At 73.2% G+C, this 45,404-nt stretch carries 42 protein-coding genes and 3 tRNA genes; 23 read left to right on the top strand and 22 right to left on the bottom strand.

Annotated features, from left to right (window positions below; all coding sequences use genetic code 11):
• The 3 genes from EAO73_RS16900 to EAO73_RS16890 all read right to left on the bottom strand — a co-directional run.
• Positions 1 to 511: cellulose binding domain-containing protein (locus EAO73_RS16900; protein WP_224756351.1), on the bottom strand; the 511-nt coding region annotated here is incomplete at its 3' end.
• Positions 512 to 640: 129 nt separating this feature from the next.
• Entirely contained in the window at positions 641 to 2,041 is a 1,401-nt protein-coding gene (locus EAO73_RS16895) for a sensor histidine kinase (RefSeq protein WP_147972392.1), read from the bottom strand.
• Positions 2,038 to 2,742: a response regulator transcription factor gene (locus EAO73_RS16890; protein ID WP_147972391.1), complete on the bottom strand. Its 705-nt coding sequence runs from the start codon at positions 2,740 to 2,742 to the stop codon at positions 2,038 to 2,040. Before EAO73_RS16890 ends, EAO73_RS16895 begins: the two co-directional genes overlap by 4 nt.
• 71 nt (positions 2,743 to 2,813) lie before the next feature.
• Between EAO73_RS16890 and EAO73_RS16885 the strand changes: the two genes are divergently transcribed.
• Positions 2,814 to 3,353 carry a hypothetical protein gene (locus EAO73_RS16885; protein ID WP_147972390.1) on the top strand — a complete coding sequence of 180 codons (540 nt, stop codon included), beginning with the start codon at positions 2,814 to 2,816 and terminating at the stop codon, positions 3,351 to 3,353.
• A gap of 6 nt (positions 3,354 to 3,359) precedes the next feature.
• On the opposite strand, the gene EAO73_RS16880 is transcribed toward EAO73_RS16885, so the two are convergent.
• Together EAO73_RS16880 and EAO73_RS16875 are read right to left on the bottom strand one after the other, a co-directional pair.
• Complete coding sequence (locus EAO73_RS16880) at positions 3,360 to 4,259, bottom strand: spermidine synthase (protein WP_224756350.1); 900 nt, start codon at positions 4,257 to 4,259, stop codon at positions 3,360 to 3,362.
• Positions 4,260 to 4,355: 96 nt separating this feature from the next.
• On the bottom strand, positions 4,356 to 4,733 hold the full coding sequence (locus tag EAO73_RS16875; RefSeq protein ID WP_147973484.1) for a hypothetical protein: 378 nt from the start codon (positions 4,731 to 4,733) through the stop codon (positions 4,356 to 4,358).
• A gap of 250 nt (positions 4,734 to 4,983) precedes the next feature.
• On the opposite strand from EAO73_RS16875, the gene EAO73_RS16865 reads away from it, so the two are divergent.
• On the top strand, positions 4,984 to 6,471 hold the full coding sequence (locus EAO73_RS16865) for a tetratricopeptide repeat protein (protein WP_191134111.1): 1,488 nt from the start codon (positions 4,984 to 4,986) through the stop codon (positions 6,469 to 6,471).
• Positions 6,472 to 6,700: 229 nt separating this feature from the next.
• On the opposite strand, the gene EAO73_RS16860 is transcribed toward EAO73_RS16865, so the two are convergent.
• A complete protein-coding gene (locus EAO73_RS16860; RefSeq protein WP_147972387.1) occupies positions 6,701 to 7,297 on the bottom strand; it encodes a histidine phosphatase family protein in 597 nt (198 codons plus the stop codon).
• A 237-nt stretch (positions 7,298 to 7,534) separates the two neighbouring features.
• Here EAO73_RS16860 and EAO73_RS16855 point away from each other — a divergent pair, with 237 nt between their 5' ends.
• From EAO73_RS16855 to EAO73_RS16825, 7 genes are all read left to right on the top strand, one after another.
• Positions 7,535 to 8,506 carry a phosphatase PAP2 family protein gene (locus EAO73_RS16855; protein ID WP_191134182.1) on the top strand — a complete coding sequence of 324 codons (972 nt, stop codon included), beginning with the start codon at positions 7,535 to 7,537 and terminating at the stop codon, positions 8,504 to 8,506.
• On the top strand, positions 8,460 to 9,578 hold the full coding sequence (locus EAO73_RS16850) for a hypothetical protein (protein ID WP_224756349.1): 1,119 nt from the start codon (positions 8,460 to 8,462) through the stop codon (positions 9,576 to 9,578). The genes EAO73_RS16855 and EAO73_RS16850 overlap by 47 nt, the downstream gene beginning before the upstream one ends.
• Entirely contained in the window at positions 9,569 to 11,182 is a 1,614-nt protein-coding gene (locus EAO73_RS16845; RefSeq protein WP_147972384.1) for a hypothetical protein, read from the top strand. Before EAO73_RS16850 ends, EAO73_RS16845 begins: the two co-directional genes overlap by 10 nt.
• Complete coding sequence (locus EAO73_RS16840) at positions 11,179 to 12,513, top strand: AAA domain-containing protein (protein WP_147972383.1); 1,335 nt, start codon at positions 11,179 to 11,181, stop codon at positions 12,511 to 12,513. Before EAO73_RS16845 ends, EAO73_RS16840 begins: the two co-directional genes overlap by 4 nt.
• Positions 12,514 to 12,628: 115 nt before the next feature.
• Positions 12,629 to 12,973 carry a hypothetical protein gene (locus tag EAO73_RS16835; protein ID WP_147972382.1) on the top strand — a complete coding sequence of 115 codons (345 nt, stop codon included), beginning with the start codon at positions 12,629 to 12,631 and terminating at the stop codon, positions 12,971 to 12,973.
• A 138-nt stretch (positions 12,974 to 13,111) separates the two neighbouring features.
• Positions 13,112 to 13,807 carry a bifunctional DNA primase/polymerase gene (locus tag EAO73_RS16830; RefSeq protein WP_147972381.1) on the top strand — a complete coding sequence of 232 codons (696 nt, stop codon included), beginning with the start codon at positions 13,112 to 13,114 and terminating at the stop codon, positions 13,805 to 13,807.
• Positions 13,798 to 13,871 (top strand) — tRNA-Lys (locus EAO73_RS16825). The genes EAO73_RS16830 and EAO73_RS16825 overlap by 10 nt, the downstream gene beginning before the upstream one ends.
• A gap of 61 nt (positions 13,872 to 13,932) precedes the next feature.
• Here EAO73_RS16825 and EAO73_RS16820 read toward each other — a convergent pair.
• Complete coding sequence (locus EAO73_RS16820) at positions 13,933 to 15,174, bottom strand: M6 family metalloprotease domain-containing protein (RefSeq protein WP_412074605.1); 1,242 nt, start codon at positions 15,172 to 15,174, stop codon at positions 13,933 to 13,935.
• 587 nt (positions 15,175 to 15,761) lie between these two features.
• Between EAO73_RS16820 and EAO73_RS16815 the strand changes: the two genes are divergently transcribed.
• Positions 15,762 to 17,462 (top strand): putative bifunctional diguanylate cyclase/phosphodiesterase, encoded by a 1,701-nt coding sequence (locus EAO73_RS16815; RefSeq protein ID WP_412075064.1) that lies wholly within the window; start codon positions 15,762 to 15,764, stop codon positions 17,460 to 17,462.
• A 3-nt stretch (positions 17,463 to 17,465) separates the two neighbouring features.
• Here EAO73_RS16815 and EAO73_RS16810 read toward each other — a convergent pair whose 3' ends face one another.
• The gene (locus EAO73_RS16810) at positions 17,466 to 18,593 is read right to left on the bottom strand and encodes an LLM class flavin-dependent oxidoreductase (protein ID WP_147972380.1); all 1,128 of its coding nucleotides are present in this window, start codon (positions 18,591 to 18,593) and stop codon (positions 17,466 to 17,468) included.
• A 91-nt stretch (positions 18,594 to 18,684) separates the two neighbouring features.
• The gene (locus EAO73_RS16805; RefSeq protein WP_147972379.1) at positions 18,685 to 19,464 is read right to left on the bottom strand and encodes an aspartate/glutamate racemase family protein; all 780 of its coding nucleotides are present in this window, start codon (positions 19,462 to 19,464) and stop codon (positions 18,685 to 18,687) included.
• Between the two features lie 531 nt (positions 19,465 to 19,995).
• Between EAO73_RS16805 and ehuB the strand changes: the two genes are divergently transcribed.
• The 7 genes from ehuB (at position 19,996) to EAO73_RS16765 (ending at position 25,902) form a co-directional block, all read left to right on the top strand.
• On the top strand, positions 19,996 to 20,898 hold the full coding sequence (gene ehuB, locus EAO73_RS16795) for an ectoine/hydroxyectoine ABC transporter substrate-binding protein EhuB (protein ID WP_147972378.1): 903 nt from the start codon (positions 19,996 to 19,998) through the stop codon (positions 20,896 to 20,898).
• Between the two features lie 19 nt (positions 20,899 to 20,917).
• Complete coding sequence (gene ehuC / locus EAO73_RS16790; RefSeq protein ID WP_147972377.1) at positions 20,918 to 21,655, top strand: ectoine/hydroxyectoine ABC transporter permease subunit EhuC; 738 nt, start codon at positions 20,918 to 20,920, stop codon at positions 21,653 to 21,655.
• Positions 21,652 to 22,296 (top strand): ectoine/hydroxyectoine ABC transporter permease subunit EhuD, encoded by a 645-nt coding sequence (gene ehuD / locus EAO73_RS16785; RefSeq protein WP_147972376.1) that lies wholly within the window; start codon positions 21,652 to 21,654, stop codon positions 22,294 to 22,296. The genes ehuC and ehuD overlap by 4 nt, the downstream gene beginning before the upstream one ends.
• Positions 22,286 to 23,137: an ectoine/hydroxyectoine ABC transporter ATP-binding protein EhuA gene (gene ehuA, locus EAO73_RS16780; protein WP_147972375.1), complete on the top strand. Its 852-nt coding sequence runs from the start codon at positions 22,286 to 22,288 to the stop codon at positions 23,135 to 23,137. Before ehuD ends, ehuA begins: the two co-directional genes overlap by 11 nt.
• Before the next feature lie 183 nt (positions 23,138 to 23,320).
• The gene (locus tag EAO73_RS16775) at positions 23,321 to 24,079 is read left to right on the top strand and encodes an IclR family transcriptional regulator (protein ID WP_147972374.1); all 759 of its coding nucleotides are present in this window, start codon (positions 23,321 to 23,323) and stop codon (positions 24,077 to 24,079) included.
• 64 nt (positions 24,080 to 24,143) lie between these two features.
• Positions 24,144 to 24,217: transfer RNA gene (locus EAO73_RS16770), tRNA-Lys, on the top strand.
• A gap of 131 nt (positions 24,218 to 24,348) precedes the next feature.
• Positions 24,349 to 25,902, top strand: a complete 1,554-nt coding sequence (locus tag EAO73_RS16765) for an MFS transporter (protein WP_147972373.1) — start codon at positions 24,349 to 24,351, stop codon at positions 25,900 to 25,902.
• A 116-nt stretch (positions 25,903 to 26,018) separates the two neighbouring features.
• Here the strand turns inward: EAO73_RS16765 and EAO73_RS16760 are convergent, their stop codons facing one another.
• From EAO73_RS16760 to EAO73_RS16750, 3 genes are all read right to left on the bottom strand, one after another.
• Entirely contained in the window at positions 26,019 to 26,609 is a 591-nt protein-coding gene (locus tag EAO73_RS16760; RefSeq protein WP_147972372.1) for a lytic polysaccharide monooxygenase, read from the bottom strand.
• A gap of 165 nt (positions 26,610 to 26,774) precedes the next feature.
• On the bottom strand, positions 26,775 to 28,715 hold the full coding sequence (locus tag EAO73_RS16755) for an SPFH domain-containing protein (protein ID WP_147972371.1): 1,941 nt from the start codon (positions 28,713 to 28,715) through the stop codon (positions 26,775 to 26,777).
• Positions 28,716 to 28,740: 25 nt separating this feature from the next.
• Complete coding sequence (locus EAO73_RS16750) at positions 28,741 to 30,045, bottom strand: peptidoglycan-binding protein (protein ID WP_147972370.1); 1,305 nt, start codon at positions 30,043 to 30,045, stop codon at positions 28,741 to 28,743.
• A gap of 184 nt (positions 30,046 to 30,229) precedes the next feature.
• On the opposite strand from EAO73_RS16750, the gene EAO73_RS16745 reads away from it, so the two are divergent.
• Positions 30,230 to 30,303 (top strand) — tRNA-Lys (locus tag EAO73_RS16745).
• A gap of 310 nt (positions 30,304 to 30,613) precedes the next feature.
• Here the strand turns inward: EAO73_RS16745 and EAO73_RS16740 are convergent.
• The 5 genes from EAO73_RS16740 to EAO73_RS16720 form a co-directional block, all read right to left on the bottom strand.
• Positions 30,614 to 31,294, bottom strand: coding sequence for a class F sortase (locus EAO73_RS16740; RefSeq protein WP_147972369.1), 681 nt, complete (start codon positions 31,292 to 31,294; stop codon positions 30,614 to 30,616).
• A gap of 1 nt (position 31,295) precedes the next feature.
• The gene (locus EAO73_RS16735) at positions 31,296 to 31,856 is read right to left on the bottom strand and encodes a hypothetical protein (protein WP_147972368.1); all 561 of its coding nucleotides are present in this window, start codon (positions 31,854 to 31,856) and stop codon (positions 31,296 to 31,298) included.
• A 126-nt stretch (positions 31,857 to 31,982) separates the two neighbouring features.
• Positions 31,983 to 32,771, bottom strand: a complete 789-nt coding sequence (locus EAO73_RS16730) for an HAD-IIA family hydrolase (RefSeq protein ID WP_147972367.1) — start codon at positions 32,769 to 32,771, stop codon at positions 31,983 to 31,985.
• 146 nt (positions 32,772 to 32,917) lie between these two features.
• Positions 32,918 to 34,000: a hypothetical protein gene (locus EAO73_RS16725; protein ID WP_147972366.1), complete on the bottom strand. Its 1,083-nt coding sequence runs from the start codon at positions 33,998 to 34,000 to the stop codon at positions 32,918 to 32,920.
• Positions 34,001 to 34,205: 205 nt separating this feature from the next.
• On the bottom strand, positions 34,206 to 35,327 hold the full coding sequence (locus tag EAO73_RS16720) for an ROK family transcriptional regulator (RefSeq protein ID WP_147972365.1): 1,122 nt from the start codon (positions 35,325 to 35,327) through the stop codon (positions 34,206 to 34,208).
• A 55-nt stretch (positions 35,328 to 35,382) separates the two neighbouring features.
• Here EAO73_RS16720 and EAO73_RS16715 point away from each other — a divergent pair, with 55 nt between their 5' ends.
• Positions 35,383 to 36,525 (top strand): Gfo/Idh/MocA family oxidoreductase, encoded by a 1,143-nt coding sequence (locus tag EAO73_RS16715; protein ID WP_147972364.1) that lies wholly within the window; start codon positions 35,383 to 35,385, stop codon positions 36,523 to 36,525.
• Positions 36,522 to 37,001 (top strand): heme-degrading domain-containing protein, encoded by a 480-nt coding sequence (locus EAO73_RS16710; RefSeq protein WP_018518004.1) that lies wholly within the window; start codon positions 36,522 to 36,524, stop codon positions 36,999 to 37,001. Before EAO73_RS16715 ends, EAO73_RS16710 begins: the two co-directional genes overlap by 4 nt.
• Positions 37,002 to 37,099: 98 nt before the next feature.
• On the opposite strand, the gene EAO73_RS16705 is transcribed toward EAO73_RS16710, so the two are convergent.
• The 5 genes from EAO73_RS16705 to EAO73_RS16685 all read right to left on the bottom strand — a co-directional run bounded on the left by EAO73_RS16705 (position 37,100) and on the right by EAO73_RS16685 (position 41,096).
• Positions 37,100 to 37,960 (bottom strand): fumarylacetoacetate hydrolase family protein, encoded by an 861-nt coding sequence (locus tag EAO73_RS16705; RefSeq protein ID WP_147972363.1) that lies wholly within the window; start codon positions 37,958 to 37,960, stop codon positions 37,100 to 37,102.
• A gap of 135 nt (positions 37,961 to 38,095) precedes the next feature.
• Positions 38,096 to 38,866, bottom strand: coding sequence for a YidC/Oxa1 family membrane protein insertase (locus EAO73_RS16700; protein WP_147972362.1), 771 nt, complete (start codon positions 38,864 to 38,866; stop codon positions 38,096 to 38,098).
• 101 nt (positions 38,867 to 38,967) lie between these two features.
• On the bottom strand, positions 38,968 to 39,303 hold the full coding sequence (locus EAO73_RS16695) for a DUF6412 domain-containing protein (RefSeq protein WP_147972361.1): 336 nt from the start codon (positions 39,301 to 39,303) through the stop codon (positions 38,968 to 38,970).
• A 108-nt stretch (positions 39,304 to 39,411) separates the two neighbouring features.
• Entirely contained in the window at positions 39,412 to 40,902 is a 1,491-nt protein-coding gene (locus EAO73_RS16690; RefSeq protein ID WP_147972360.1) for a sodium:solute symporter family protein, read from the bottom strand.
• Positions 40,899 to 41,096 (bottom strand): DUF3311 domain-containing protein, encoded by a 198-nt coding sequence (locus EAO73_RS16685; protein WP_191134109.1) that lies wholly within the window; start codon positions 41,094 to 41,096, stop codon positions 40,899 to 40,901. Before EAO73_RS16685 ends, EAO73_RS16690 begins: the two co-directional genes overlap by 4 nt.
• Positions 41,097 to 41,213: 117 nt before the next feature.
• On the opposite strand from EAO73_RS16685, the gene EAO73_RS16680 reads away from it, so the two are divergent.
• From EAO73_RS16680 to EAO73_RS16670, 3 genes are all read left to right on the top strand, one after another.
• The gene (locus EAO73_RS16680; protein WP_147972359.1) at positions 41,214 to 41,636 is read left to right on the top strand and encodes a hypothetical protein; all 423 of its coding nucleotides are present in this window, start codon (positions 41,214 to 41,216) and stop codon (positions 41,634 to 41,636) included.
• Complete coding sequence (locus EAO73_RS16675; protein ID WP_147972358.1) at positions 41,633 to 44,140, top strand: tetratricopeptide repeat protein; 2,508 nt, start codon at positions 41,633 to 41,635, stop codon at positions 44,138 to 44,140. The genes EAO73_RS16680 and EAO73_RS16675 overlap by 4 nt, the downstream gene beginning before the upstream one ends.
• Before the next feature lie 245 nt (positions 44,141 to 44,385).
• On the top strand, positions 44,386 to 45,404 hold a 1,019-nt coding region (locus EAO73_RS16670; protein WP_147972357.1), incomplete at its 3' end, for an SEC-C domain-containing protein.

The raw sequence follows: 45,404 nt of genomic DNA, 5'->3' as shown, positions 1-45,404 counted from the left end.
TCTTCCGGCACACCCCGGAGGGCACCGCCTTCGCGGTCGACGTGCACCACAGCGGTGACGCGGTCATCGTGCTGGTCTCGGACGCGGGGGGCGGTATCGCGGACCCGAAGGCGGCCCTGGCGCGCGGCGGGGCCCGGGACGCGGCGACGAAGCCGACCGTGACGGACTGCCCGGCGGCGAGCTGCTTGTTCCAGCTCGCGGGCCGGACGGTGACGTGGCTGCCGCTGACGGTGTGCTCGCCGTTCCACAGCGAGCTGAGCTTCGTGCCCGCGGGCAGGTCGAACTCGAGCGTCCAGTCGTTCTTCGCGGCGGCGGTGTCATTGGTGACGACGTACTGCCCGGTGTACCCGCCGGTCCAGCCGCTGGTCCGGGTGTACGCGGCGCCGACCGCCGACGCCTGGGCCGTGCCGGTGAGGGCGAACACCGTCCCGCCGATCACCGCGGCCGCGACGACCGAGCCGATCACCTTGGTCCTGGTGCCCATCGTGCGCCGGTGCGTTCTGGTGCCCATCGCGTTCCTGCCTCGTCGTACGGGAGTGGGGGATGCGGGAGCACGCTAGCGGCTGCGGAACGGGCAAATGGGGTGAGCCGGGCCCGGGTTGATGTTCTTAGGGTTGGCTTAAGGAGCGCATCGGCCGCGCTAAAGGTTCGCGCGTCCCGAGCCCCGGTGGCGCCGCTGCCGTCCCACCCGGTGGCCGCGTCCGCGTCGTTCCGGGCGCTGTCCGTCGAGCCCGATCCAGACCCGGACCTCCGTACCGCCCAGCACCGAGCGGCCGATGCGCACGTCCCCGCCGGTGGACTCCGCGACCCGGCGGACGATGTCGAGCCCGAGGCCGGTCGAGCCCACCGCGTCCCGGGCCCCGCCGCGCGCCAGGGCCGCCTTCGGGTCCGCGATACCGCCCCCCGCGTCCGAGACCAGCACGATGACCGCGTCACCGCTGTGGTGCACGTCGACCGCGAAGGCGGTGCCCTCCGGGGTGTGCCGGAAGACGTTGCCGAGCAACGCGTCGAGCGCGGCGGCCAGTTCGGGGCGAGCCACCGGAATCCGCAGCGTGCGCTCCACCCCGGCGAGGCGCACCTCGCGGCCCTCGTCCTCGGCCAGCGCGGACCAGAAGTCCATCCGCTCACGGATCACCTCGGAGGCGTCGCAGCCGGCGCCCGGACCGCCCGGCTGGGTCTGCGGGCGCTGCTCGCGGGCGGTCCGGATGATGGTGTCGACCTCGCGCTCCAGCTGTTCGACGGCCGCCCGGGTCTGCTCGGCCGCCGGGCCCTCGCCCAGGGACGCGGCGTTCAGCCGGAGGACGGTGAGCGGGGTGCGCAGCCGGTGCGAGAGGTCGGCGGCCAGCTCGCGTTCGTTGGCGAGCAGCTGGACCACCTGGTCGGCCATGGAGTTGAACGCGACGGCCGCGGAGCGCAGTTCGTCCGGTCCCTCCTCCGGCACCCGGGTGCCGAGCCGCCCCTCCCCCAGGTCGTGCGCGGCGCCCGCGAGGCGCCGGGCGGGCTCGACCATGCGCACGCCGAGCCGGTCGGCCACCGCGACCGAGCCGACGATCAGCGCGACGCCGACGCCCGCCAGGATCAGCCAGGCGGTGGTGACCCCGTGGGAGACCGCGTCCTCGGGGACGAACACCTCGACGACCGCGATGTCGTGGGGCCCGACGGCGGTCGGCTGGAGCAGCACGGAGCCGCCGGTGACCTCGGTGATGGCGGCGCGTCCCGAAATGCGTACGGTCTCCAGGTCCTTGGCGGTGGCGTGCCCGTGGCCGATGTCCACCGCGAGGCCGTCGGGTTCGCCGGAGGCCGGGATGTGGACGGCCATCCGCCCGGCGGCGCCCGGTTCGGTGGTGAGTACCGCCTTCTGGAGCTGGGCCCGGTCGGTGGTGATGGAGAGCGTGGGGCCGATCGTGGCGGCCTGCCGTTCGGCGTCCGAGAACGCGCGGTCGCGGGCCATCTCCTTGACGACGAGGCCCAGCGGCACGGCGAAGGCGAACACGACCATGGCGGTGACGGCCAGGCAGACCTTGACCAGCGCCCATCTCATGCCGGCCGCTCCGGCGCCGGGGCCTGGAGCTTGACGCCGACGCCGCGCAGCGTGTGCAGGTAGCGGGGCCGGGCCGCGGTCTCGCCGAGCTTGCGGCGCAGCCAGGAGAGGTGGACGTCGATGGTCTGGTCGTCGCCGTAGGACTGCTGCCAGACCTCGGCGAGGAGTTCCTTGCGGGGGACGACGACGCCGGGCCGCCCGGCCAGGAAGGTCAGCAGGTCGAACTCGCGGCGGGTGAGGTCGAGGGCGGTGCCGTCGAGTTCGGCCTGCCGGCGCAGCGGGTCTATGGAGAGCCCGCCGACCTGGATGACGCGCGGGGGCGGTGCCTCGCCGCCGGTGGCGCGGGCCCGGCGGAGCACGGCGGCCATCCGGGCCGAGAGATGCTCCACGGAGAACGGCTTGGTGAGGTAGTCGTCGGCGCCGTCGTTGAGCAGCCGGACGATCTCGCTCTCGTCGTCGCGGGCGGTCGCGATGATGACGGGGACGTCGGTGATGCCGCGCAGCATCTTCAGGGCCTCGGAGCCGTCGAGATCGGGCAGTCCGAGGTCCAGGATGACCACGTCGAAGCGGAAGTGGGCGACTTCGCGCAGCGCTTCCAGCGCGGTGCCGACGCTCCGTACGGTGTGGGAGGCCTCCGTCAGGTGCCGGATGAGGGCGGAACGTACGAACTGGTCGTCCTCGACCACGAGCACACTGGGCATGGGCGGCACCGTACGCCATCGGACCCCTACGGGCGTCATGTCCACCGGGTTCGTGGGGCAGGATATTGAAGATGCAACGAGGTCTCGTACACGCGCTGGCGTGGTCGCTCGCCACCGGCGCGGCGGTCACGGTGTCGTGGTGGGGTGTGCACGCCGTGCTGGCCGGCACGGTGTACGACCCGCCGCGCGCGGTGCCGATCTCGGCGCCGACGACGGAGAGCCTGGTGTCCTCGACGCACCGCCCCGCCCCGTCGGCCTCGCCGAGCCCGAAGCCCCGGGCCACCACGCCGAAGCCGTCCGCGCCGCCGTCCCGTACGCCGTCGCCCTCGCGCACCCCGTCGCCCAACACCCCGCGCCCGGCGTCCGGGACCGCCGGCACCCCGGCCGGGCAGGCGCGGAGTTACGCGACGGACGGCGGCCGGGTCGTGTTCGAGATCGGGGCGGACTCGGCGGAGCTGGTGTCCGCGACCCCGGAACCGGGCTGGTCGATGCGGGTGTGGTCCAACTCGACCTGGATCCGCGTGAACTTCGCCAGGGACGACGGCACGACGGTCTCCGTCTTCTGCACCTGGAACGACCACGCGCCCCAGGTGGACATCGTCAACTCGTAGAACCGCTCAGTGGAACGCGTTCGGGGGCGGCGGCGGTGACGGGTGGGCGTCCGCGTCGTGCACGGGGGCCGCGCCGCCGGTGAAGTCCGCGAGCGCCCGGCCGTGTTCGACGCGTCCGGGGTGCGGATCGGTCGCCACCCGGCGGGTGAGCTGCGCGATCTCGGGCACGGTGTCGGAGGCGAGCAGCACGGCGTTGCCGAAGCGGCGGCCCCGCCAGACCGTGGGGTCGGCGGCGAGGGCGAGTTCGGGGAAGACCGTGGCGGCGGTGGCGATCTGGCCGCGCAGATGGGCCAGCGGCGGCCCGTCCGCGAGGTTGGCGACGTATGTCCCGCCAGGCTTCAGGACCCGGCGCACCTCGGCGAGGAACTCGGTGGTGGTCAGGTGGGCCGGCGTACGGGCGCCGCTGAAGACGTCCGCGATGACGAGGTCGGCCCAGCCGTCCTGGATCTTCCCGAGTCCGGCGCGGGCGTCGGTGGACCTGACCCTGATCCTGGCCTGCGGGTCCAGCGGCAGTTCACGGCGCACCAGCTGGACGAGGGCCGCGTCCACCTCGATGATCTGCTGGGTCGACCGGGGGCGGGTGGCGGCGATGTACCGGGCGAGCGTGAAGGCCCCGCCGCCCAGGTGCACCACGTGCAGCGGCTGCCCGGCGGGGGCGACGAGGTCGGCGATGTGCCCGATCCGGCGCTGGTACTCGAAGGAGAGGTACGCGGGGTCGTCGAGGTCGACATGGGACTGCGGGGCCCCGTCGATCGTCAGCGTCCAGGCACGGCGGCGCTCCCGGTCGGGCACCAGCTCGGCGAGGCCGCCGTCCACGGGCTCGGAGACGTTGCCCGCGGGGGCTCCGCCGCGACCGGCCCCACGCTGCTTGCGGTCGCCGCCGCCGGCCGCTCCTCGACGTGCCACTGCTTCTCGCCCCTGCCCACTGCTCACCGTGTCCGGGACGGACCGATCCGCGCGGCCCGCCGTCCGGCCATTATCGGTGCGGCGGGGCGGTCCGGCTCAGCGGCAGTTGTCGGCGGCCTCGATCAGCCGGGCGGCCTGGTCGAGCGCGTCGCGCAGCACGGCCGGGTCGGTGACCGGGGTGTCCGCGGCGGGCGGCAGCAGCCAGCCGCTGCCGGAGACCGGCGGCTCGGCGGGGATACGGAGCCCGCGGCCGTCGGTCCGCGTACAGGCACTGCCCGGTACGTCCCAGCCCTGCGCGGTGCCCGGCGGCACCAGGAAGCCGAGGGTGTCGCAGGTGCCGTCGTGGATGACCGGCCCCACGGCCTCCCGCGCCGCGCGCCGGCGCAGGATGTCGACGGCCTCCAGCCCCTGCCGGGCGGGCACGGTCACCAGATCGCAGGGTTCGTCGGCGGACGCCGTACCGCCCGTCGCCATGTCGATGTGCAACAAGGGACCTCTCCTCTCATCGCCGGAGCCGCGTTCCGTCTCCACAGGGACCAACGCGCCGACCACGTCAAGGGCTACGGTGCGACACCGCCGCAAAGGGTGGCAGTTCATGGCGGATCGCGACCGAGATGCCCGCTTCATCCGGAAACGCTGCGTGTGCGACTCGTCACAGCAGGTACGTTCTTGCTCCGCCGGGACACCGGAAACAACGCCCGGCTCGCACCGAGAGGGCCACGCCATGGTGTCGACAGGGGCCGTTCCCAACCTCGCCTTCCGGCGGCTGCGCGGACCGCGCTCCGCCGGGGAGTTCGCTGCCGCGGTCCGCAGGTCCGCTCGCGAGATCGGCGAGCAGGTCGCCTGCGACGCCCGGTACATCGGGCGCGTGGAGTCCGGCGAGATCCGCTGTCCCAACTACGCGTACGAGCGGGTCTTCCTGCACATGTTCCCCGGGACGACCCTGGAGGACCTGGGCTTCTCGCCCCGCGCATCCGTACGCGGGCGGGCGGCCAGGCCCGCGTACGGATGCGCGGGGCGAGAAGCCCAGGTCCTCCAGGGCACTGCGCCTCCAGCATCTCCAGCTCCGCCTCGCGGAAGAAGCTCATCCATTCCGGGTCCGCCCCCGACTGCCCCGCCACCGGAGGCCGGCAGCGACACCGACGAGGAGAGCGACGTGCTGCGTCGCGTGTTCATGACGAGCGGCACCACCGCGGTGGCGGCCGTCCCCCTGGGTCTGGGCCTCGGCGGCCCTGCCGTCTCCCTGCCCCTGCAGCGCCGGGTCGGCGAGACGGAGGTGAGCGCCGTCGAGAGAGCCGTGCGGCAGATCCGGGTGCTGGACGACCGGCACGGCGGCGACCGGCTCTACCGGCGTGCCTCACAACCGCTGAAGGCGGCGTACGCGCTGCTCGACGCCGGGACCGTGAGCCGGGGCTCCACGGCGGACCGGCTGCACTCGGGCGCCGGTGAACTGGCCCTCTCGGTCGGGTGGCTGGCCCATGACTCGGGCCGCTTCGAGGACGCCCGCTCGCACTACGCGGAGGCGCTGGCCACCGCGCGGGTGGCCGGGGACGCGGCCCTGGAGGCGCACGCGTTCTGCAACACGTCGTTCCTGGCCCGCGACACGGGGCGGCCCCGGGAGGCGGTGCGGGCGGCGGAGGCGGGTCTGCGTGCCGCCGAACCGCTGGGCTCGCCACGGCTGCGGGCGCTGCTCACGCTGCGGGAGGCGGGCGGCCGGGCGGGACTCGGGGACCGTACGGGCTGCGAGCGGGCGCTCGGCCGGGCACACACCGCGTTCTCGCGGGGGCCGTCGGGGGCGGACCCGGAATGGATGAGCTTCTTCCGCGAGGCGGAGCTGGAGATGCTGGAGGCGCAGTGCTGGGCGGCGCTGGGCGAGTGGTCCCGGGCCGCGCGCCACGCGGGCCGGGCGGTACGGCTCCAGGACCCGCACTTCACCCGGAACCTCGCGCTGTACCGGGCCGAGCTGACCTGGGACCTGGCCCGTGCGGGCCGCCACGAGGAGGCGGCGTCGGCCGGTCACGCGGTCCTGGACCTCCTGGACGAGGTCCGGTCCTCCCGCATCCGCGCCATGCTCATGGACGCGGCAGCGGTGCTGGGCCCCCGGACCGGGGCGGCCCCACGGGTCCGCGACTTCCTGGACCGCCACGAGGGCGCGGCCGCGCCCGGCACGACGATGCCCGCCCCGGCCCACCCCAGCCCGTCCGGCGWTTGAGGACGGAACCGTTGCGTGCGGGGGCGGCGCGCGTTCCGGGGCCCTGGGCTGAGGTCCGAGCGGGGGCGCCCCGGACCGGGGCAGGGGGTTCCGTCCTCAATCGCCGGACGGGCTGGGTTGGCCGGGCGGGCCGGCCCCGCCAGACGCGCCGGACGGCTGGGTGTCACCGGCGCACCGGCCCCGTCACACGCGCCGGACCGGCTGGAGTTCGCACCGGTCACCGCGTGGTTCACCGCTCAAGGTGCCCCGTGTCGTTCCATTTCTGGATGGCCGGGGCGCCGTAAGCCCAGCCGAGGACGGACAGGGACGTCGGGGCCAGCCAGATGCGGGCGCCGAAGGCGATGTCCTCGCCCAGCCAGCGCGCGCCCAGCGCCCGCAGGATGTGGCCGTGGGCGAAGACCAGGACGTCGCGGTCGGCCGAGCGGGCCCACTCCACGATCTCGTCGGCACGGGCCGACACCTGGGCCGTGCTCTCCCCCTCCGGCACCCCGTCGCGCCAGATGAACCAGTCCGGCCGCCCGGCCTTGATCTCGGCCGGGGTCAGTCCCTCGTACGCCCCGTAGTCCCACTCCATCAGCGTGTCCCACGGCTGTGCGCGGTCGCCGAAGCCCGCGAGATCGCAGGTCTCGGAGGCGCGGACGAGCGGGCTCGTGCGGACCTCCAGGTCGCGCAGCTCGGCCCACGGCCCCTTGTGCAGCCGCTCGCCGAGGAGCTTCGCCCCCTCGCGTCCGGCGTCGAGCAGCGGGATGTCCGTCCTGCCGGTGTGCCTGCCGTTGAGGGACCATTCCGTCTGCCCGTGCCGGGCGAGCAGGATGCGCGGTGCCATAAAAGGGTTCTCCCTGAAAAGCTGGGACCTGGGATGCGGAATCTGAGATCTTGTTCCCATCATCCCGTACCTGCACATGAGGCAACCCGGGGGGCCGCGACGGCGTCCCACAGACCACAGATGAATCCGAGCAGCTGAGGGGTGCCGACCACACCCCCGGGGGACACGCGGCCGACGCGCACCGTACGGTTGAACGCCCGCAGTCGGCCGCATGAACACGTGATGGAGAAGTTCCGGATGCCGCACGCCACCACCGCGCCCGCTCCGCTCCACCGGCTCCGCTGGTGGACCGAGCTGCCGCTCCTGGCCCTGGTGTACGCGGCGTACTCCGGCGGCCGGCTCCTCGTACGCGGTGACGTGTCCACGGCCGTCGACCACGGTCTGCGCATCCTGGACCTGGAAAAGGCGCTGTTCCTGAACGCGGAGCACCCGCTCAACCGCCTGTTCACGGCGCACGCCTCCATAGGCATACCCTCCGACTTCGCGTACGCCTCCCTGCACTACGTGGTCACCCCGGCCGTCCTGATCTGGATGTTCCGCCGCCACTCGGCCGCGTACCGCAGGGCCCGCACCTGGCTGATGACCTCGACCATGCTCGGTCTGATCGGCTTCACGCTGATGCCGACGTGCCCGCCCAGGCTGCTGGACGCGAAGTACGGATTCGTCGACACGATGGCCCAGTACAGCTCGTACGGCTGGTGGGGCACGGAGGCGAGCGCGCCGCGCGGCATGGGCGGCATGACCAACCAGTACGCGGCGATGCCCAGCCTGCACGTCGGCTGGGCGCTGTGGTGCGGCATCCTGCTGTGGCGCCACGCCAAGCACCCGGCGCTGCGGGCCGCGGGCATCGCCTACCCGCTGCTCACCACGTTCGTCGTGATGGGCACCGCCAACCACTACTTCCTCGACGCGGTCGCCGGCTGCGCCGTGATGGGCGTCGGGGCCCTGCTGGCCCGGCCCGTGATACGGCTGGCCGACCGGGTCAGGGCCGCGGTCCTGCCCCGCTTCGCCCAGGTGTCCGCGACCACGAAGTCCCCGGATGTCAGTGCCGGGTGCAAGACTTCGGCGGGTGAGCGAATCCCCGGCCAGCGGACCTCCTCCGCAGAACCGTCCGACGCGGCAGCAGCGGCCGGTCCGCCTGCCCGGTCCGATGTCGCCGCCGATGCCGGACGGACCCCCGACGGAGACCCTGCGGCGGCGTCTCGCTGAGCTGAGAGGACCGGCGGTCGCCCCGCGCCCGCTGGACGCCCGCGCGCTCGCGGCCCTCGCCGCCAACCCGGGCTGCAAGCGCCGCGCCCTGCTCGACGGCGCCGGGGTCGACAAGGGTGCGCTCGCCTCCGCGCTGGGCTCACCGGCGCCCTTCGGCCAGTCCCAGTTCGCCTTCATGCGGGGCAACGCCTTCGAGGCCCGGGTCAAGGCCGACGGCGGTACGGAGCTGATGCGCCTGCTGCACGAGCGGCTCGGCGGCTCCGGTGAACCGCCGCGTGACGTGGCGGTGCCCGATCTGACGGCCGCCGGGCCCCAGGGCCGCGCGGCCCGGACCGCGCTCGCGCTGCGGGAGGCGACGGAGTCGGGCGGCTGGGCGCTGCTCGACCACCCGATGCTCGCCCTGGAGGTCGCGGGCTCGCCCGCCTATCTGGAGCCGGACGCGGTGGTGGTGCACCCCGACGGCACCTGGACGGTCGTCGAGATCAAGTCGTTCCCCATGATCGACGGTTCCGCCGACGCCGCGAAGGTGGGTGCGGCGGCCCGCCAGTCCGCGGTGTACGTGCTGGCGCTGGAGCGGGTCGCGGAGGTCACGGACGGGGCCCGGGTGGGCCACCGGGTGCTGCTGGTGTGCCCCAAGGACTTCTCGAACCTGCCGGCCGCCTCCGTCGTCGACGTACGCAAGCAGCGCGCCGTCACCCGCCGCCAGCTGACCCGGCTCACCCGCATCGAGGAGATCGCAGCGGCCCTCCCCGAGGGCGCCACCTTCGACCCGGAGCGCTCCCCCGAGGACCTGGAGACGGCCGTCGAGTCGGTCACCGCGGCCTATGCGCCGGAGTGCCTGTCCTCCTGCGAGCTGGCGTTCCACTGCCGGTCCCGGGCCCGCTCCGAGGGGGCCGTCGAGGCGCTGGGGCGCGGGGTGCGGGGCGAGCTGGGCGGCCTGACGACGGTCGCCGGGGTGCTGGCGGCGGCCGCCGGCAAGGAGGGCGATCCGGCCGACCCCGCGGTCGCCGCCCTGCGCCGCGCTGCGGCCCTGCGCGCCGAGGCACTGGAGGGGTGCGCCGCATGTCACTGATCACCACGCTGGCCCGGCTGGAGGCCGTGGAGAGCGGGCGCGCCAGGCCGACGGCCACCGTGCGCCACCGCCGGCTGACCGGCCGGCCGCTCGTCCTGGTGCCGCTGACCACGGCGGGCGAGGCGGGCGCCCCGCTCGGCGCGCTCGTCGGTACGGACCGGGAGGCGCCCCGGCTGCTGGCCGTGGCCCAGCCCCGCGACCGGGACCTGCGCTTCGCGTTCCTCGCCGAGCTGGCCGAGGCGGTCCTGCCGCACATCGAGTCGTACGCGGACGTCGTCGAGCCGGCCGAGCGGGGCGAGACCGATCCGGCGACCGGGAAGCGCGTCAAGGTCGAGACCGAGCTGTGCGTGGACGCGGCGCAGCTCGTGGTGCCGAGCCGGGCGGGCGTCGAGTTCGTCCGGCTGCTGGGCCGCTCGATGCGCTTCCGCCGCACCGCCGAGGACGACCCGGACACGCCGTATCCGGCGCCCGCCCGGGTCCCGCTGCTCGGGCGCTGGCTGACGCACTACGGCGAGCGGGCCCGGGTCCCCGGCTCCTCGCTGCTGCTCGCCTGCACGGATCTGCTCAACCGGCACTGGGCGACCGGCCAGTCGAATCTGGAGGACCAGCACCTGGGGGCCCTGCTCGCCTGGATCGACCCGCCGGCCGGCGAGTCCGGCGCGGAGGCGGCGCTCCGCGCGGAGCTGGCCCGGGACGCGGCGGGGCAGCTGCTGTGCCCGCCGGCCGGCCCGGCCACCGACCCGGACTTCGACAACCGGCTGCTGGCCCCCGCGATCGAGAAGTACGACCGGGCGCGCGCTTCGCTGGCGGCGGCCGAGGACGGGCTCGCCGCAGATGCCCGGCTCGCGGAGCTGACCGGGGCCGAGCGCGAGATCAGGGCGCTGCTCGCCGGGGTGCTGCGGCCGACCTGGGACGCGGTGTGGCGGGGCCTGGACCTGCTGCGGGAGCTGCCCGAAGGGGCCAGGACCGAGGACCGCTGGACCAGGGACCGCTGGTCGTTCACCGCCCATCGCGACCGGGTGCGCTCCGGTGAGCCGCCGCAGCCGCGCCGGGACGACGCGGTGACGGCCGCCCGCAAGCTGGCCGCGCGCGAGACGGCCCAGGCACAGCTGGAGGCGCAGGAGGCGCTGGACGATCCGCTGGTGCTGGCGGGCCGGCGGCTGGCCGGGGAGGCGTTCCTCGGGGAGGTGACCGCGGTGGAGATGGCGTACAGCGAGTCGAAGCGGCCCTCGCCGCGCCCGCTGGTCACGGTCCGCACGGACGAGCGGCCGCAGCTGGGCGAGGGCGTCAAGGTCTACCGCTCGCTGGACGGCAAGCCGCAGACCGCCCAGTTCGTGGCGTTCGGCCCGGCGGACGAGGAGGAGGGCGGCGCGCGCTCGCTGGTGCTGCGGATCACCGACCGGATGGGGCGCGGCAAGGAGCCCGCCCCGGGGTCGGTCCCGGAGCCGGGCGACCGGATCGCCTGGACCCTGTTCGAGCACGACCAGCGCGGCGGGCCGCAGCTGCCGGACGCCGAGGAGACGCCGTGGACCCACGGCGGTCCGCCGGGCGGCCTCGAAGCGGCCGAGCTGCCCGACCCCGTGACCCCGGAGGACCTGCTGTGACGGCCGTATTCGACCCGGGCGCGGCGGCGGGCCTGGCCACCGCGAGGATCCTGGACGACACGCTGAACGGCACGGCCCGGGGTGTCGTGGTGGACTCCCCGCCGGGCGCGGGCAAGTCGACGCTGGTGGTGCGCGCCGCGCTGGAGCTGGCCGCGGCGGGCCGCCCGCTGATGGTGGTCGCGCAGACGAACGCGCAGGTGGACGACCTGGTGGTGCGGCTCGCGGAGAAGGAGCCCGAGCTGCCGGTGGGCCGGCTGCACAGCAGCGACTCCGATCCGTACGACAAGGTGCTGGACGGCCTGGAGAACGTACGCAAGTCGGCGAAGGCGGCGGATCTGGCGGGGCTGGACGTCGTCATCTCGACGGCGGCGAAGTGGGCCCATGTGAAGAACGTGGAGCCGTGGGGGCAGGCGATCGTCGACGAGGCGTACCAGATGCGCTCGGACGCGCTGCTGGCCGTGGCCGGGCTGTTCGAACGGGCGCTGTTCGTGGGCGATCCGGGTCAGCTGGACCCGTTCTCGATCGTCGGCGCGGACCAGTGGGCGGGGCTGAGCTACGACCCCTCGGCGAGCGCGGTGAGCACGCTGCTCGCGCACAACCCGGAGCTGCCGCAGCACCGGCTGCCGGTCTCCTGGCGGCTGCCGGCGTCGGCGGCTCCGCTGGTGTCGGACGCGTTCTACCCGTACACCCCGTTCCGCAGCGGCACGGACCACGGCGACCGGCGGCTGTCCTTCGGGGTCGCGTCGGACGGGTCGGCGGCGGACCGGGTGCTGGACGAAGCGGCGGAGTCGGGCTGGGGGCTCCTCGAACTGCCGGCCCGGCACACCCCGCGCACCGATCCGGAGGCGGTGCGGGCGGTCGCCCTGGTGGTGCGCCGGCTGCTGGACCGGGGCGGCGCGGCCACCAGTGAGCGGTCGCCCGATCCGGCGCCGGTGACGGCGGACCGGGTCGCGGTCGGCACGGCCCACCGCGACCAGGCGGCGGCGGTGCGCGCCGCGCTGGCGGAGCTGGGGGTGACGGGGGTCGCGGTGGACACGGCGAACCGGCTGCAGGGCCGCGAGTTCGACGTGACGGTGGTGCTGCACCCGCTGTCGGGCCGCCCGGACGCCACCGCGTTCCATCTGGAGACGGGCCGGCTGTGCGTGCTGGCCTCCCGCCACCGGCACGCGTGCATCGTGGTCTGCCGCGAGGGCGTGGCGGACCTGCTGGACGAGCACCCGTCGACGGAGCCGGTCCAGCTGGGCGTCACCGTGGAGTTCCCGGACGGCTGGGAGGCGAACCACGCGGTGCTGGCACATCTGGCGGAACACCGGGTGCGCCTGCCTTGTTGAGTGCGCCGGGGGCGCGGCCGGGCCGCCGCGCGCCCCGGTGGCGGGAGTGATGCGCCCTTGCGGCGCACTGGACAATTGAGGGTGGCCGTCGGAGCCGTCCGAGGAGGAAGACCACATGGCACAACCCGAGCGGAGCGAGCAGCAGCGGCTGCGTCCCGCACCCCTGCTCTTCGAGCCGGCCGCGGCCGTCGCGGACCCGGAGCACTTCTTCGACCTGGAGTCGATGGACGATCCGAAGGAGCTGCTGGGGCGGGCGACGGAACTGGCCCTGGCGTTCCGCGCGGCAACCGACCGCGCGGTCGAGTTCCAGGCGATAGCCGCGGCCCAGCTGGCCGATCCGCGCCGCTTCGACCGGCTCACGACCGCGGACATCGCGCGGCGGGCGGAGTGGACCGAGGACTACGCGAAGAAGATGGTCGAGTTCGGCCGCACCCTTCTGAACGCGCCGCCGCCGTCGTAGCGTCCGGCAGCCCGGGGGTGACGCCGGGTACCACCACCGGCATATGCCCGCGCGAACCATACTCCTCGCGCGGTTATCGTGTCCCGATTTTCGGCAACTCTCGGAATCCGGTTGATCACTCCCGGTAGACCTGTGCACATGACCGCATGGCTGCCCGACGAAACGACCCTGCACCATGGCGACGGACCCCGTCCCGGCGCCGGACACGAGGCCGACCTCTTCTCGGCGCTGCGCGAGCCCGCGCGGCACCAGACGGCTCAGGTGACCGCGGCCGGCGCCGCGTGGCTGGCCGGGGCCACGGCGTACCCGCGCAGCGCCCTGGCGCAGTGGGAGTCACGCCCGACGGCGCCCGGGGTCCTGCCGTGCGGCACGGCGTTCGACGTGGTGAACGTACCGACGCTGTTCGGGCGCCGGATGCTGGAGCACCTGTGGGCCGACGGACCGGGGTCCGGCCCGGTCGCCTCGCACCGGGGCCGGATGCTGCTGTTCGCCACCCCGGGCACGGCCCAGCGGCTGCCCTCGCTGCTGGACTGGGAGGAGTGGGGCGGCGCCCCGCAGAGCCAGGAGGGCGACGGTGCGAAGGTGCCCCCGCTGCTCTGTCACGGCACCGGGGACGCGGTGACGGTCCCGCCCCTGACCTGCATCGAGGGCTATACGGGGCCCCGCTGGCTGGTGGCCCCGGACACGCGCAGCCCCTGGCTTCCGGGCCCGGACGTACTGCTGTGGGCCTGTGTGCGGGTGGCCCGGTCGGCACCCGCTCCGACGCCCCGTATTTCGATTTTTCCTCTCACCGATCAGGGTGCTAAGGTCTACGACGTCAGCAGGCGCCGCTAGCTCAGTTGGTTAGAGCAGCTGACTCTTAATCAGCGGGTCCGGGGTTCGAGTCCCTGGCGGCGCACAGACGGAAGAAGCCCCTCGCGAGAGCGAGGGGCTTCTTCGTTGTCCGGTACGGGCCCGGGTCAGGTCCCCGTGGTGATGCGGACGGTCCAGGAGCCCGACGGCGTACGGTCGGCGACCTCGACGGTGGCGTGCGCGCCGGGTACGGAGTACGTCTCGCCGACGCGCAGCGGTGCGTCCGCGAGCGGCGGGTAGACCGAGCTCTCCCAGCAGGCGTCGCTGTCGGGGTGCGTGTCGAGCACCTCGACCGGGCCACCGCCGGACGGGGTCTCGTTGCGCACCCGGTAGAGCAGGATGCCCTCGGCGCAGGTCGAGCGGTCGTTGCCGGTGGAGCCACGGGCCTCGATGGCGACCGCGCTGCCCTCGCCGGTCCTGATCACGGCAAGCCGGGTGCCGAGGGACGCACCGCGCACGGGGACGGCGGCCATCGGTTCGAGGGTGACGACCCGGTCGCTCTGGACGCAGACCACCTGCCGGTCGTCCAGCCAGCCCAGCTTCCACTTGTGCCAGCCGAAGAGGTCGGGCGCAAGCCCGAACTGGCTGCCCATGACGTCCCAGTCGCCGACGTAGGTGTCCCAGTCGCCCTTGCCGTCGGACGGCCGGTGGTAGAGGTCCGGCAGGTCGAAGACGTGGCCGGTCTCGTGGGCCAGCACGTTGTGGTCCGGCGGGTGCTGTTCGAAGACGGTGACGACGCGCCTGATGTCCGTGCCGTCGGCGTGCAGCGGCCGGTCGAAGTTGACGACCTTGGTGGCGTCGGAGTCGACGCCGGGGGCGTCCGGGTCCGCGACCAGGTAGACGATGTCGTAGCGCGAGAAGTCGACCGTGGGGTCGGCCACCCGGATCGCGTCGCGCAGGTAGGCGCTGCGCCGGTCGCTGGCCCAGTCACGCTGTATGCCGTACCAGGCCGAGGGCTTCGGCATCCGGATCCACTGCCGCTGCGGGTGCGGGCGCAGGGTGAACTTCCCGTACGAGGCACGCCGGAAGAACTGGGTGGTGGCCGGGAAGTAGTCCGAGGTGAGTTCGGCGGGCGTGGTGGCCGGCCGGGCGTCGGAGAACGAGAGGAAGACCATCACCGCGTCCAGGGTGTGGTCCGGGCGCGGATAGGCACCGTTCCACCGGTCGACGCCGAGGGAGTGGTGGGCGGCGGTGCGGGGCAGTGCGCAGGGGGCGGCGTCCCCGGAGGCGGCGGCAGCGGGCCCGGCGACGAGGGAGGTGGCGACGAGCGCCAGCAGCGAGATCAGCCCGGCCACCAGCCCTCGCGGGCTCGGCCTCTCCACCCCTGAGGGCCCGGACTGACGCGGCACATCTACCTCCGGTACGGGGAGCGCATCCCTCCGGTGCGGGGCGCGGACGGTTTCCGGCGCGGGCCCCAGGCACGACCCCGGGAACTCTCCTGTCCACCTTGTGGGCTTATGGGCGTTTCGTCACGTCGGGCTCGCCCAGTCGGGTCGGGGGCTTAATCGGCCACGCCCTTCACAGAAAGTCACAATCGATCACGCGCGCAACCGGAGAGAACAGAGGCGCGCAGAAACAATCAGTCGGGGACAAACCGGAACGGCGTCCGCATGGGCCGTGCGAGTCGGAGCGGGGCGTCCGAGGGCCGGGGCGCTGGAACGGCCGGGGCGCGGCCCTCTATGCTTCACCTCGCTTTCCTGCGCGGTTCCCGCCTCCCACGGCGGTGCTCCACGCGGCGGGCCAGTCCGACCGGAGGTGTCCGGGACAGAACTGCAGGGCGGAGCGAACGGTGAGCGCAACCCCCGAAGGACCGGGGCCCACGGCACCCCCTGCACAGCGCCCCGTGGTGACGGAGCGTCACGAAGCGTGGCCGCCCGGCGCGTCCGCCACCGAGGCGCACGACTACCGGGCCGCGTTCCGGGCCGCCACCCTGCCGATGGCCGTCGTCGGCCCCGAGGGCCTGATCGTCACCGCCAACGAGGCGCTCGGCGCGCTGACGGGCACCGGCGCGGCGGCGCTCACCGCGCAGTCGGCGGCCGATCTGGTCGACCTGGCGGCGGACGCCCGCGCCTGGCACGCGTACCGCGAGGTGCTGCACGGCCGGCGCACCCGCTTCCGCTGCACCCGCCGGCTCAAGCACCCCGACGGGCGCGCGCTGTGGGCCGAGATCACCGTCGTGCCGATGCCGGACGCCACGGAGGCGGACACGGGCGCTGCGCCCGGTCAGGTGCTGCTCTCCGTCGCGGACGTCAGCGACCGGCGCGAACTGCAGAAGCGGCTGCACCACCTCCAGATGCACGACCCGGTGACCCGGCTGCCCAACCGGGCGCTGTTCTTCGAGCGGCTGTCGGCGGCGCTGCGGCCCCCGCCCCACCAGGAGGGCGGCGGCCCCCGCGTCGGGCTCTGCTACCTGGACCTGGACGGCTTCAAGGCGGTCAACGACACCCTGGGCCACCGGATCGGCGACCGGCTGCTGGCGGCCGTCGCCGCGCGGCTCACGGACTGCGCCGAGCAGGAGGGCGCGTACCCGGCCGGTGCCCCGCTGGTGGCCCGGCTCGGCGGCGACGAGTTCGCGCTCCTGGTCGAGGAGTCCACCGGCACCGAGCAGCTGACCGACCTGGCGCGCACGGTGCTGGGGGCGCTCCAGCAGCCCTTCGACCTGGCCGGGCAGCGGCTCTCGGTCTCGGCGTCGATCGGAGTGGTGGAGCGGCCCGTCGCGGGCACGTCCGCCACCGGTCTGATGCAGGCCGCCGACACCACGCTGTACTGGGCGAAGGCCGACGGCAAGGCCCGCTGGACCCTGTTCGACCCGGAGCGCAACGCCCACCGGATGACCCGCCAGGCGCTGTCCTCCACCCTCCGCCCGGCCGTGGAGCGCGGCGAGTTCACCATCGAGTACCAGCCGCTGGTCGGCATGGCCGACGGGGTCGTGCGCGGCGTCGAGGCGCTGGTGCGCTGGAACCACCCGCAGTTCGGCATGCTCTCGCCGAATCGGTTCGTCGCGATCGCCGAGGAGGACGGCTCGATCGTGCAGCTCGGCCGGTGGGTGCTGCGCTCGGCCTGCCGGCAGGCCCGGCGCTGGCAGCTCGACCATCCGGCGAAGCCGCCGCTGTTCATCAGCGTCAACGTCGCGGTGCGCCAGGTCTGGGACTCCGACCTGGTCACCGATGTCGCGGAGATCCTGGCGGAGACCGGGCTCGATCCGGCGCTGCTGCAGCTGGAGCTGACCGAGTCCGCGGTGATGGGTTCGGCGGGCCGCCCGCTGCGGGCCCTCCAGGCGCTCAGCGACATGGGCGTCCGCATCGCCATCGACGACTTCGGCACCGGCTACTCGAACCTCGCCTACCTGAGCCGCCTGCCGGTGTCCGTGCTCAAGCTGGACGGCGCGTTCGTGCGCGGTTTCCGGTACGAGGACGGCACGCATCCCAGCCCCGCCGACGAGACGATCGTCGAGGCCATGGTCGGGCTGGCGCACCGGCTGGGCCTGACCGTCACCGCGGAGTGCGTGGAGACGGCCGGCCAGGCGGAGCGGCTGCGCCGGATCGGCTGCGACACGGGACAGGGCTGGCTCTACTCGCGCGCGGTCGCCCCGGAACGCATCGCCGAACTCATCGGAACCCGCGCCCCGGGGGCGTGAGCCCTACGCGTCGGGCAGCCCGTACGCGTCCGCGATCAGCCCGTAGCTGCGCAGCCGGGCCTCGCCGCTGTGGGCGTTGGCGGTGATCATCAGCTCGTCGGCGCCGGTGCGCTTGGCCAGGTCGTCGAGGCCGGAGCGGACCTCGTCGGAGGTGCCGTGGACGATGTTGACCAGCCAGTTGTCGACGAACTCGCGCTCCATCGGGGAGAAGGCGTACGCCTCCGCCTCCTCGGGCGTCGGCACCAGGCCGGGCCGCCCGGACCGCAGCCGGAGCATCGAAAGGGCACCGGTCAGCACCTGCCGCCGCGCCTCGCGCTCGTCGTCGGCGGCCAGGGCGGCGACACCGATCAGGGCGTACGGCGCGTCCAGGACCGTGGACGGCTTGAAGGAGTCGCGGTACAGCTCCAGCGCCGGGACGGTGTTCTGGGCCGAGAAGTGGTGCGCGAAGGCGAACGGCAGCCCGAGGACCCCGGCCAGCCGGGCGCTGAAGCCGGAGGAGCCGAGCAGCCAGATGGGCGGGCGCGCCGGGGACTGGACGCCGCCCTCGGCGGTGGCCTGGACGGGTCCGGGGACCGCGTGGATGCGGGCGTAGGGGTGGCCGTCGGGGAAGTCGTCGTCCAGGAACCGGGTCAGCTCCATGAGCTGCTGCGGAAAGTCGTCCGCCCCTTCGTTGAGCCGGTCCGTGCGCCGCAGTGCGGCGGCGGTGGCGCCGTCCGTGCCGGGCGCGCGGCCCAGGCCGAGGTCGACGCGGCCGGGGGCCATCGCCTCCAGGGTGCCGAACTGCTCGGCGATGACGAGCGGGGCGTGGTTGGGCAGCATGACGCCGCCCGAGCCGAGCCGGATGCGCTCGGTGCGGGCGGCGGTGTGGGCCAGGATCACGGCCGGGGACGAGGAGGCGACGCCGGGCATCGAGTGGTGCTCGGCGACCCAGTAGCGGTGGAAGCCACGGCGCTCGGCGAGCCGGGCGATCTCCACGCCGGTGCGCAGGGCCTGGCTCGCCGTGCGGCCCTGGCCCACGGTCACCAGATCCAGCACGGACAGCGGCACGGGGGCGGTCCCCCGGGCCGTACCGCGGATCTCGTCGCCCTGGATCCTGTCGCCCTGGATCTCGTCGCCTCGAATCTCGTCCACGTTCTGGCCTCTCCGGTGGTGCGCTTAGTGCCTCGTCCGTTCGGAGAGCGGAAACAGGAGGATGGCTCCGTTTATTCCGGGCCGCTGCCTCTCAGCTCTTCTTCCCGTGGGCGTACGCCCGTCCGCTCCCCCAGCTCACCGGGGCCGGCGGCTGCTCGCGGTTGGCGAAGAGCGTGCCGAGCCGGGGCGCCCAGGCGGGGCGGTCGGCCAGCCGCAGGGCCTCGCGGGCCGCCACCTGGCTGGCGGTGAGGACGGGCTTGCCGAGCGCCTCCTCCAGCTCGGGGAGGTGGGCGGCGGTGTGCAGGGAGGTGTCGGGGATCAGGACGGCGTCCGCGTCGGGGCGGTCGGCGGCCCTGGCCAGTTCGAGCACCCGGTCCGCGTCCCAGGACGCGGCCTCGGCGGCGTCGGTGACGCCCGCCGCGTGCACGCCGGTGACCTCCACGCCGGTCTCCCGCAGGAACGCGGCGAACCGCTCCGCGACGGCCTCGGAGTAGGTCGCGGCGACCGCGACGCGCTCGGCACCCAGCTTCCGTACCGCGTGGACGAAGCCGATGGAGGTGCTGGACGCGGGTACGCCCGCCGCACGGGCGAGGGCCGCGACCTGGTCGTGGGCACCCTGCCACCCGTACAGGAAGCTGCCGCCGTCGCAGGCCCAGACGATGGACTGGACCCCGGAGCGCTGCAGCTCCTCGATGCCCGCGGCGAGCCGGCCGGGGGTGCCCAGTGCGCGCAGGGCGTCCTCGGCGTAAGCGCCGTCCGGGCTCTCGGTGTGGTGGACGACAAGTCTGATGGTGCTGTCGAGGAGGATCTCCATGCGCGGGTAGTCGTCCTCGGCGAAGTGACCCGGGTAGAGGAATCCGACGGTCGTCATGTCCACCCTTTCTCTGCACCTGCGTCCGTGCCGCGGCGGATCGCCCGCCGCGCCCGCCGCGCGAACCGGCGGCGGCACTGACCGGTTTCCCCGCTCCTGTTCCAGTATTCCGCCATCCGCCCCGGATCTCGCCCCGGGCGGCCGGCCGCGTGCATGAACGGCGACCGCACGGGCACCCGTCGCGGTACGGAGCCTCGTACGGGACATCCCCTACGAAACCCCGCCTTCCGGCCTGCCACCGGACACGGGAAGGTCACCCTCCGGCCACCGTTCGATTACATGCGCCTTCTTTCTGAATAGACGTACGGGATCGGGCAGGCGCCCAGGGCCTGCCCGGCGGGTCTTCGTGGATCAGCCCGCGGCGTCTGGTGCGTGCTCTCGGCGTGCGCCCGGATCGCCCTCGTACTGGACGTACTTGGGTGATGCGGGCGTGCGGCGAGAGTGCGTGCCAGGCGTCGCGGGCCCACGAAGACCCGCCGGACAGGCCCAAGCCTGTCCGGACTGTTCGACCCCTTCAGGAGATTGCGAACCATGGCTGACTTCCCGAACCTGTCCCGCCGGGGATTTCTCAACCGATCGGCAGCGGTGGGCGGTCTGCTCGTCGTCCCGGGCCTCCTCGCCGCGTGCAGCAAGACCGGCGCCGACTCCGCCGACGGAGAGGGCGCCCTCGCGAAGCTCCGCAAGCAGGGGTTCGTACGCGTCGCGTACGCCGACGAGGCGCCGTACGGGTACATGGAGGGCAAGGAACTCAAGGGCGAGGCGCCCACGTTGCACCGCGAGATCTTCAAGGCCCTCGGTGTCGACGAGCTGAAGCCCACCCTCTCCGAGTGGGACGGCCTGATCCCCGGACTCCAGGCCGGCAAGTACGACGTGGTCAGCGCCGGCATGGCGATCACCCCGGAGCGCTGCGCCAACGCCCTCTTCTCGGAACCGGAGTTCATCTCGCCGACCGCGATGATGGTGAAGAGGGGCAACCCGAAGAAGGTCACCGACCTGGCGTCGGCGAAGGCCGCCGGAATCACCCTCGGCGTGATGGCGGGCGCGGTCGAGGGCTCGTACGCCAAGGGCGCGGGCATCCCCGAGAGCAGGATCAAGACCCTCCAGAAGCCGCAGGACGGGGCGGACGCGGTCAAGGGCGGCCGGATCGACGCCTTCCTGCTGACCGGCATCTCGCTGCGCTGGCTCGCCAAGACCAACGAGGGCACCGAGGTCACCGAGGCCTTCCTGCCCGAGCTGGACGGCGCCAAGCAGTACAGCCCCGGCGGCGCCGTCTTCCGCAAGGGCAACGAGGAGCTGCGCGACGCCTTCAACCGCGAGCTGAAGAAGATCGTCGCCGACAAGTCCCGCTATGTGGAGCTGCTGCGCGACTACGGCTTCGGCGCGACCGAACTTCCGCCGGCCACGCTGAAGACGGCTGATCTGTGCAAGGGCTGACAGGGACGGGACCCACCGCATGAATGATTTCTTCTCGGCCTTCGCCGACGATCTGCCGCAACTGCGGTCGGGCCTGTGGGTGACCCTGGAGGCCACGGTCCTGGGCGCGCTCCTCGCGCTGCTCCTGTCGTTCGTGCTGGGCCTGATGTCGCTCAGCCGGCTCCTGCTGTCGCGCGGGGTCTCCCGCGTGGTCGTGGAGTTCTTCCGCGGCACCTCGCTGTACGTGCAGCTGTTCTGGCTGTACTACGCGATGCCGCCGCTGACCGGGTACGAACTGACGCCGCTGGTCTGCGGGGTGCTCGCGTTCGGCCTCAACTACGGGGCGTACGGCGCCGAAGTGGTGCGCGGCGCGGTCAACTCCGTACCGCGCGGCCAGTACGAGGCGGCGCTCGCGCTGAACATGTCGCCGCTGCACCGGATGCGCAAGGTGATCCTGCCGCAGGCGTGGGTGCAGATGATCCCGTCGTTCACCAATCTGCTGATCCAGCTGCTGAAGGCGACCCCGCTGCTGTGGCTGATCTCGGCGGCGGACCTGATGACCGCCATCGAGAAGCTGCGCAGCCGTACGGGTGAGACCCTCACCGCCTACGTCACGCTGCTGGTCTGCTACTTCGTCCTGGCGTACGCGCTGACCCTGCTGATGAACCTGCTGGAGCGGTCCGCCAAGCGGCGGCTCGGTCTGGCCACCGGCGGGAAGAGCCTGCTGAAGTCCCGCAGCGCCGTGAACACCGCCCAGACCGCCGGAGGTGCCGGGTGAAGAGCGATTTCGACTGGGGCGCCGTCGGTGACGCGCTCCCCCTGCTCATCGACGGGTTCTGGACGACCCTGCTGGCCACGGTGCTGGGCACCCTGGTCGCCGCGGTCCTCGGGCTGGCCATCGCGGTCGCCGGACGTGCCCCGTCCCGGCTGGTGACCGTGCCGGTGAAGGCGGTGATGGAGTTCATCCGCTCCACCCCGCTGCTGGTGCAACTGGTGGGCGCCGCAGCCCTGTTCACCTCGGTGGAACCGCTGACGATCGGCATCGTGGTGCTGGGCGTCCACTACGCCACGTACACCTCCGAGGTGTACCGCGCCGGGATCGACGGGGTGCCGAAGGGCCAGTGGGAGGCCTGCCGGGCGCTCTCGCTGACGCCCCGCCGCACCTGGCAGGCGGTGATCCTGCCGCAGGCGGTCCGCAACGTGCTGCCCGCGCTCGGCAACTACGCGATCTCCATGTTCAAGGAGACGCCGTACCTCGCCGTGATCACGGTGCACGAAATGGTCTACCAGGCCCGCAACTACGGGACCGAGCACTTCCGCTACACGGAGGCGTTCACCCTCGCCGGACTGATCTTCCTGGTGGCGAGCTACCCCACCTCGCTGTTGATGAGAAAGCTGGAGAAGCGCCTTGGCCACTGAACCCCTCCCCCTGCAGAAGAACGCGGCCCCGGCGCCCGAGGACGCCCGGACCGTCGACGCCGCGAAGGACGAGGGGCATCCGCTCGTCCGCTTCGACAAGGTCGTCAAGCGCTACGGCGACCATGTGGTCCTGGACCGGCTGGACTTCACGGTCGAGCGCGGCGAGCACGTCACCCTGATCGGGCCGAGCGGTTCGGGCAAGACGACGATCCTGCGGCTGCTGATGACGCTGGAGCGGGTCAGCGACGGCGTGATCTGGATCAACGACGAGCCGCTGACGCACACCCGGGCGGCGGACGGCTCGCTGAAGCCGGCGTCCGAGAAGCATCTGCGGGCGGCCCGCCGCAGGATCGGCATGGTCTTCCAGCAGTTCAACCTCTTCCCGAACATGAAGGTGCTCCAGAACATCACCGAGGCGCCCGTCAACGTCCTCGGCATGGACCGGGACAGGGCGGAGGCCCGCGCCCGGGAGCTGCTGGAACTCGTCGGCCTGTCCGGCAAGATCGACGCGCATCCCTCACAGCTCTCCGGCGGCCAGCAGCAGCGGGTCGCCATCGCCCGCGCGCTCGCGATGGAGCCGGAGATCCTGCTCCTGGACGAGGTGACGTCGGCGCTGGACCCGGAGCTGGTCGCGGGGGTGCTGGAACTGCTGAGCGACATCGCCAGGAACACCGACATCACGATGCTCTGCGTGACGCACGAGATGAACTTCGCCCGGGACGTCTCGGAGAAGGTGCTGATGTTCGACGCCGGACGGGTCGTGGAGTCCGGTTCGCCGGAAAAAATCTTCTCCGATCCCTCGCACGAACGCACACGCGAATTCCTCAACGCGGTGCTGTGACCTCGGCATCCGTGGCTCGTGCATGACATAGGCATATGCCGTAGGGGTGCGCCCCTGATCGCGGCTCCGGGGCGCATCCCCCAGTCCCCCGCACACCCCCCTGAACAGGCCTCCGGCGGCTATCGTGGGGGCGAAGCCTCCGGCCACAGGCCGGCCTCCGGTTCCAACTGGCAGGGGGAAGCCGTGGCGTTGAAGCCCGAACCGACGGCGTCATTCCACTCGGTGCAGTACGCCCTGCGCGTGCTCGAAACGGTCTCCAAGCACGGCAGCGGCGTCACGGACACCCAGATCTCCCGGGAGACGGGACTGCCCGCCGGCCATCTCTCCCCGCTCCTGCTGACACTGCGCCGTGAGGGCTACGTCGAACAGATCACCGACGGGGCGTACGTCATCGGCGCCTCGCTGCTGCTGGTCGGCTCGGGAGCCGCCCGCCGCCAGGCCCTGGAGTCCAAGCTCCAGCAGACCCTCGCCCAGCTGCGCGACTCCGTCGGCGCGGCGGTCTACATCAGCCGGTACGTCGACGGCGAGATCCGCGTCACGCAGTACGCCGACAGTCCGCTCACCCCCGCCGTCAACGAGTGGGTGGACTTCCGCTCGTCGGCGCACGCCTCGGCGATCGGCAAGTGCCTGCTGACCCAGCTGGACCAGAACGGCCGGCGCGACCACATCTCGCGGCACAAGACGGCCCGGCTGACCTCGCGGACGATCACCAACGAGAAGGTCCTCTTCTCCAAGCTGGACAGCCAGCCGGCCACGGTCCCGGTGCTCGACCTCCAGGAGTACGCGGTCGGCACGGTGTGCGCGGCGGTGCCGCTCACGGCCGGGTCCTCGGCGGGCTGCCTGGCCCTGTCGATGCCGGTGGAGGACGCGCACCGGCTGCGCGCCGCGGCGGACACACTCAACCGGCGCGCGGCCCCGGTCCTGCTGTCGCTGGCGCTGTAGGGGCGCCCGGGACAGGTGTGTCATCAGCACCCCTCCGGACCAGGTATTATTTTCACGTCAGCAGGCGCCGCTAGCTCAGTTGGTTAGAGCAGCTGACTCTTAATCAGCGGGTCCGGGGTTCGAGTCCCTGGCGGCGCACAGACAACGCACGAGGCGGTTTCCGTATCCACGGAAGCCGCCTCGTGCGTTTTGCGCTGCTTGCAGTCATGTACGAACGTTTTACACAGTCGTACTAGACAGCTGTTTTAAACAGCCGTATATTCCTTGGCATGACGAACCCCACGAGCTCCACCGCCGCCCCCGGCGCACTCGCCGGCCGTCGGGAGTGGACCGCCTTCCTGGTCCTGCTCCTCCCCCTCCTGCTCGTCTCGATGGACGTCTCCGTCCTCTTCTTCGCGATCCCGTCCATCGACCGGGACCTCGCCCCCAGCGCCACCCAGCAGCTGTGGATCTTCGACGTGTACGCGTTCGCGCTGGCCGGCCTCCTCATCACGATGGGCTCGCTGGGCGACCGCATCGGCCGCCGCAAGCTGCTGCTGATCGGGGCTCTCGCCTTCGGCGCCGCCTCGGTCTGCGCGGCGTACGCGAACAGCCCGGAGATGCTCATCGCGGCGCGGGCGGTCCTCGGGATCGGCGGGGCGACGCTGATGCCGTCCACCATCGGGCTCGTGCGCAACATGTTCCGCAACGAGCAGCAGCGGGCGAAGGCCATCGGCATCTGGTCGGGCGCCATGGCCGGCGGCGTCGCGCTCGGTTCGGTGCTCAGCGGGGTGATGCTGGAGCACTTCTGGTGGGGCTCGGTCTTCCTGATCAACGTGCCCGCGATGCTCCTGCTGCTGATCCTCGTGCCGCTGCTGGTGCCGGAGTTCAAGGACCCGAACCCGGACCGCTTCGACTTCCTCAGCGTCCCGCTGTCCATGGGTACGGTCCTGCCGGTGGTCTACGGCATCAAGGAGAGCGCCGCCCACGGGCTCGACACCGAGCGGGCGCTGATCATCGCCGCCGGGCTGCTCGTCGGCTGGGTCTTCGTCCGCCGGCAGCGCACCCGCTCCGACGCGATGATCAGCCGGGAGCTGTTCCGGGGCCGCGGCTTCGGCACCGGGATCGGACTGAACGCGCTGGCCGCCTTCGCGATGATGGGCTCGGCCTTCTTCACCACCCAGTACCTGCAGTCGGTGCTCGGCATGAGCACGATGGAGGCCGCGCTGTGGAGCCTGGCCCCGTCGCTGGCGGTGGGTGCGGCGGCGCCCGCGGCGACCGCCGTCGCCCAGCGGACCGAGCGGGCGTACGTGGTCTGCGCCGGGTTCGTCATCGGGGCGGCGGGCTTCGGCCTCTTCACCCTGGCCGGGACCGACTCACTGGTCCTGCTGCTGATCGGCTCGGCCGTGATGAGCAGCGGCATCGTCGCCGTGATGGCGCTCGTCTCGGACATGGCGATGGCCGTCAGCCCCGCAGAGAAGGCCGGCTCGGCAGCCTCGCTGCTGGAGACCGGGCAGGAGTTCGGCGGCGCGCTGGGCATGGCCCTCCTCGGCGCCGTCTCCACCGCGGTCTACCGGGCCGACATGCCCGCCTCCGCCCCGGACGTCGCCCGCAAGACCCTGCCGGGCGCGCTGACCACCGGTGACCACTCGCTGATCGCGATCGGCCAGGAGGCCTTCGTGCACAGCATGCGGTACGCCTCGGTGACGGGGTCGCTGATCCTGCTGACCGGTGCGGTGCTGGCGGCGACCCTGCTGCGCCGGGCGACCCGGCCGGCGGCGACCGCCGCCGGGGAGACCGCCACCGAGGCGCCGGCCGCGGCTCCGGTCCCCGCCCAGGTCTGACGGTGGCCCGGCCCGTACCGGCACGGCGAAGCCCCGGGGAGTCCGTGGACTCCCCGGGGCTCGCCGCGCTGCCCGCCGGCAGCACGTCAGTCACGCGGCACGGTCACCGGCGGACGTCAGAACTGCACGTCCGAGCACGCGTAGAACGCGTTGGCGGTGTCCGCGATGTTCCAGACACTCAGGATGATGTGCTTCCCGGACTTCTGGGTGGGGATGGTGCCCTGCTGGGTCAGCGTCGCCGGGGGCTGCTGGTTGTTGTACGGCACCGTCATGAAGGGCTGCGGCTCCAGGTCCGCCCGGGTGAGCGGCTTGGTGGGGTCCCAGCCGTCCTTGGTGATGTAGTAGCGGAAGTCCGTCGTGGCGTGGCGGGCGGTGAACTGCCAGCGGAAGCTGAAGCCCTGACCGGCCGTCACCTTGGTGGCGGGCCAGTTGCCGCCGCGCGGGTCGTCGAGCTGCGCGAACTCGCCGTGGCCGCCGGAGCAGATCTTCCCGTCGGCCGGACCGGCCGCCGGGAAGCCCTTGGGGCCCTCGACACTCTGCGGCTCCCACTGGATGTTGCCGCAGCCGGTCACCGTGCCGTTGGCACACAGCTTCTGACGGCTGATCGGGTTGTCCGTGTAGCCGTGGCTGCTGGCGCTGCTGGTGGCGAACATCGAGACGCCCGCTACCGCGAGGCCGACCAGGGCCGCACTTGCCTTCATACGCATGTGATGTCGCTCCTCGGATCGTGGGGGGAGTGGGGATTCCATGAGCACTGCTGCGTACGCGCGTTCTGCGGTCTAGACCAAGGCTTAGATTATTGCCGTGCCTTGACCATGTCCAGACCAATGAGCGCGTGATTCCGGTTGCCCCGGAACCTCCCCCGCACGTCCTCAGGCGCCGTCGCCCCCGGTACGCCCGGTGTAGAAGGCCACCGTCAAGTCCTTGACCAGGGACTTGCGTTCGTAGTCGTCCAGCTCCACGAGACCGCGTTCGGTCAGCCGGCTGACGGTGTCGTCCACCGCGTCCACGACCGAAGTCAGGACGCTGTCCCGGTGCTGGGCGTCGATCGCCGCGATCCGGCGCCGCTGCATCGCCGCCGCCACCTCCGGCGCGTACTCGATCCCGGTCGGCTGGGCCGAGTACACCTCGACGCCGACGGGCTCGCAGTCCGCCTTCAGCATCCGCGTCAGCGCGTCGCCGACCGCCTCCGCGTTGCGCAGCGTGTGCGCGTCCTCGTGGAAGGCGTCGGCGGGCAGCTGGGACAGGACCCGGGCCATCGCCGCCTCGACCTGCTCACGCAGGTACGTCTCGTGGTCCTCGATCCCGAGGGCCGCCCGCACGGTGTCCTTGACCCGCCACACGACCTGGACGACGACCCGCAGCGCGGTGCCGTTCGCGTCCACCGCGGGCAGCGGCTCGCTGCGCCAGTGCCGCAGCCGTACGTCGATGCGGCGGCGCAGCAGCAGCGGGCTGATCCACATCAGCCCGGTCCGCCGCACGCTGCCCCGGTACTGGCCGAACAGGGTGAGCACCCAGGCGTGGCCGACCCGGCCCCTGGTCAGGCCCCCGACCGCGAAGAGCACGACGGCCGCCAGGAAGACGAGCGCCGCCCAGGCGCCCGTGCCCAGTCCGTCGTACGGCCGCGGACCGAGCCCGAAGCGGGCGAGCACGACGGCCGGCAGCGCGCCGGTCCACCACAGCACCCCCGCGGCCGCCGCGGTCCCGCCGAATCCGGTGAGCAGCGCGAACCAGCCGGGCAGCGCGGGGCCCGGCCGCTCGTGCAGCCGGGGGTCGGCGTCGGGCGCGGGCCGGGTGGCGGGCCGCACCTGGGGCGTCCTCGGCACGGGCGGCCGGCGCACACCGGCCCCGGGCTCGCCCCCGCCGGGGCGTACGACGGTGGACGGCACGGCGGCAGCCCCGGCGTTCCGCTCCTCCCGGAAGAGGAGGTGCACGGGGATGGAGGCGGTCCGCTCGTTGGCGATGACCGCCTGATGCCGGCCACTGTCCCGGAGCGGGTCGGTACGGGGTGCGGAGTCGGGCCCGGGGACGAGGACCGGGCCGGTGCCGCCCTCGACGCCGGCGCGGGCACCGGCGAGGACGGGCTCGCGCTCGGGGACGGGGGCCTCGGCGACCGGCTCGGGCTCGGGAGCGGGCTCCGGCACGGAGGCCGACACGGCATCAGCGGGCACCGTGTCGGCGGGCACAGCATCAGTGGGCGCCGCGTCGGCTCGCACCGCATCGGCGAGCACCGCGCCCAAGGGCACCGCGTCCGCGGGCTCCTCCGCACCGGCCTCCGCATCCGCTCCCGCCGCCGAGGGCACCGACACCGAGGCGGACGTCGCACCCAGCAGCCCCCTGCGGTCGTCCTCGCCCGGCATGAGATCGAGCACCAGATCGACGACGGAATCGGAACCGGTCGCGTCCCCGGCCTTCGCAAGCGCCCCGGTCTCCGGACGCGTCCCGTTCTCCGGACGCACCTCGGCGTCCACCGGCCCGGTCTCGTCGGCCGGTACCCGGTCCTCGGGCACCTCGACGACCACCTCACCGCCGGCGGGCACCGACACCGCGACCGGCCCGAAGACCGGCGGCGGCACGGGGCCGGGGTCCTTGGACGGCACCACGCCCCGCACCGGCAGGCCCTCGGGGACCGCGTCGGCCTCCTCACCCATCACGGCCCGGGTACCCGCCGCCGCCCACGCGTCGGTGACGCTGCCGGCGCCTCCCGGGCCCACCCATTCCCGTACCGGGACGGTCCCGTACCGCTCCTCCCCGTACTCCGTCTCCTGGCCGTGCTCCGGGTTTCCGGAGCTGTCCGACACCGTGGATCGCATTACCGCCTCCGTCATGTCCGTCGTGTCACGCGAAGAGTCGCCGCCAGGTTTCCGGGCCCGGATAGCCGTCGGCCTCCGCGCCCCGCCAGCCCTGGGCCTTCTGGAAGGCCTCGACATTGCGCCGGTCCGCCTCGGTCCAGCGGGGGTCGGGGCCCGACCGGTAGTACGCGCCGTATCCCTTCTTCACCAACTGTTTTCCGAGCTTGTCGACATGGCTGTTGGACCGACCCGGCCGGAAATACCCCCGTCCGGGGAAGGCCGGGACCGCCTTGGAGCCGCTCTGGCCGCCCGCGGCGGGGATGTCGTGGCCGGTTCCGGTCACCAGCAGCTCCCAGGTGTCGGGGCCTGGGATGCCGTCGGCCTCGGCGCCCTTCCACCCCTGGGCCCGCTGGAAGGCCTGGGTGGCCCTGCGGTCGGCATCGGTCCAGACCGGATCGGGGCCGACCTTGTAGAAGCGCTTGCCGCCCCGGGCGACGAGCATCGTGCCGAGCCGGGTGACATGCGCGTTGTTCGTCCGGGGACCGAACTTCGCCGCGCCGGGGAACGGGGTCGCGGTGGTCTCGCTGCCGGACTTCCCCGGGTTCAGGCCCTTGTAGCGGTAGGCCACATAACTGGCGGAGTTGGTCCAGTACGCCATGGGCGTCGTCTGCTTGCGGGTGTGCGGCTTGGTCTGCTCGTACGCCGTGTATCGGGTGTGCGTCGAGTCGGTCCAGCCGCCGAAGATCGTGACGTGGGAGCCCTTCGCCGGGTCGGCGAGGTTGTGGAAGAGCAGAATGTCGCCGGGCTCCAGGTCCGCGCGGGCGATCCGGGTGCCGTACGCGGCGAGGCTGCCGGTCCACTCGTTGCCCGCCAGGTTCCAGGCCATCGAGACATAGCCGGAGCAGTCCTGCCGGTACCCGTCCGACCAGTACTTCGACATGCTGTACGGGACCTGCGCGGTGACCCACTTCTTCGCCCGATCGATGATGTCGGCGCGGGTCGTCGCGCGCGGCACGGGCGCCTGGGCCGCCTGCGGTCCGGAGGCCCCGGCCCCCCGCAGCGGTCCGGGAACCCCCTGGGGGCTGTCCGGCAGCGGGCCGATCCCGGCGGGCAGCCCCGCACCGGGCACCGGGGCGGGGTCGTGCGGGGCTCCGGCGGACTCCCCGGCCGCGCCGCCGAGCACCACCCCGGCCGCGGTGACCAGGACCATCGCACGCCGGGCACCGTGGGCGGCCGGGTTCCCCCCGTACCGCCTGGGCAGCCCCCCGGCGGCGGTCCGCCGCTGGTCGGCGCAGCCCGGACAGGGACAGTCGATGGCGGGTACGTACTCCTCGAAATCCGGCACAGTCATGCGATTCCCCTCCGCAGTCGTCAAGATCCTCGGGCGCATCTGCTCGGGCGTCAGTGTGGCAACGGTCGTGACATACCGCAGTTTGACGGATAGAAGGGAAAAAACGACCATCCGACAGGCCGGGAGGGCGGCGAGATGGTCGGGAGCACCGCTCGGGATCGGGTAGAGTTCTCCAGGTCAGCAGGCGCCGCTAGCTCAGTTGGTTAGAGCAGCTGACTCTTAATCAGCGGGTCCGGGGTTCGAGTCCCTGGCGGCGCACGCACACTCAAGGCCCCCTCGCTTCGTGCGAGGGGGCCTTGATCGTTTCCGGTGCGCGACGCAAGCGCTTCACCGCGTGCGGAGGGTGACCGGTTATCGACGTAACGTCAGGAAACGGGTGGGCGGGCCGGGCGTGTCCCCCTACAGTGGGGCGTGCGGCGGGCCCGGTCGACCGGGATCCGCCGGGCCGACCCCAGACCTCCCGTGTCGGCGCCGGGCCACTCCCGCGGCCCGCGTACCGCGGTCGAGGACCGGCCCGGCCGCCGCCCGGGACGGGCGGCGGCCGGGCCCGGTACCGGTGGGGGCGCGCTCAGGCGGCCTTGCCCGCGGGCTTCTCCGCCGTGAGGTAGGCGGAGACGATCACGTTCGCGGTGTACGAGTGCGACGCGCGGTCGTACGTGCCGCCGCAGGTGATCAGCCGCAGCTCCGCCCGGCCGTCCTTGCGGGGCCCGTACGCCTTCGCGGCGTCGAACCGGGCGCGGGTGAGGACCTGGACGTCGTCGATGGTGAACTCGGCGACCGTGCCGTCGGTGCGGGTGACGTCGACCTTCGCGCCGGGGCGGGCCGCGCTGAGCCCGTAGAAGACGGCCGGCTTGGTCTCGGTGTCGACGTGGCCGACGAGCAGGGCCGGGCCCTCGGCGCCGGGCCGGGTGCCGCTGCCGTACCAGCCGACCGTCTGGGGCGTGTCGAAGGACGGCGGCTCGATGGCGCCCTCCGCGTCCAGGCCCCGGGAGACGACCGGGGCGCGGACACCGAGCGAGGGGATCTCGACGCTGCTCGGCGTCACGCCCTTGATCGGTGCGTGCGCCGGGGGCAGCGGGACGCCGAGCGGGCGCCCGACCGCGGCGACGTCGCCGGTGGTCGGGGCCGAGCCGATGCCCGAGCCGTCGGTGATGCCGCGGCCCCACAGCCACAGGCCCAGCAGGATCACGGCCCAGGCCACTCCGGTGAGCAGCCTGCCGTGACCTGCCGAGTCCTCCGATGCAGACATGTCAGTCGGCCGCCGGGCGGCGACGGCGCACGCTGCGGTAGGCGACGGCGACGGCCGCGACGGCGGCCATTGCGAGGCCGATCACCTCGTGGGTGGTGCCGGGGCCGTCCTGGTCCGCGGTCTCGCTCGCGAGCACGGCGGTGCCGCCGCCGCCCGCGTGGACCGGGGCGACGGGCATGGGGCGCTCGCGGTGGACGACGGTGACGGTGGCGGTCGCCTTGGTGTGCTTGTCGTCCTTGCAGATCGCCTCGACGTCGTAGTCACCGGGCTCGGCGTCCGAGCGGATGCTCGCCTCGGCGTAGAGCGTCCGGTCGTTGCCCGCCGAGAAGCGCACCTCGGAGACGAAGGCGTCGGAGTTCCCCTTGGCCTCCTTGGCCTTGCAGCCGGACAGCTCCAGGTCGACCTCGCGGCCGGGGGCGACGGACGAGGGGGAGACCGACAGAGTGGCGCGGGAGTGTGAGTCCTCGTGACCGGAGCCGGATTCGGCCAGTGCCGCGGGGATCGGCACCAGGGTCGCCGCGGCCAGTGCGGCGGCACAGAACGTGAGGGGTATGGAACGCATCGTGAACCTCCTGATGGCAGGTTCACGCGCGCCGGGACGTTTCGCATCCGCAGCGCGGGGGCGCTGGGCCGATGGAGTGGGGGGAGCGGACCCGGCGCGGGCCCGCTCCCCCACCGGAATCCGGTGTCAGCCCAGGTCGACGAGGTCGACCAGGTCCGCGATGGAGTCGACGACCGTGGACGGCCGGAACGGGTACTTGTCGATGTCAGCGACCGTGGTCAGCCCGGTGAGCACCAGGAACGTCTGCATGCCCGCCTCAAGACCGGCCAGCACATCGGTGTCCATCCGGTCGCCGATCATGGCGCTGGACTCGGAGTGCGCGCCGATCGCGTTGAGCCCGGTGCGCATCATCAGCGGGTTCGGCTTGCCCGCGAAGTACGGGGCCTTGCCGGTCGCCTTGGTGATCAGGGCGGCGACGGAGCCGGTCGCGGGCAGCGGGCCCTCGGCGGACGGGCCGGTCTCGTCCGGGTTGGTGCAGATGAACCGGGCCCCGCCGTTGATCAGCCGGATCGCCTTGGTGAGCGCCTCGAAGGAGTACGTACGCGTCTCGCCGAGCACCACGTAGTCGGGGTCGTGGTCGGTGAGGACGTAGCCGATGTCGTGCAGCGCGGTGGTGAGACCGGCCTCGCCGATGACGTACGCCGTGCCGCCGGGGCGCTGGTCGTCCAGGAACTGGGCGGTGGCCAGCGCGGAGGTCCAGATGTTCTCGACGGGCACGTCCAGGCCCATGCGCTTCAGCCGGGCGTGGAGGTCGCGGGCGGTGTAGATCGAGTTGTTGGTCAGGACCAGGAAGGGCAGCCCCGAGTCACGCAGCCGCTTGATGAAGGCGTCGGCACCGGGGATCGGCGTGCCCTCGTGGATGAGGACGCCGTCCATGTCGGTGAGCCAGGACGAGATCGGCTTGCGCTCTGCCATGTGGGACTCCAGTTGCCGTACGCCAGGTGCGGGGACGCCGGCGGCACCGCGCTGTGCAGCGCCGACGTCCCAGAGTTTAGGCCGACTGTTCGACGTGGAGGTACCTCCTGAGCGGCGAGGACGCCCCGTGGGGAGCGCCGGTCCGATCAGGGCTGGGTGCGGCGGGTGCGGCGGGATGCCAGGACCATCGCGCCGCCGCCGATCAGGAAACCGGAGACGGTGAGCGCGGGGAGCGGTACGGGGACGGAGATGCCGGTGGCGGCGAGCTGCGGGACCCCCGCCGGGTCGGTGCCGGGCGGAACGGGGCGCCGGGTGGTGCCGGGGTCCGCGTATCCCTCGTCGCCCTTGCCCTTCACCGTGCCGCTCCCCTGTTCCTCGTCCTCGCCCGTGCCGCCCACGCTCTCCCTGCCCGTTCCGTCCGCGCTCTCGCGGTCGCCGTCCGTCCCGCCGCTGTCGGTGCCGTCACCGTCGCTGTGCTCGTCGACCACGGTGAACGGGTAGTCCTCGGACTCGCCGACCCACTCCCCGTCGCCGCCGGGCGTGCTCCCCGCGCCCCGGCGCTGGACGATCGCGGCGTTCGCGGTGATCCGGCCGGGGCTCGTGTCGGAGGTGAAGGCCAGCCGGACCTGGACGGTGACGGTGCGTCCGGCGGGCACAGTGAATCCGGGGAAGGCGTCGTCCCCGTCGCCGCCGAAGACACCGATGTGCTCGTCACGGTCGGTCGTCTCCCAGGTCACGCGGTGCTCGACACCGGGGCGGGCGCGCTCGGAGAACTCCAGCTGGATCTGGTCCGAGGTCAGCGTCCGGTCCTCGTCGGTGAGGACGAGCACGGGGTGGATCGCGCGGCAGGACTCCGTCGTCGTGTTCGTCAGGTCCAGGAACCAGGTGCCGTAGCCACCGCCGGACGCGTAGGTGTCGGGTCCGCCGTGGATCCGGGTGTCGATGGGGAAGTCCGCCGACGCGGGGGTGCCGCAGGCGGGCTGCTGGTCGGCGGCGGCCGCGCCGGGCGCCGCCGCCGCCGGGGTCAGCCTCGTGGCCGGCCCCGCGACCGGGCTGCGCTGCGGCGCGGCGGACGCGGTGGCCCCGCCGAGGACCACGGGCATGACGCTCGCGGCGGCGAGCCCGAGCGCGAGACCGTGCCGGGTGCGGCCGGCCCCGGAGGGCTCGGCGGGCTCGGAGGACGGGGCGGGCTCGTAGGACCCGGAGGGCTCTGCTGGTTCGGGGGGCATCGCGGGGCAGCCTCCACTTCGTACGGCAACGGCCGGTCGGGGCGCGTGCGCGGGGCCCGGTCGTCCGGACGGCGCTGCTCCGCTCCGGGAACACGCCCTGGGGCGGCGACCCTGTCACGCGCGCGTGTGCGTCCCGCGCAGGCGTGCCGGGGGCCCGTCCGGACGGCGCCGTGGGTCCGCCCGATCGGCGCAGGGCGGGGTGCGCCTACCGGGATCGGCCCGCCTCCGCCCCGCCGTTGCCGACCCTTCCGAACACCGGGGCGAGCACCAGCTGGGCCGCGCCCTCCGCGACCGGGCGGTCGCCCTCGCGGTGCGCCGTGACCGGGACGGGTGTGCCGCGCACCCCGTCGCGGCGGGCGCGTTCGTCGAGGACCGCGCGCACCCCGCGTACGTACGCGTCGGGGTCGGCGGCGACCGTGCGGCCGCCCAGCACCACGCGGTCGATGTCGAGCAGCCCGACGAGGTTGGCGGCGCCGGTCCCGAGGACCCGCGCGGCCTCGGCGGCGTCGCCCCGGCGGACGGCGGCCAGGCACAGCGCCTCCAGGCAGCCGCGTCCGCCGCAGCCGCACGGGATGCCGTCCAGCTGCACGGTCTGGTGGCCGAACTCCCCCGCCCCCGTCCGCTCCCCCCGGTGCACCGTCCCACCGAGGACGAGCCCCGCGCCGAGGCCGGTACCGAGGTGGAGGTAGGCGAAGTCGGCGGGGCCGCCCGCCCCGAGGGCGAGACCGAGGGCGGCGGCGTTGGTGTCCTTGTCGAGGACGACGGGCAGCCCGGTGCGGGCGGCGAGCGCGTCCCGCAGCGGGTACCCGTCCCACTGCGGGAAGCCGGTGACCCGGTGCAGCACCCCGCCCCGGTGGTCGAGCGGCCCCGGCACGGCGACGCCCACCCCGAGCACCGGCGGCGCCCCGTCCCCGCGCACGGCTTCGACCGCCCCGGCGGCGGCCGCCAGCACCTCGTCCGCCGGGGCCCCGAAGTCGAGCGGGGCCGTACGGCTCGCGGCGACGGCGCCCGCGAGGTCGACGAGCACCGCGGTCAGCCCGTCGCGGTCCAGGTGCAGCCCCACCGCGTAACCGGCCTCGGGGACCAGCCGCAGCACGGTGCGCGGCTTGCCGCCGGTGGAGGCGCGGCGGCCCGCCTCGGCGGCCAGGCCCTCGGCGCGCAGCCGGGCGGTGATCTTGCTGACGGCCTGCGGGGTGAGCCCGGTGCGCTCGGCGAGTTCGAGCCGGCTGATGCCGCGCTCGCCCGCGACCCGCAGCAGGTCGAGGACGAGGGCCGCGTTGTGGCTGCGCAAGGTGGGGAGGTTGGCGCCGCTGGTGCTCCTGTTCACCCACCCATTGTCGCCCGCGCTTGCACTTTGGCAACAGCGTTGCCAAAGTGGAGTCATGACCTCCCCCACCTCACCCGAGACCTCCGGCTCCCCCTTGCGCGTCGGACTCGTCGGCTACGGCCTGGCGGGGTCCGTCTTCCACGCCCCGCTGATCACGGCGACCGACGGCCTCGTCCTGGACACGGTCGTCACCCGCGACGAGGAGCGCCGCGCCGAGGCCCGTGCCGCCTACCCGGACGTACGGTTCGCCGCCTCGCCCGACGAGCTGTGGCAGCGGGCGGACGAGCTGGACCTGATCGTCATCGCGTCACCGAACAGGACGCACGTACCGCTGGCGAAGGCGGCGCTCGAAGCCGGGCTGCCCGTCGTCGTGGACAAGCCCGTCGCGGGCACGGCGGCCGAGGCGCGCGAGCTGGCGGCGCTGGCCGAGGAGCGCGGACTGCTGCTCTCGGTCTTCCAGAACCGCCGCTGGGACAACGACTTCCTCACCCTGCGCGCGCTCCTCGCGGACGGCGCCCTGGGCGAGGTCCAGCGCTTCGAGTCCCGGTACGAGCGCTGGCGCCCGCAGCTGAAGGGCGGCTGGCGCGAGTCCGGCGACCCGCGCGAGATCGGCGGGCTGCTGTACGACCTGGGCAGCCATGTCGTCGACCAGGCGCTGACCCTGTTCGGCCCGGCGGCCCGGGTGTACGCGGAGACGGACCTGCGGCGTCCGGGCGCGGCGGCCGACGACGACACGTTCGTGGCGATCACGCACACCTCGGGCGTCCGCTCGCACCTGTACGTGAGCGCGACGACCGCCCAGCTCGGCCCGCGTTTCCGGGTGCTCGGGTCCGCCGCCGGCTTCGTGAAGCACGGCCTCGACCCCCAGGAGGCCGCCCTGCGCGAGGGCGCCCGGCCGGGCGGCGACGCGCCGTGGGGCGAGGAGCCCGAGGAGCTGTGGGGCCGGCTCGGCGCGGGCGAGTCCCCGCTCACGGGCGGCGGCACCCCGGTCCGTACGCTCCCGGGCGACTACCCGGCGTACTACGCGGCGGTCGCGGACGCGCTGCGCGGGAAGGGCGACAATCCGGTGACCGCCCTCCAGGCCGCCGAGGCGCTGGACGTCCTGGAGGCGGCCCGCCGCTCGGCCCGCGAGGGGATCACTGTCACCCTGCGGCCCGCCGGCGCCTCCGCCCACGCATCCGAGGAGCAGTCCGTATGAACCCCACCGCTCCGACCATCTCCGAGCTGATCGCCCAGGAGCGCAGGCTGACCCTGCCGCACTTCGGCTACGACGACGCCTACGCGCTCGGCGGCCTGCTGGTCGCCCTGGCCCGGGAGCGGCACGCCCCGGTCGCGATCGACATCCGGCGCGGGGCGCAGCAGCTGTTCCACGCCGCGCTGCCGGGGTCGAGCGCGGACAACGACGCGTGGATCGACCGCAAGCGCCGCGTCGTCGAGCGGTACGGGGAGAGCTCGTACCTGGTGGGGACGCGGTTCCGGGCGAAGGGGACGACGTTCGACGAGGCGTCCCGGCTCGACCCGGACGTGTACGCGGCGCACGGCGGCTCGTTCCCGATCGCCGTCGAGGGCGCGGGCGTCATCGGCTCGGTGACGGTCTCGGGCCTGCCGCAGGCGGAGGACCACGCGCTGGTGGTGGAGGCGCTGGAGCAGTTCGCGTCGCGCATCGGCGGCTGACGTACGCGGAGGGGTGGGGTCCGTACGGGACGGCCCCACCCCTCCGATGTATCAGGGCGCTCTAGGGCCCTGTACGGCGGATCTTCGCGGAACAGGCCCTACGCGTCCTTCAGCTCCTGCCGCTGCCGGCCCAGGCCGTCGATCTCCAGCTCGACGACGTCGCCCGCCCGCAGATAGGGCTTGGGCTCGGGCTGCCCCATGGCCACGCCGGCCGGGGTGCCGGTGTTGATCACGTCGCCCGGGTAGAGCGTCATGAACCGGCTCAGATAGCGGACGACCTCGCCGACGGGGAAGATCTGGTCGGCGGTCGTGCCGTCCTGCCTGAGCTCGCCGTTGACCCAGAGCTTCAGCGGGAGGGCCTGCGGGTCGGAAACCTCGTCGGCGGTCACCAGCCAGGGACCCAGCGGGTTGAACGTCTCGCAGTTCTTGCCCTTGTCCCAGGTGCCGCCGCGCTCGATCTGGAACTCGCGCTCGGAGACGTCGTGCGCGACCGCGTAGCCGGCGACATGGGCCAGCCCCTCCTCGGCCGTCTCCAGGTAGCGCGCGGTGCGCCCGATGACGACGGCGAGCTCGACCTCCCAGTCGGTCTTCACGCTGCCGCGCGGCACGAGCACGGTGTCCTCGGGCCCGACGACGGTGTCCGGGGCCTTGAAGAAGAGGATCGGCTCGTCCGGGATCGCCGCCCCGGTCTCCGTGGCGTGGTCGTGGTAGTTCAGCCCGATGCACACGATCTTGCCGATCCGGGCGAGCGGCGGGCCCACCCGCAGCCCTTCGGCGTCGAGCGCCGGCAGCCCGTCGGGGGCCGCCGCCGCGGCGCGCACCCGGGCGAGCGCGTCCTCGTCGGCGAGCAGCGCGCTGTCGATGTCGGGGACGACTCCCGACAGGTCACGCAGGGTTCCGTCCTGGTCCAGCAGCGCCGGTCGTTCCGCGCCCGCCGTACCCACACGAAGCAGCTTCACGCGTCTTTCTCTCCTCGGTCGGGGTCAGGCCCGTCGGATGGGTGGCGGCCATCGCAGGCTTGTCCGATCCTCCAAGACATCCGATCACTCCGCAAGACCCTGTTCACCACCTGGACCGGCGCCGGTCCGGCCCGGTTACGCGGCCGTGGCGACCGCGGCACCCGGAGCGGGCATGTCGCGGTACAGGAAGGCCCGCTCGATCGCGGTCCAGGTGGTGCTGGTGACGACGTACAGCGCGGCGGCCAGCGGCACGAAGGCGACGGTGAAGAGGGTGAAGAAGGACATCAGCGGCATGAGCTTGTTCATCGCGCCCATGCCCGGCACCGGCTGCCCGTCGGGGCCGGTGGCCGGGGTGACCGGGTTGGCGGCCATCTGGCGCTTCGTGCGCCCGTAGTTGAACGTGGCGACGGCGGCCACGATCGCGAAGAGGCCCAGGTAGACCAGCCCCTGTGCGCCGAACATCCCGCCGTGCGCGAGGGCGTCGTGCCAGCGCTCGCCGAGCGGCGCGTCGAACAGCTGGTGGCCGAGGAGTTCGTTGGCCTTGTCGCCGATCCTCTGGCTGGAGAAGAGGTGGTAGAGCAGGAAGAACGCGGGCATCTGGAGCAGGCTCGGCAGGCAGCCGGAGAGCGGCGAGACCTTCTCCTCGCGGTGCAGCTCCATGAGCGCCTTCTGCATCTTCTCGCGGTCCTTGCCGTGCTTCTTGCGCAGCTCGGCGATCTGCGGCTGGAGGCGGCGCTGGGCCTTCTGCCCGCGTGCGGCGGCCCGCGAGAGCGGGTGCACGGCGAGCCGGACGAGCGCGGTGAACAGGACGATCGCGGCGGCGGTGGACGCGTTCTGGAAGAGCGGGTGCAGCAGGTCGGCGAGGGCGCCGACCAGGCTGGCGAAAGCGGACATGAAGGCGGACATGGGTGAGCCCTCCGGGGGTCTCGTCGTGCCGGGAAGCGGGGAGAAACGTGCTTCGGCGTGACGGAATCCGCGAGGGGGTCCCTTCGAAAAAGGCGGTGTCCTTACGCGGCCGTCAGGAGGGCACGACCCGGGGCTCGGGGACGGCGGCGCCCCTGGGCGTCCGGGTCCCGTTGCGGCAGGAACGCGGTGCGCTTCTCCCGGTCGCGCATGGCGGTGCGCACACGGGTGCGGGGCACCGGGGTGGCGCAGCGGGCGCTGATGACCGAGCAGGCGACGAGCGCGGTGCCGGCGGCCGCGGTGGCGGCGAGCGCGACGGCGGCGGAGAGGCTTCCGCCCTCGGCGAGGAGCACCTCGGTGAGGAGGAAGAGGAGCAGCCCCGCGGGGCGCAGGACGCGGGAGAGACCGCCGCGTACGCGGTTCACGGCGCTGGTGTCCATGGACGGTGCCTCCCTTCCTCGCTCGCTCCTGCCGTCCATCCGTTATACACGATGACCCGGCGCCGTCAACGTACGTTGACGGCGCCGCCATGCGCCCGAGCGCGTGGCTCAGCCCGCCCCCACCGGCGCCTCCCACTCGTCCCGGGCCAGCACCTCGTCGTCCGGCCGTTCGTCGCGCTCGCGCGGACCGGCGTACGTCACCGCAAGCGCGACGGCCAGGTTGGCGGCGAGGGCCACGATGCCCGCGTTCACGCCCCACACCGGGTCGTTCTCCGTGAACACGAACCCGCACACCACCCCGACCCCGACGACGAGCCCGGACATCGCCCCGAGCAGGGTCAGCCGCCGCCACATCAGCCCCAGCAGCACCATGGGGAGCAACTGCGCCATGCCCTCGTACGAGATGAGCGAGAGGCGTACGAGGGTGTTGGGGGCGGTGTACGTGAGGAGCAGGGCGAGGGACCCCGCGACCACGACGACCAGTTGGGCCGCGCCCTTCTGCCGCCGCTCCCAGCGCGGCACGAGCGAGAGCACGCTGCGGCCCCACATCGTGCCGATGACCAGCATGAACACGGCCATGGGCACGATCGAGGAGAGCGCGGCGGCGACCCCGATGATCCCGACGGACCAGGCGGGCAGCGAATCCACGACCAGCTTGAAGAGGGCGAGGTTGGACTCGGCGCCGACGAGCCCCGGCACCACGAACAGGGCCGCCATGCCGAGCAGCATCGGGACGAAGAGCAGGACGTTGTAGGCCGGCAGCCACATCGCGTTGCGGCGGAGCACGTCGGCGTTCTTGGCGCCGAGGTAGCCGGCGACGGTGGTCGGGAAGATCACGACGGTGAGCGAGTTGAGGAACGAGGTGGTGATGAACCACGCCTGCCCGAGCCCGCTGTCCCCGTGGCCGGGGAAGGTCAGCCACTCGCTCTTCTCGGTGACGAGCCGGTCGAGGAAGGGCCCGTAGCCGTCGAAGTAGTGCACGGGCACGTAGATGGCCAGGAACCCGAGCGTGACGATCACCAGCAGGTCCTTCAGCACGGACACCCAGGCGCTGCCGCGCAGCCCGCTGACGACGACGAAGCCGGTGGTGACGGCGAAGGCGATGAAGTACGCCCAGTTCAGGCTGATGGCGCCGTAGGAGATCGTCGAGACGACGACGCCCATGCCGGTGATCTGGAGCTGGATGTACGGGAGCAGGAACACGGTCGCCAGCACGGCGACGAGCGCGCCGAGCCAGGGCCGCCCGAAGCGGTGCGCCACCATGTCGGTGATCCCGACGAGACCGTGCTTGCGCGCGTACGCCCAGAGCATCGGGCCGACGACATAGCCGACGGCGTACCCGCAGGACATGTACGCGACGACGTACAGGACGGGCGCCCCGTAGTTGTAGCCCCAGCCGGCGGCGCCGAGGTAGCTGAAGCTGGTGTAGCCCTCCCCGGCCATCAGCACCCAGATGAAGACCGTCCCCAGGCTCCGCCCGCCCACCGACCACTCGGCGAGCCCTCCACCGCCCCGCCTGCCGCGTACGGCGAGCAGCCCGAGCGCGACGGTGGCGACCATGAAGACCCCGAAGACGGAGGTCGCGACGGCGGCGTTCACCGGCGGTCACCCCGCCGGGTCAGCCATACGGCGACAGGGGTCAGCAGGGTCGCGCCGAGCAGCCAGAAGAAGAGGAACGGCAGCCCGAGAACGACAGGTCTGACCCGGTTCACGAACGGCAGCGCCCCCAAGTAGAGGACGTAGGGGACCAGCAACCACAACAACTGCGGACGTCGTCTGAGCACGTCGGCCAACGTTACGTCCTCGCGCGCCGGGGCTCCCGGGGAGGCGCCCCGGGACACGGGACATCTGTCGCGCGACCTTCAAGTGGGCGATACTGGAAGGGATTTCGAATCACGGGGAGTCGGGACATGGCTGTTTCGAGGACTGCGCGTGTCGCCGCATGGATCGTCGCCGTCGTGGCCGGGCTGGTCTCGGTGGGGCTCATCGTGATGCTGGTGGCCGATCCCGGTATGGCCGACCTGGCCGCCGCCGTCACAGGCGCCGTCGTCGGACTCATCGCCCTGGCGTTGTCCGTGGCCACGTTGGTCCGAGGTTCCGGGAGCAGGGGCGGGAGACCGCAGGTGCGCTCCGAACGGGGCGGGGTCGCCGCGGGCGGAGACGTGGTCGGCAACGCTGCGGGTGACCACTCCACGGTCGTCGGCCGCCCCAGCACGCCCGGCAGAAATCGCGGTGCCGGGCAGCGGGCGGACGTCCGTGCCGGGCGGGACGCCATCGCCGCCGCCGGCGACGTACGGGACAACGCGCTCGGAGACGGCGCCGAACGCCGATGAGTCCCCGCCGGCGGCGGCGCAAGGACGCCGAGGCCGCCTCCACGACGGCAAGGGGACCGGCCGACCCCGAGCAGCAGATCTCGGCGGCCGACGGCGCGGTGGCGGCGGGCGGAAACGCGGACCACAACGCGGTCGGTCCGGGCAGCAGCGTGCACGACCTTCGAGGGGCCCATATCCACATCGCCACCCCCGAGGTGGCCTGGCCCGTGGAGATCGGTACCGTCCCCGGTCTCGCGTCGGCATTCCAACCGCGTTCCGCCTTACGGGCACAGATCGACGCCGCGCAGGCCCGTGACGGCGCCGCTCCCCCGGCGCAGATCCTGTCCGGTGGTGGCGGCACGGGCAAGTCCCAGCTCGCCGCCTCGTACGCGGCCGAGGCGATCAGCACGGGCACGGACCTGGTGGTGTGGGCGGATGCGGGCGAGGTACGGCGGGTCGTCGCTCTGTACGCCCGGGCAGCCCGTCGCCTCCGCGTCCCGGACGCGACGGGCGAGGACACCGAGCGCGACGCGCGTGCGCTGCTGTCGTGGCTGGCCACCACGGACCGAAGCTGGCTCGTGGTCCTGGACGACCTCAGCGACCCGGCGGGGATGAGCGGCTGGTGGCCCCGCAGTCGGACCGGTACCGGACGGGTCCTGGCCACCACCCGCCTGCACGACGCCCGCGTCACGGGCAACGGGCGACGGCGCGTCCCGGTCGACGTCTATACGCCGGACGAGGCCACGGCGTATCTCCGCACTCGCCTGACCGAGGACGACGCAGGGCATCTCCTCGACGACGCGATCGGCGATCTGGCCGCCGCTCTCGGGCATCTGCCGCTGGCGCTCGGGCACGCGGCCGCCTACATGCTCAACCAGGACCTGCCCTGCGCCCGGTATCTGGTCCTGTTCGGCGACAGCACCCGGACCCTCGGGCAGCTGCTTCCCGAGGACGCCGATACCGAGGGCTACGGACGGGAGGTGGCCGCCACGCTGCTGCTCGCCCTCGACGCCGCCCAGCGCACCGAGCCCGCCGGCCTCGCCCGCCCCGCCCTCCGTCTCGCCGCCTTCCTGGAACCCGCCGGGCACCCCCGCGCTCTGTGGACGGCCCCGGCCGTCCTGACGTACCTCACCGAACACCGGTCCGCCGCGCCGGGCGAAGCGATCGGGACCGAACCCGTCACCGCCGAACAGGCCGAGGCGGCCCTGCGGGTGCTGCACAGGTACGCCCTGGTCAACTGCGACCCGGCGTCCGTACGGATCCACGCACTCACCGCCCGCGCCGCCCGCGAGCCGCTCGACGAGGCGGCCCTCCCCGCACTCGCGCGGGCGGCCGCCGACGCCCTCCTCGACGTCTGGCCCGACCACGATCACACCAGTCCCGAGCCGGCGGCCTCCCTGCGCGCCAACACCGACCGGCTGCACCAGCTGACCGGCGAACACCTCTGGCGGCCCGAGGGGCACGAAGTCCTCTACCGGGCCGGGTGGAGCTGGAGCGCGGCCGGGCTCGTCGTGACAACCGCCGCCCACTGGGAAGAGCTCGGCCGCACCAGCCGCAGGATCCTCGGTCCGACACACCGCAGCACTCTCCGGGCATGCGCCGAGCTCGCCGCGCTGTGGTGCGTCACCGGGCGGGCGGCGGAGGCGATCACCCTGACGGAGCAGGTCGCCGCCGACTGCGAGCGGCTCCTCGGCCCCGCCCACCGCGACACCCTCATGTTCCGCGCCGACCTCGTCACCTTCTACGCGAACGCGGGGCGAGAGCCGGAAGCCCTGCCCGTGGCAGAGGACATCCTGGCCATCCGGGAAAGAACCCTCGGGCCCGCGCACGCCGAGACCCTCACCGCCCGCTCCGCCGTCGCCTTCGCCCACAGCAAGATGGGGCACGTCGAGGAGGCCCTCACGCGCTTTCATGACCTCTTGGCCGACCAGACGCGGATCCTCGGGCCGGAACACCCGGCCACTCTCCGCACACGCGCCAACGTCGCCGCCTCCTACGCGGACACCGGATGCACCGCGGAGGCCATCGCCGAAACGGAACGGCTCCTGGCCGACCGCGAACGCTTCCTCGGCCCCGATGCTCCCGACACCCAGCTGAGCCGCTCCGCCCTCGCCTCGGCCTACAGCCAGGTGGGGCGCGCCGAGGAGGCCGTCGCGCAGACGGAACGCCTCCTGGCCGGCCGGGAACGACTGAAGGGGCCCACGCATCTCGACACCCTCCGCACCAGGAGCGAGCTCGCCCTCCGCTACGCCTACACGGGGCGTCTCCCGGAGGCCATCGCGCTGGAGGAATCCGTCGTGGCCGACTGCGAACGGCTCCTCGGACCCACCCACCTCGACACCCTCCGCACCCGCTTCAATCTCGCCTTCTCGTACGGGGACGCGGGACGCTTCGCGGAGGCGGTCGCTCTGGCGGAAAGCGTCCTGGCCGACCGGGAACGGCTTCTCGGTCCCGACCATCCCGAGACCATCCGCAGCCGTGCCCTGGTCCTGGCCCTCGCCGTCGGTCAGCGGCCCGACGCGTAGCGATGCGGGGCCGGGAGGCCGGCACGGCCCGGGACCAGGCCCGACGGTCGGTACCGAAGGCCGTCCTGCCGTCGCCCGCCCGGATTCGCGCAATGAGACACCCACCGCCACCACCCGGTCGGCCCGCCCACGCGCCGCACGACGGATCCGCCGCCCCGCAACACTCCTGAGCCGGGACGAGGCTCACTGCCCCGGGCCGGGACAAGCCCTCCGCCGCACCCCCGCACAGCAGTACGGTGTGATTCATGCGCCCCGACACCCCTGCCGACCACATCACCGAAGCCGAGCGCCTGCTCCGCACCGCGGCGCAGTACCCCGAGGACCACGAACCGCTGCTCCTCCAGGCCGCGGCCCATCTGGAACTCGCCGGTGACCGCGCCCGTGCCACGACGCTCTACGACGAACTGCTCAACGCCCCCGGCACCGAGCACCCGCACCTGGTGAAGGCGCTCAGCGCCGCGAACCTCTGGGAGTACGGCCACGAGGCGGAGGCCCGCGCGCTGATCGACGGCGTCCGCGTGGCCGCCCCGCAGGAGGCGGCGCCGTGGGAGATCGCGGCCGAGACGCTGGAGGCCCACGACGAGCTGGAGGCGGCCCACGACCTCTTCTCCACGGCCCTGCACCTGCTGATCGCCCCGGGCGAGGAGGTCCCGTACGCGACCCAGTCGCTGCTGACCGGACGCCACCGGGTGCGCCGGCTGATGGGCGTCCCGCACGACGCCTGGGACGAGCTGGCGGACACCCTGCACACGGCGGCGGTCCCGCTGGACGAACTCCACGACCCGAAGCGCCTGTGGTCGCTGGGCTCGTCGGACCCGGGCGAGCTGCGCGCCGAGATCACCCGCCTGCGCGCCGAACTGGGCACGTACCGCACGGCGTTGTCGCGCCCGTTCCCGGTGGCGGTGCTGCACTGGCCGGCGGACGAACTGCGCGAACTGCTCACCGCCTACCCGAGCCTGGGCAGCGAGTACGCCTCGCACCCGGACCACCTGGCCCGCCTGGAGACGGCCCTGCGCGACCTCCAGGCGGCGGGCACCCCGAACCTCGGCATCGTCCGGGGCACGGTCCCCTCCTACGAGGCCTTCGCCGCCTCGGAGGCCGCCTCCCCGGCGGACCCGGACCTGCTCCCCCAGTACGCCACGACCCTGGCCGCCCGTGGGCGCGCGGTGCCGTGGCCGCCGGCGAAGAGCGGCGCGTGCTGGTGCGGGTCGGGGGATTCGTACCGGGAGTGCCATGGGGGGCGGGGGAGTGCCATGGGGGGCGG

It is taken from the genome of Streptomyces sp. col6 (assembly GCF_008042035.1).
Taxonomy (GTDB): domain Bacteria; phylum Actinomycetota; class Actinomycetes; order Streptomycetales; family Streptomycetaceae; genus Streptomyces.
This window is presented reverse-complemented; position numbering and strand designations above follow the sequence as displayed.

Bases quoted from the DNA above. Each gene is read 5' to 3' on its own strand.
- EAO73_RS16895 (WP_147972392.1), bottom strand. From the start codon at position 2,041: ATGAGATGGGCGCTGGTCAAGGTCTGCCTGGCCGTCACCGCCATGGTC.
- EAO73_RS16890 (WP_147972391.1), bottom strand. From the start codon at position 2,742: ATGCCCAGTGTGCTCGTGGTCGAGGACGACCAGTTCGTACGTTCCGCC.
- EAO73_RS16885 (WP_147972390.1), top strand. From the start codon at position 2,814: ATGCAACGAGGTCTCGTACACGCGCTGGCGTGGTCGCTCGCCACCGGC.
- EAO73_RS16875 (WP_147973484.1), bottom strand. From the start codon at position 4,733: ATGGCGACGGGCGGTACGGCGTCCGCCGACGAACCCTGCGATCTGGTG.
- EAO73_RS16860 (WP_147972387.1), bottom strand. From the start codon at position 7,297: ATGGCACCGCGCATCCTGCTCGCCCGGCACGGGCAGACGGAATGGTCC.
- EAO73_RS16855 (WP_191134182.1), top strand. From the start codon at position 7,535: ATGCCGCACGCCACCACCGCGCCCGCTCCGCTCCACCGGCTCCGCTGG.
- EAO73_RS16850 (WP_224756349.1), top strand. From the start codon at position 8,460: ATGCCGGACGGACCCCCGACGGAGACCCTGCGGCGGCGTCTCGCTGAG.
- EAO73_RS16845 (WP_147972384.1), top strand. From the start codon at position 9,569: ATGTCACTGATCACCACGCTGGCCCGGCTGGAGGCCGTGGAGAGCGGG.
- EAO73_RS16835 (WP_147972382.1), top strand. From the start codon at position 12,629: ATGGCACAACCCGAGCGGAGCGAGCAGCAGCGGCTGCGTCCCGCACCC.
- EAO73_RS16830 (WP_147972381.1), top strand. From the start codon at position 13,112: ATGACCGCATGGCTGCCCGACGAAACGACCCTGCACCATGGCGACGGA.
- EAO73_RS16815 (WP_412075064.1), top strand. From the start codon at position 15,762: ATGGCCGTCGTCGGCCCCGAGGGCCTGATCGTCACCGCCAACGAGGCG.
- EAO73_RS16805 (WP_147972379.1), bottom strand. From the start codon at position 19,464: ATGACGACCGTCGGATTCCTCTACCCGGGTCACTTCGCCGAGGACGAC.
- ehuB (WP_147972378.1), top strand. From the start codon at position 19,996: ATGGCTGACTTCCCGAACCTGTCCCGCCGGGGATTTCTCAACCGATCG.
- ehuC (WP_147972377.1), top strand. From the start codon at position 20,918: ATGAATGATTTCTTCTCGGCCTTCGCCGACGATCTGCCGCAACTGCGG.
- EAO73_RS16765 (WP_147972373.1), top strand. From the start codon at position 24,349: ATGACGAACCCCACGAGCTCCACCGCCGCCCCCGGCGCACTCGCCGGC.
- EAO73_RS16760 (WP_147972372.1), bottom strand. From the start codon at position 26,609: ATGCGTATGAAGGCAAGTGCGGCCCTGGTCGGCCTCGCGGTAGCGGGC.
- EAO73_RS16755 (WP_147972371.1), bottom strand. From the start codon at position 28,715: ATGCGATCCACGGTGTCGGACAGCTCCGGAAACCCGGAGCACGGCCAG.
- EAO73_RS16750 (WP_147972370.1), bottom strand. From the start codon at position 30,045: ATGACTGTGCCGGATTTCGAGGAGTACGTACCCGCCATCGACTGTCCC.
- EAO73_RS16740 (WP_147972369.1), bottom strand. From the start codon at position 31,294: ATGTCTGCATCGGAGGACTCGGCAGGTCACGGCAGGCTGCTCACCGGA.
- EAO73_RS16735 (WP_147972368.1), bottom strand. From the start codon at position 31,856: ATGCGTTCCATACCCCTCACGTTCTGTGCCGCCGCACTGGCCGCGGCG.
- EAO73_RS16730 (WP_147972367.1), bottom strand. From the start codon at position 32,771: ATGGCAGAGCGCAAGCCGATCTCGTCCTGGCTCACCGACATGGACGGC.
- EAO73_RS16725 (WP_147972366.1), bottom strand. From the start codon at position 34,000: ATGCCCCCCGAACCAGCAGAGCCCTCCGGGTCCTACGAGCCCGCCCCG.
- EAO73_RS16715 (WP_147972364.1), top strand. From the start codon at position 35,383: ATGACCTCCCCCACCTCACCCGAGACCTCCGGCTCCCCCTTGCGCGTC.
- EAO73_RS16710 (WP_018518004.1), top strand. From the start codon at position 36,522: ATGAACCCCACCGCTCCGACCATCTCCGAGCTGATCGCCCAGGAGCGC.
- EAO73_RS16700 (WP_147972362.1), bottom strand. From the start codon at position 38,866: ATGTCCGCCTTCATGTCCGCTTTCGCCAGCCTGGTCGGCGCCCTCGCC.
- EAO73_RS16695 (WP_147972361.1), bottom strand. From the start codon at position 39,303: ATGGACACCAGCGCCGTGAACCGCGTACGCGGCGGTCTCTCCCGCGTC.
- EAO73_RS16680 (WP_147972359.1), top strand. From the start codon at position 41,214: ATGGCTGTTTCGAGGACTGCGCGTGTCGCCGCATGGATCGTCGCCGTC.
- EAO73_RS16675 (WP_147972358.1), top strand. From the start codon at position 41,633: ATGAGTCCCCGCCGGCGGCGGCGCAAGGACGCCGAGGCCGCCTCCACG.